This window comes from Kitasatospora sp. NPDC008115 (assembly GCF_042957205.1).
Lineage (GTDB): Bacteria > Actinomycetota > Actinomycetes > Streptomycetales > Streptomycetaceae > Kitasatospora.
This window is the reverse complement of record NZ_JBIBHU010000028.1, coordinates 1-42,239: the sequence shown is the minus strand read 5'-3', so window position 1 is coordinate 42,239 and position 42,239 is coordinate 1. Positions and strand designations below refer to the sequence as shown.

Below are 42,239 nucleotides of genomic sequence, written 5' to 3'. Positions count from 1 at the left end.
GGCGGAGCCGGCGGGCCGATCGTCGTCGACGAGGCGCCCGGCCCCCGACCTCGCATCAGGCTTCGGACTTCCGCCGCCTCGTGTCAGATTCCCGCCGCCGCCAGGCCGTACCGCACGCCGGTCAGCTCCTCCGACAGCTCCCAGAGCCGGCGGCCCGCCCCGGCGTCGGCCGCCGACGGCGCGAGCCCGACCCGGGTCGGCGCCCCGCGCAGTTCGCCCCGGCCGTCCGGGCCGATGAACTCCCCGCCGAGCGCGCCCGGTTCGGTCGCCGCGTAGAGCTGCGGCAGCGCGCCGTCCGCCGGGCGCTGGGCGAGCGGCCTGAGCAGCCGCCCGAAGAGCAGGCGGTTGAGGCCGGTCGGTCCGTCGGTCTGCAGGCCGGTGGCGGTGTAGCCGGGGTGGGCGAGCAGGCTGCGCACCGGGCTGCCGGCCGCGGCCAGCCGACGGTGGAGTTCGCTCCCGAAGAGCGCGTTGGCGAGCTTCGACTGGTCGTAGAAGGCCATCGGCGCATAGCCGCGCGCGCCGGTGAGGTCGTCGAAGCGGATCCGGCCCTTGCGGTGGTTGAGCGAGCTGACGGTCACCACGCGCGGGTCGCGACCGGCGGCGAGGGCCTCCAGCAGCAGGCCGGTGAGGGCGAAGTGGCCGAGGTGGTTGACGGCGAACTGCAGCTCGTGGCCCTGCGGGCTGAGCGTGCGGGGCGGGGCGAACACGCCCGCGTTGTTGACCAGGACGTCCAGCCGGGGATGGTCGGCGCGCAGCCGGCCGGCGAAGGTCCGGACGGCGTCGAGGTCGGCCAGGTCGAGCCGGCGGACCTCCAGCCGCTCGCCCGCGCCGGGGTCCGGCAGGGCGGCGGCGATGCGGGCGGCGGCCTCGCGCCCGCGCCGCTCGTCGCGGACCGCCAGGACCACCCGCCCGCCCCGTTCGGCCAGCGCCCGCGCCGTGGCCAGCCCCAGCCCGCCGCTCGCGCCGGTGACGACGAACACCCGCCCGCTCTGGTCCGGGATCCGCCCGGTCGTCCAGCCCGTACTGCCGTCCATTGGCTCCAAAGGCTTCATGTGGCAGATGCTGCCTCTGGTGTCACTCGGTGTCAAGACGCTACTTGGTGACACCTCCGGCATGGCGTTACCATCGTCGGGTGACCTCCCGACCCGCCGTCAGCCTGGCCCAGCGCAAGCGCCAACTCGTCGTGGACGAGCTGACCGAAGCCGCCTTCCGGTTGCTCACGACCCAGGGGTTCGACGCCGTCACGGTGGACGAGATCGCCGCCGGCGCCGGGGTGTCCAAGCGGACGTTCTTCCGCTACTTCGCGTCCAAGGAGGACGTGATCGTCCGGTTCCTGGCCGACCTGGGCACCGGCATCGCCGCCGAACTGGCCGCCCGCCCCGCCGCCGAGCCGCCCTCGGCCGCCCTGCGGCACGCCGTCTCGGTACCGCTGGCCGCCTGCGGCGAGCACGGCGACCGGGCGCTGCGCGCCGTCCAGCTGATCCTGCGCACCCCCGCGCTGCACGCCCGCTTCCTGGAGCGGCAGGCCGAGTGGCGGGAGGAGCTGTCGGGCGAGCTGGCCCGCCGGCTGGACCGCGACCCGGCCACCGACCTCTACCCCCGGCTCGCCGCCGGGATGGCGCTGACCGCCTTCGGGGCCGTGCTGGAGCGGTGGAGCGACAGCGACGGCGCCGCCGACCCGGCCGCGCTCACCGACCGGGCCTTCGCCGTCCTCGCCCCGGCCCTGGACGCCGTTCAGCCCTCCAGGAGTGCGGCGAGGTAGCAGGCGACCTCGGCGCCGAGTTCGGCCGGGCCGGGGACGCGGCCGGCGCCGCTGCCGGCGGTGACGTTGAAGAGCACGCCGTCGGCCCAGCGGACCAGCCGGCGGGCGTCCGCCTCGGGGGCGCGCGAGCCGCACTGGACCAGCAGGGCGGTCGCCAGGGTGAGGAAGCCCGCGCCCAGACGGTCGTAGACGGCGCGCAGTTCGGGGCGCCGGGTGGCTTCGAGCGCCAGCTCGAAGCGGGCCACGGTGAGCGCGCGGCCGACCGTGAGCGCCTGGTGGACGGCGTCGGCGGCGAGCTGGGCGAGCAGTTCGCGGGCGTGGTCGACCGTGGGCGCCGTCACCGGCACCGCGAACCCCGGTGACTCCAGCTCGGCGATCCGGGTGATCGCCAGCTCCAGCAGCGCCGCCCGGGTGCGGGCGAGGTTGGAGGTCGAGCCGGCCGGCAGGCCGGCCGCCTCGTCGACGGCGCGGTGGGTGAGCCCGCGCAGGCCGCGCTCGGCGATCAGCGCGACGGCGGTGTCGGCGATCAGGGTCTGGCGCTGGGGGCCGGCGGGCGCGGCGCTGCTGGTCATGGGTCCGATCATCGCCGCTCCCCCGGGCCGCCGACCAATTCTCACTACAGCTGTAGTACGGTCGACCCATGCGATCGGAACTACAGGTGTAGTTCCGGTGTCCGAGAGGAGCCTCCATGGACCACCGCGACCTGCCGGAGCCGTCGTCCCCGCGCGCCGTCGTCATCGGCGGCGGGATCGGCGGCCTCACCGCGGCGCTCGCCCTCCACCGCCAGGGCGTCCCGGTCACCGTCCACGAACGCGCCGCCTCGCTCGAACCCGTCGGCGCCGGCCTAGCCCTCGCCCCCAACGCGCTGCGCGCCCTGGACCGCCTCGGCGTCGGCGAACGCCTGCGCACCCTCGCCGCCCCGTACCCCGCCATCGGCATCCGCCGCCCCTCCGGCCGCTGGCTCGCCCGCACCGGCACCGACGCCGTCGAGGCCTTCTTCGGCGAGAAACCGATCGCCGTCGCCCGCGCAGCCGTCATCGAGGCCCTCGTCGACGCCCTGCCCGCCGACACCGTCCGCACCGGCTCGCGGGCCGAACTCGTCGAACCCGGCGACGCCCGCACCCCCGCCGTCGTCCGCACCGCCGCGGTCGTCCGCACCGCCGACGGCGAGGAGTCCGCCGACCTGGTCGTCGGCGCCGACGGCATCCGCTCCGCCACCCGCGGCCTGCTCTTCCCCCACCACCCCGGCCCGCGTTACTCCGGTTTCACCACCTGGCGCTCGGTGATCGCCCGCCCGCCGCGCCCGCCGTTCGCCGCCGGCGAGGTCTGGGGCCGCGGCCGGCTGGCCGGTGTCGTCCCGCTCGCCGACGGCCGGGTGTACGTCTACGGCGCCGCCCTCGCCCCGGCCGGCGCCCGCGCCGCCGACGGCGACGAACGCGCCGAACTCCTGCGCCGCTACGGCGGCTGGTGCGCGCCCGTCCCCGAACTGTTCGCCTCCGCCGACCCGGCCAGGGTGCTGCGGCACGACGTCTGGGAGATGGCCGAACCGCTGCCCGCCTTCCACCACGGCCGGGTCGCCCTGCTCGGCGACGCCGCGCACGCCATGTGCCCCTTCCAGGGCCAGGGCGCCTGCCAGGCCGTCGAGGACGCGGTCGTGCTGGCCGCCGGCGTCCACCCCGGCGTGGACCTCGCCGCCGGCCTCCCCGGCTACACCGCCGCCCGGCTCCCCCGCACCACCGCCATCGTCAACGGCTCCCGCTCCGTCGGCGCCCTGGTCGCCCGCCGCTCGCCCTTCTCGGTCCTCGCCCGCGACCTCGCCATCACCGCCGCGGGCCTGCTCCCCGACCGGATCCTCCTCAACCGCGCCACCCCCACCTACGGCTGGCACCCGCCGGCGCTCTCCGGCGCCCGGGCCGGCTGAGCGGAAACGGAGCGGGGCGGCCCCGGCAGTCGCCGGAGCCGCCCCCTGGTACCGCCACCGGGCCCTACTTGCCGGCCGGGTTGCCCTTGCCGGCGGGCGCCGACTTCACGGGCGCCTGCCCCTTGGCGCCCTTGGTCCCCTTGCCGCCCGGCGCGACGATCTGCACGGTGGCACCCTTGGCGCAGGTCGTCGTCCCCCGGAACGGCAGCTTCGGGCTCTCGTTGACGAAGACGCACCGGCCCAGGTCCGTCGGCCCGAGCGGGGTACTGGCGTCGTACGACACCCGGACCCGGACGGTGGCCGTCGACTTGGCGCGGATGCCGGAGTCCCGGCCCTGGAGGTAGACGCCGGGGCTCTCGCCGGGAATGCCGTTGTAGACCTTCTTCAGCGTGGTCCACGTGCCGTTCGGCCGACGGACCTGGACGGTGGCGTGCGGGTCGACGAACAGAACGTTGGCGACATTGACGTAGTTCGAGGGCGTGGGGTTCTTCAGCACGGCGTCGAACTCGATGGGCGCACCGCCCGCGACCGCGGTGGACGGGACGCGGGACAGCGAGGGCGCGATGTTCTGGACCTTGATCGTCCTGGTCACCTGGTCCATTGCCACCCACGAACCGGGGGCGGCCACGGCGGACCGCAGGTCGATCGACTGCATCCCACCGTTGCTCGCACCGTCGTGCGGCCGGCCCATCGGAGCGCCGATCCGCAACTGGACCGTCACGCTGCCGCGTGCCGGAATGGTCACGTCCACGGGCAGATAGGCCGAGTAGCTCACCTTGCCGTCGTGGACGCCGGTGTCCAGCGCAATGGGCCTCCACTTGCCGTTCTTCCGGTCACGGACCTCCATGGCGATCCCGTGCGGCGGCGTGCCCATGTCGCTGGTGGTGCTCAGGGCGAGGCCGAAGACGGCCGCCCTGGAACCGGTGTTGGTGATGGTCTCGGTGAACTCGACCGGTTGCCCGGCGCCCCCGACCGCGGCCGGGGCGTTGACCCTGAGCTTCGCCGAGCGCACCGAGTCGTTCGCGAGCGCGGCGGGCGCCGACAGCAGGACGGTCCCGCCCGCCAGAGCGGTCGCGAGGACAGTGGCGGCGGCGGCCCGCGCGGCCGTGCGGCGCGCGCTGCGAGGACGGCCCGAAATAATTGTTCGCATAGAAACTTCCCCCCTGGTCTGCCGCACCGTCAGGCGTCAGCACATGATGATTCGCACGGAAATCACACCGGCCCGTGAACCCCTCTCCGGGCCGTGCTTCCAAGGCGCTCCCGCACCTTGCAGACAGTCAGACATCCGACGGGACAGAGTGGTTGCACACCAACCAAGAATTTTTTCCGGACCCCCCGGGAGTGCCGCGCCACCCCCGCGCGGACGGCAACGGGCACCGTCAGGACGCGTACTCGCGCAGGAGGTTGATGTGGTCGGCCGGCTCCGCGCCGATCCAGGAGATTCCGCGAGCGGAGCGGGTGCACCCCCGGACGACGACCGCCTCACCGTCGAACCTGAGCACCCGTGTTCGCAGTTGGCCGTTTCCGATCAGTGCTCGGGGGCGGGTGGGAGGGTGAGGGTGGCGAGGGCGCCGCCGGTGGGGTGGTTGGTGAAGGTGAGGGTGGCGCCGATGACGCGGGTGTGGCCCTGGGCGATGGTGAGGCCGAGGCCGTGGCCCTTGCCGCGTTCGCGGACGCTGGTGCGGAAGCGCTGGGGGCCGTCGCGCAGGAGTTCCTCGGGGAAGCCGGGGCCGTGGTCGCGGACGGTGATCCGGTGGCCGTCGACGCGCAGGTGGATGGTGCCGCCGCCGTGGCGGTCGGCGTTGAGGAGGAGGTTGCCGAGGATGCGGTCCAGTCGGCGCAGGTCGGTGCGGACGGAGGCGTCGGCCGCCACCTCGACGGCCACGTCCAGGCCGGTCAGCGTGACCGTGCGCCGCACCGCCCGTTCCAGCGGCACCGCCGAGAGGTCGGGAAGCTCGGCGTCGGCGTCCAGCCGGGAGACCTCCAGGAGGTCCTCGACCAGTCCGCGCAGCGCCTGCACCCGGTTCTGCACCAGCTGGGTGGGCCGCCCCGGGGGCAGCAGTTCGGCGGCGGTGACCAGCCCGGTCAGCGGGGTGCGCAGCTCATGGGCGACGTCGGCGGTGAACCGCTGCTCGTCCTCCAGGCGCCGGTGCAGCTCCCGGGACATCAGGTCGACCGCCGCCGCGAGGTCGGCGACCTCGTCCCGGCCGTCGACGAGTTCGCCGATCCGGGTGTCGGTGCGCCCGGAGGCGATGCCCCGGGCCGCCGTCGCCGCCCTCCGCAGCCGCCGGCTGATCCGGTCCGCGACCAGCACCCCGACCAGCACGGTGGTGAAGACCGAGGCGGTGACGGTGATCAGGATGATCCGGTCCAGGTCGGCGATCGACCGCCGGTCCTGGGCGAAGTCGAGCCGGACGGAGAGCACCCCGCCGTGGACGGCGCCCGCCGCCCACATCGACTCGCCCCCGGGCCCCTCGGCGAGCAGCGACCCGCGCCGTCCCCCGGCCGCGAGGGTGCGCAGCCGCTCGGGCAGCGCCGGGTCGTTCAGCGCGGCGCGGCGACCGCCGGCGGCGACGTCCTCGTTGCGCTGGTAGGCGCCGAGCGCCGCGTCCAGCGCGGTGAGCGCGGAGCCGCGCGCCTGGTCGACGTGCTGGCGGACCATCGCCTGGTGGACGAGCAGCCCGACCGCCACCGCGACCAGGACGGAGATGGCGGCGACGGCGGTGGCGATCTGGCGGCGCAGCGTCATTCGGAGCGCCGCAGCTTGTAGCCGAAGCCGCGGACGGTCTCGATCCGCCCGCCGCCGATCTTGGCGCGCAGCCGCTGCACATGGACGTCGACCACCCGGGTGTCGGCGCCCCACTCGTAGTCCCAGACCCGTTCCAGCAGGACGGCGCGCTCCAGCACGATGCCGGGCGCGGCGGTGAACTCCAGAAGGAGGCGCAGTTCGGTGGGGGTGAGCGGGACGAGCCGGCCGTGCACCCGGACCTCCATGGAGTCGGTGTCCACCTCCAGGCCGTCGAAGCTGCGCACGGGTGTGCGGGATTCGGGTGCCGGCGCGGGAACAGGCGTGGGCTCGGGAACAGGCGTGGGCTCGGGAGCGGGCGCCGGGTCGGGAACGGGCGCCGGGTCGGGAACGGGCGCGGCCGGGACGACGCGGATGCGGCGCAGCACGGTGCGGATCCGCGCCACCAGCACCGCGCTCTCGAACGGCTTGACGACGTAGTCGTCCGCGCCCGCCTCCAGTCCCGACACCACGTCGACCGGGTCGGTGCGCGCCGACATCATCAGGATCGGCAGCTGGCTCTCCTCCCGGATCCGCCGGCAGAGCCCGACCCCGTCGAGCAGCGGCAGCATCACGTCGAGCAGCACCAGGTCGGGCCGCACCGCGTGGAACATCTCCAGCCCCTCCAGCCCGTCGGCGGCCGTGGAGACCGGGAAGCCGTAGCGTTCCAGGGCCATCCGGGTCGCCTCCCGGATAACCTCGTCGTCCTCGACGATGAGGATGCGGGGGTGGCTGGGTGCCGTGTGGTTCATGGCGTGGTCTCCGGGCGGACGAACGGCGTCGCGGTGGGCATGGACGGACGGACCGGCTGCGGCTCCTTGGGCACGCCCGGGGCCGGGACCGTCGGCCGGCGGAGCGAGGGCGTGGCCGGCAGGGGTACGGGCGACACGCCGACCCCGCCGTCGGTCCCGGGCGGGCGGGTGGCGCCGATCGGCTTCTCGACGGCGGGCGGCGTCGGCTCGGGCTCCGTGGTCGGCCCGATGCCCTGGACCTTCTGGTCGGTCAGGACGAGCCGCGCACCGTCCCACTGGTAGAGGCGGCTGGTCCGGGACCAGCTGGTGGTGGACTCGTACAGCCACAGCTCGGTGCCGATCGTCGCGGCGCTGAACCGTTTCAGCAGCTGCACCCTCAGGACGGGCAGCAGCCGGTCGCCGGACGCGGTGTAGACATGCAGCACGTCGATGTCGGCGAGGCCGACCACGACCAGCAGTTCGGGCCGGCCGTCGTCGGTGAGGTCGCGGTACTCGGCGTCGCGGACCTCGCAGCCCGCGCAGGGTTCGAGCGCCCGCCGCTCCTCCTGGCTCACGCCGGGGTCCTTGGCCAGCAGGGTGCGGACGTCGACGGTGGTGACGTCCTGCCCGGTGACGGTCAGGTCCGGGACCGGCTGCGGCGACGGCTCCGGAGTGCGGACCGTCACGGGATCGGGCGGCGGGGCGGTGGCCTGGCCTGGCCAGAGCGGAATGCTGGCGGGCGAGGGCGTGACGGCCGCGGCCGTGCCGTGGTCGCGCAGCTCGCCGGGGGCGGCGCAGCCGGCCGCGAGGGCGAGGGGCACGGCGGCGAGCAGGGCCAGGAGGAGGGCGGCCGGACGGCCGGGGGTGCGGCGGGTGGCAGTGGTGCTCATCCTCCGGTGTCCCTCCTGGTCTGGGGTGATGTGCTCGTTCGTGTCCGGTGGTAGGTCGTCCGGACGGCACCCGTCGGTTCCCCGACGGGTGCCGTCCGGCAGAGTAGCCGCAGCCCGGTCAGCCGGCGGAGGCGGCCGGGCGTGCGGGGTCGGCGGCGGGACCAACGGGGCCGGCGGGGCCGGAAGGGCCGGAAGGGCCGGCCAGGTCCGCCAGGACGATGATGTTGTCCGTCCAGTGCCCGTCGGCCCCGATCCGGCCGCCGCAGGTGATCAGGCGCAGCTCGGGCGCCGCCGTGTCGCCGTACACGGTGTCGGTCGGGAACGCGTCCTTGGCGGCCTGGACCAGCTCGCGGACCCGGAAGTCCACCGTGCCGCCGTCCTCCCGCCGTACCTGGATCAGGTCACCCGGCCGCAACTTCGGCAGCCCCCGGAAGACCGCCGGGCCGCGCGCCGTGTCGTAGTGACCGATCAGGACGGCGGGTCCGGTCTCGCCCGGCGTCGGGCCGTTGCGGTACCAGCCGGCCTCGTCGGCCCGGTCGGCGGCCGGCACCTCGACGGTCCCGTCGGCGTTCAGGCCGAGGCCGGTCACCGGGGCGTCGACGCCGGCCGCCGGCACCAGCAGGCGGGTCGGCGGTGAGGCCGCGAACGGGCGCGGCGCGGTGGTTCGCCCACCGGTGGCGGTGCCGCCCGCGGTGCCGGTGGCGATCGGCGTGGTGTCCCCCGCGCCTCCCGCCGCCGTCGCGCCCCCCGCGCCCTGACGGGCCGAGGTCTCCACCCTGACCACCGGGGGCTCCCGCTGGTCCGAGAGCGCGACCGTCGTGCCGAGCACCAGGCAGAGCAGCCCGGCCGCCCCGAGGACGCTCCGGTTCAGCCCGCCCGGCCTCGGCCCGCCGTGCCGGGCACGCCGGGCACGGTGCCCGTGGCGACGCCCGCCCCGGTGGCCGTCGTCAGCCGCGCGCACCGGAGCGGCGGCGCAGCACGGCGAAGCCGAGCGCCCCGGCGCCGACGGCGGCGACCGCGCCGCCGGCGGCCAGCTTGAAACCGGAGGAGTCGCCCGCGGTGGAGCCGTCGCCGGCCTGGGCGGCGCCCTTGGGCACCTCACGGACCTGCGGCTTGGCGTCGGACGGGGCCACCGGCTGGGCCTCCTTGCCGGTGGCGTCGCGGGTGAGCGACGGCAGCGGGTTGACGGGGCGGGTGGCGTCCTTCGGCAGCGGGGAGACCGTCGGCTTCGCCGGGGCCGGGCTCGCGGCCGGGGCGGCGGGGGCGGGCGCGCTCGGGGAGGCGGGCGCGGTCGCGACGGTCGGGGCGGCGCTCGGGGTGGCGGCACCGGAGCCGCCGTCGGCCCAGGCCTGCCCGCCCGTGACGGCGGTCAGCAGCGCGGCACCGGTGAGGGCGCAGACGGCCGACAGCCGCAGAACGGCACGGTTCCTGGTCGTACGCGTGGCCATGCGAACTCTCCATTCGTTCGGTGACGCGGGGTCCGGCCGGTGTGGCCGGTGCGTCGAGACCGACGGTAGAAAGCCCGTGTCGCGGTCCCCGGCCGGTCGTGTCACAGCGGCTCATCGGCTGCGTAACGGCCGGCGGGCCGGGTGCTCCGCGCCCCGGGTCCTAGGTCGCCGGGCCGGGAGCGGGCCGAACCGCGGCCGGAGGTCCCGGGGGCGCCCGATCCGTACGGTGGAGGTATGAGCGTCGACCTCGACAAGTACTTCGCGCGGATCGGGTGGGACGGCGGGCGGGCGGCCACGGTGGCCACGCTCCGGGGGTTGCAGCACGCGCACGTGCTGGCGGTCCCGTTCGAGAACATCGACGTGGTGGTGGGCACGGTGCCGTCGCTGGACGTGGCCGACCTGGAGGCCAAGATCGTCACGGGCGCGCGCGGCGGGTACTGCTTCGAGCACAACACGCTGTTCGCCGCCGTGCTGGAGCAGTTGGGCTACGACGTCGCCCGGCACACCGGGCGGGTGCGGGCCGGCGCCCGCCCCGGGGAGGTGCGGCCGCGCACCCATCTGGTGCTGGCCGTGCGGGTGCCCGGGGCGGGCGGGACGCGTCAGCTGGTGGACGTCGGGTTCGGGTCGGTCGACGCGCTGCTGGAGCCGCTGCCGATGATCCCCGGCCTGGCCCGGGAGGGCCGGGGCCGGCGGCACCGGCTGGTCCTGGAGGAGGCGGACGGGACGGTGCCGGTGTGGGTGCTCCAGATCCGGTCGGGCGACGGGTGGCGGGAGTTGGTGTCGTTCACCCGCGACCCGGCGCCCGTGCCCGACATCGGCGTCGCCAACTGGTACGTGGCCACCCACCCGCGTTCGCGGTTCCGCCGCCTCTTCGTGCAGCGGACCCTCCCCGACGGCCACCTCTCCCTCGACGGCACCAGGCTCACCCGCACCGCGCACGACGGCACGGCGACGGTCGAGGAGCTCGACGGCGAGCGCGGCGTCCGGGCGGTGCTGGAGGCGGAGTTCGGCCTCACCCCGCCACCCGGCCTGCGCGCCTGGCGCGAGGACCGACCGGGGCTCAGCAGACGGCCGGCACCGTGACCGTGGCGCTCACCGTCGGCCGGCCCGGCCTGGTGGTGGTGAAGGTGGCGGTGATGCCGACGCCGCACGGGACGGTGCTCGCCACCGGGCCGACCGTGATCCCGCTGGACGACACGACGGCGCCGAGGTCCTCGCGCTCCAGGATGCCGCCGTCGGTGGTGCGGAGCTCCAGCTCGAAGTCGGCCGTCTGCGGGGGCCCGCCGGCCGGTCCCACCCAGCCGGTGGCCGACGCGAGGCGGCCGTCGGTCGTCAGGCAGACCTGGGTCCCGACGCCGTAGCCGCAGGTGGTCGTCGACGGGATCGTGGTCGCGCCCGAGGGCCGGGCTGCGGCCTGGGTGGCGCCCGCGACACCGAGCCCGGACAGTGCGGCACCGGCCGCGAGGACCGCGACGAGACGCTTCATCGGATTTCTCTCCTTCGAGGACAGGAGGGGCTGCAAGGATGTGCCATGTCACGCTTCACATGGCAGATGCTTCCACGCGGCCCGCCCCTCACTCCCGACCGGACCGAAATCCCCTCAGGCGTACCGGATTCGACCCCTCGATGGCGCGAATCCGCGCTCCGCCCCGCCGGATCGCCTCCGGCGGGGCGGAAGCCGGGGTCACTCGGTGCGGTAGGCGTCGTAGACGGTCTGGTCGAGGGTGTTGCCGTCCGTGTCGGTCAGCTCCGCGCGCAGCGAGACGCCGACGCCCGCCGCCGGGTTCCGGACCGTGACGGCGCCGGCCTCGACCGGCAGGCGGGTCCAGGAGGAACCGCCGTCGGTGGACGCCGAGACGGTCAGCGCGCGGACGCGGCCGTCGGCGGCGGCGCCCTGCACGGTGACCGGCACCCGGATCGGGCTTCCGGCCGGCGCGGTGCCGGCCGCGCTCAGCTCGGGCGTGAACCGCACGACGCTCACCGGCACCGGCGCCGGGTCCGCTCCACCGGTCGTGGCCGAAGCGAAGGTCCAGGAGGCGTTCACCCGGCTGGTCGCCCCGCTCGCCGCCTTGCGGGTCACCGTGGCGGCCAGCCGGTACGAGGCCGGCCCCGGGGGCACGGTGAACTCGGCGCGCCCGGCCGCGCTGTCCGCGCCGGACCGGGTGCCGACCAGCACGCCGTCCCGGTACAGCGAGGTGTACGCGGTGTCGAAGGACGGCGCCGACGGCACGTGGCCGTCGCCGTCGGCGAGCAGCGGGAGGTTCACCGTGACCGTGTCGCCGGCGCGCTCGACGCCGGGGCGGTCGGTGAGCGCCGGGCCGAAGAGCGGGTTGTCGAAGGTCCGCGTGGTCACGGTTCCGGACCGGACGGCGATGCGGTTGGCGGAGTAGAAGTTCGTCCGCCCGCCGGGGGTTCCGGGGGCCGCGAAGGTGACGTCCCAGGTGCCGCGCCCGGGCGTGACGTAGAAGGTGGCGGCGCCGGGCACCGTCATGACGAGCGGGGCGCCGACGGTCGGCCCGGCGCCCTGTCCGGGGGTCGGCGACAGCTCGTACGACGCCCTCCCCCCGGCGCCCGGCCTGGCGCCGCCGCGGATCTGCAGGGCGGCCAGCTCCTGCACGGTGTAGTGGTGGGTGAGCCCGGTCAGCACGCGGCTGTCGGAGAAGGTCTGGCCGAGCGCGTAGCCGGCGGTGTCGCCCATCCAGTACGCGTCGAACCACTGCCGCACCGACCCCGCCTCGGCCTCCGGCCCCAGGTGGGCGGTGCGCAGGGTCGGCGTCGCGTTGACGATGCTGGCGCTCCTGGTGGTTCCCTCGTGCGTGACCTCGACGAACATCCCGCTGTTCAGCATGCGCGCGGAGCCGTCGGGCGGCCGCACGTCGACGGGGACGGTGGTCCGGCCGTCGACGGTGACGGTGGTGTCGCGGTCGAGGTCGAGCCGGGGCTGGACGATCCAGTCGGTGCCGTCCGCCGCCCGCTTGGTGTACAGGCTGCTCTCCAGCAGGTAGCGGCCCTTGGGCAGCCGCATGGTGCTGACGCCGGAGGCGTCCTCCCGCTCCACCGCCTCGCGTGTGCCCGCGCCGGCGCCGGAGAGCCCGGCGACGGCGGTGCGGTACTTCTCCGGCGCGTGGCCGGAGCGGTCGACGTGCCGGATGGTGAGGGTGTACGTCTCGGGCTCCGCGGCGAAGGCCGCGCCGCCCCAACCGGGCGTCACACCGCCGACCAGTGCGACGGAGACGGCCAGGGCCCGGAGAACGTTCCGGCGGGGTACAGGAGTAGTGCTCATGCCCTGACCTGCCCGCACGGCTCCCGGGGTTCCTGTGATCCGGGCCACGCCCGGTGCGGGTTCGTCAGGCGCGGTGCCTGGCGGCGGACAGGCCGCGGCCCAGGTCGAGGAGGCTCAGGCCGAACATCACCACGCCCAGCGGCACGTGCGGCGCCGGCTCGTGGGCGACGCCCAGCACCACCTGGACCGAGGCGAGCACCAGGAACCCGGTGGCGTACAGGACCGGGCGGGCCGGGCCGCCGCCCGGGCGCCAGGCCAGGATCGCGGCCAGCAGGTAGAGCATCGAGGCGCCGTACATCACCCGCGCCCCGACGCTGTGCAGCGTCTCGCCGTAGGTGGTGGAGAGCAGCAGGCCGGCGGTGGAGGCCTGGAAGAGGATCGCCAGGGTCTGCAGGGCGACCGTGACCTGGAGGAAGGTGAAGCCGCGGCGCCCGGCGGCGGTCGGTGCGGCGCCCGGTGCCGGGTCCGGTGCCGCGCTGGCTGCGGCGTCCGGTGCGGCACTCGGTTCGGCACTCGTCGGAATGACCATGATGCGGTCCCTCTTCCTGCCTCGCGGCGGTTGGTCGGTAGTGTCCCGGTGATTCGACGACGCAGGCCCGCGAAGTGTGAGGCGGGCGGGCACCAACGGGGGGCGACCGGCATGAGCGGTGAGTACGAGCGTTCCGAACGGCCGCTTGCGGACGCGGCCGTCGGCGAACGGCGCCATCTGATCAACCTCGCCTACCGGATGCTCGGTTCACCGGCCGAGGCCGAGGACGCCGTGCAGGAGGCCTACGCCCGCTGGTACGCGATGCCGCCGGCGCAGCGCCAGGCGGTCGCCGCGCCCGGCGCCTGGCTGACGACGGTGGTCAGCCGGGTCTGCCTGGACGTGCTCGGCTCGGCGCGGGTACGGCGCGAGCGCTACGTCGGCGAGTGGCTGCCCGAGCCGCTGCCCGACCGCACCGAGTGGCTCGGCGGCGCCGGGGGCGGGCCCGCCGACCCGGCCGACCGGATCACCCTGGACGAGTCGGTGGGCATGGCCTTCCTCGTCGTGCTGGAGTCGATGACACCGGCCGAGCGGGTGGTGTTCGTCCTGCACGACGTCTTCCGCTACCCGTTCCCGGAGATCGCCGCGATCGTCGACCGGACGCCCGCGGCCTGCCGCCAGCTGGCCTCCTCGGCCCGCAGACGGGTCCGCGCCGCCCGGGTACCGTCCGCCGGGCAGAGCCAACAGGCTCTTGCGGTACGGCACTTCAGGGAGGCGTGGGAGGCCGGGGACATCGAGGCGCTGGTCGGCCTGCTCGACCCGGCCGCCACGATGGTCGCCGACGGCGGCGGCCTGGTCGGCGCCGCGGTCCGCCCGGTCGAGGGCGGGGCGCGGATCGCCCGGTACCTGGTCCTGATGGCCGGGAAGGCGCCGGGCCTCACCCTCCTGGAGCGCACCGTCAACGGCGCCCCCGGCCTGGTCGCCCAGCGCGACGGCGTCACGGCGACGGTCGCCGCCCTCGACCTCGTGGACGGCCGGATCACCCGCATCTGGGCCGTGCGCAACCCGGAGAAGCTCGGTCGCTGGACGGTTCCCGCCGGCGCCTGAGGAACGGGAACCACCATGGGCGGCCCGGCCGTTGGCCCGTCGGCGGGGGGCGGGCAATTCGGACCTCGGAGGTCGGTATGGCTCGGCAGGGCGCGCTTCGGCGCGGGTTCGGCGTGGTGGCGGTGGCCGCCGCGGTGACCATGGGAACGGTGACGTCGGCCGCGGCGGCCGGCGCCCAGGGCGGGTACGGCGGGCACGGCAGCGGCGGGCACGGTGCCCACGGTGCGACGCGGGCGGCGATGGCGGAGCTCGTCCGGGCCGAGGGGCTGCCCGGGACGATAGCCGGAGTCCACGAGGGCGACGGCAGTTGGTCGGCGGCCGTCGGAGTGGCCGACACCGCGAGCGGACAACCCCGGTCGCCCCGGGAGCGGTTCCGGATCGGGAGCGTGACGAAGACCTTCACCGCGACCGTGGTGCTCCAACTCCGGGCCGAGGGAAGGCTCGACCTGGACGACCCGGTGGAACGGTGGCTGCCCGGCGTGGTCCGGGGCAACGGCAACGACGGGTCGGCGATCACGGTCCGGCAGTTGCTCGGGCACACCAGCGGGCTGTTCTCCTTCGACGAGGACCCGGTGATGATCCAGCGCCTGGCGAGCCCGGCCTTCCTGGTCCACCGCTTCGACACCTACCCGCCCGAGGAACTGGTGCGGACGGCGCTCGCCCATCCGCCGCTGTTCCCGCCGGGCACCTCCCGCTCGTACTCCAACACCAACTACCTCCTGGCCGGGATGATCATCGGCGCGGTGACCGGCCGCCCGTACGCGGAGGCGATCGAGCAGCGGATCGTCCGGCCGCTCGGCCTCTCCGCGACGACCCTGCCCGGCACCGCCGTCGGCCTCCCCCGCCCGCACGCGCTCGGCTACTCCAAGCTGTTCGGCGGCTCTCCGACACCGCTGGAGACCACCGAACTCAACCCCTCGTGGGGCGGGGCGGCCGGCGAGATGATCTCCACGACCGCCGACCTGACCCGCTTCTACTCCGCCCTGGCGCGGGGCCGGCTGCTGCCGCAGGCCGAGCTGGACGAGATGCTCCCCGCCGCCGGCGGCCCCGGGCTGGGCATCAGCAGCGTGCGGCTCGGCTGCGGCGTCACCGTCTGGGGGCACATGGGCACCATCCACGGGTCGTCGACGGTGGCGCTGACCACCCGCGACGGCCGGCACGTGGCGGCGTTCAACACCAACGCCGACTGGGTCGAGGGCGAACGCCGACTGGCGGAGGCCGAGTTCTGCCGCTGAGCGGCGGCGGGGGCCGACGGGGCGGGCGTCACCTGTTCGGCTGACGTGCGGGCGCAGGACGTGTGGGAGCCGGGGGCGCAGGAGATCCCGCAGAGGAGGCCCGCGCCGCCAGGGCAGCAGTCCGTCCGCCGTCGAGGAGCACCACCGCATGCGGATCCTGATCGTCACCGCCGGTTCGCGGGGGGACGTCGCGCCCTTCACCGGCCTGGGGCGGCGCCTGCTGGAGGCGGGCCACCAGGTCACCGTGGCCGCCCACCCGCCGTTCGCCGCACTGATCGGCGGGTGCGGCCTCGGCCACCGGCCGGTGCCGGGCGACCCGCAGGAGCTGGTCCGGGCCCGGACGGCGTCGCCGGAGCAGGCGCGGGAGGCGTCGCGGGCGTACGTGGAAGGGCTCGCCGACGGGGTGGCGCGGGCCGTCGCGGACGGCACCGACCTGGTGCTCACCGCGTTCGGCCCGGCGCCGTTCAGCCGCGCGGCCGGCGAGGCGTTCGGCGTCCCCGTCGTCGGCACCTACCTCGCACCGGCGTTCGCCACCCGGCACTTCGCGCTGCCGGGCGCGCCGGAGACCGGCCCGCCGGGTCCGGAGGACAACCTCGCCGCAGGCCGGGGCGTGCTCAGCCGCGCGGACGGGTTCTTCGCGGACGCCGTGAACCGGCTGCGCGGGGGCCTCGGACTGCCCGTCGGCGCGCCGTCCCCGTCGCCGGCGGACATCCGTCCCGTCTTCCACGGCTTCAGCCCGCTGGTGGTGCCGCGCCCGGCGGACTGGCCGGCCGGGGTCGAGGTGACGGGCTACTGGTGGCCCGCGCGGCCGGAAGGCTGGCGCCCCGCGGCCGAGTTGGCCGACTTCCTCCGGGCCGGCCCGCCCCCGGTGTTCATCGGCTTCGGCAGCATGGCGCCGGGGCAGGGCGAACGGCTCGGCGAGCTGGTGACCGGCGCGGTACGGCGAGCCGGCGTGCGCGCGATCGTCCAGGCGGGGTGGGCCGGACTCGGCGGGCACGGCCCCGACGTCCTGACCGTCGGCGAGCTGCCCCACGACTGGCTCCTCCCCCGCACCGCCGCCGTCGTCCACCACGCCGGAGCGGGCACCACGGCGGCGGGACTACGGGCCGGCGTGCCCGCCGTACCCGTCCCCGTGATGGCCGACCAGCCGTTCTGGGCCTCCCGGCTGCACGAGCTGGGCGTCGCTTCTCGCCCCCTGCCGTTCCAGGACCTCACCGCCGAGAACCTCGGCGACGCCATCACGGCCTGCCTCTCCGAACCGGCCCACCGCCGCAGAGCGGCCGACCTCGCCCACCGCCTCGCCACCGAGGACGGCGCCGCCCCGGTGCTCGCCCACCTCGCGGCGGCGGGCGGCTGATCCACCCAACTCCTTTGTTATATCGGCGAGTTGGATGATTCCAATGGTTCGGTCAGGACCCGTCACGCCCTACCGGGAAGTCCCGAAGCAGGTGGCCGACAGGGGTTGTCCTGGCATGTGCCAGTGGCCCATGATGGCGACGCGGCCGGTTTCGCAGCACTGGCCGCAGGCCTGAGCCTCCGGCATATGCCAACGAAGGGGCGGCCCCGTGTTGCCCGGGCAGGCGTCGAACGCCACCTGATGCCCCGGACGGAACCGTCCTCCCTGCACGGCGTGACCCCCAGGCCCACAGGCCGCCCCCCTCACGCCGCTGCGCCGTCAAACAGTCCGCACGACCTCTCCCTCAAGCCCGCTCGCGCATGCGCGCACGGAGCGCGCCGGCGAGCCGAACACCGCCCATCGGGGCCCCCGTTCCCGGCCCCCACCCTCAGCGAGAGAAGGAATTGTCATGCGCACGATCAGCGCGCGCCGGCTCGCCGCCGCGGCCGGCATAGCCATCGCCCTCGTCACCGCCGTCCCCGCCAGTGCCGTGCCCGGAGCCCTGGACCCCACCTTCGGCACCGGCGGCAAGGTGGTCACCGACTTCGGGGCCACGCCCTCGCTCCCCGACCTCGCCAACGCCCTGGCGATCCAGCCCTCCGACGGGAAGATCGTCACCGCCGGCCGCGACGGACTCAACATCCCGGCCGCCGGTGGCAACGCCCAGTTCGCCCTGGCCCGGTACAACACCAACGGGACCCTGGACACGACCTTCGGGGCCACCAGCCCCGTCCCCGGCACCGTCACCTTCTCGTTCCTCCCCGTGCCCAACACCAACTTCGCCCGGGCCGTGGCGATCCAGCCCTCCGACGGGAAGATCGTCGTCGCGGGCCTCGCCGGCCCGAACGAGCAGACCGCCAACATCGCGATCGCACGCCTGAACACCGACGGGACGCTCGACACCTCCTTCGGCACCGGCGGCAAGGTCCTGCTCAACGTCTCCGGCGGCCTCGGCGACGGCATCCGCGGCCTGGTCGTCCAGCCCGACGGAAAGATCGTCGGCGCGGGCGCGGCCGGGCCCAACGCCCTGCTGGTGCGCCTGAACACCAACGGCTCCCTGGACACCACCTTCGGCGGCGGGCTCGGGCTCACCACCCTGCAGCTCGGCGCCTCCAGCCACTTCTTCGGCCTCGCGCAGCGCAACGACGGCAAGCTAGTCACCGGCGGCTTCAACGTCAACGTCCTCACCGCCAACACCAACTTCCTCGCCGCCAGGTTCAACACCGACGGCAGCCTGGACACCACCTTCGGCACGGCGGGCTCCGCCCACGTCTCCTTCGGCCTGCTGTCCGACCTCGCGTTCGGCATCGCCCTGACCAACGGCGGCAACAACGGCAAGATCGTCCTCGCCGGACTGGCGCAGTCGATCGACCCGTTCAACATCATCGGGGCCGGAGCCTTCGGCCTGACCGAGCTGAACGCCGACGGCAGCCTCAACCTCGCCTTCGGCACCCTCGGGAAGACCACGACCAAGGTCAGCCTGCTCGGCGACGAGGCGCGCGCGGTCACCATCGGCCCCGCCGGCAAGATCTACGCCGTCGGCGAGAGCAACGAGATCTCCCCCTTCCCGCTGGACCCCAACACCGGCGTCCAGACCATCGTCCGGTACACCTCCAACGGCCTCCTCGACACCAGCTGGGGCACGGCCGGCGTCGTCACCACCTCGTTCGGCACCGGCGGCGCCTCGGCCCGCGGCGCCGCGATCGACTCCAGCAACCGCCTGGTCACTGGCGGCGCCGCCACCGTCACCAAGCCCGACCTCCTCCCCGGCTTCGACTTCACGGCCGCGCGGTACCAGACCAACTGACCCTCAGACCGTTCCCGGGGCCCGGAACCGCTTCGGTTCCGGGCCCCGGGTGCGGGCGGCCGTGATCAGAGCTGGGCGGAGGCGAAGCCGCAGAGGAGGACGAGGAAACCGCCGATCTCTCCGAGCACCAGGACGGCCAGCATCCCCTGCATGCTGCGCGGCGGGTTGTGCATCTGGTTCTCGGTCACGCCCTGGAGTCCGAGACGGGTGTAGTTCGCGATGGTCACCAGGAAGAGCAGGACCATGGCGCCGGCGGCGGTCAGGTTGACCGCCGCCGGCCAGTCGGAGAGCTCGACGAAGGCGGCGATGAGGCCGGTGGCGAAGGAGTAGAGCAGGGCCGCACGGTGGGCGGTGTCGATGTAGGGGTGCGCCCTGCCGGTGGGCGAGGTGACCATCTTCTGCCACTTCACCACGCCGAGGAGGAGGGCCGTCATGAAGATGACGCCGGCGGAGAAGAGTATCCAGGCGGTATCGGTGTGGATGGTCAAGTCGGGGGCCTCTCGGGAACGCCTGCGGTGAGGGTGGCTGAGCAAAAATCAGGCAGAGGCTAGCAGCGCCGCCGCAGGCGTTCACCGGGGTCCTACTCGGCGGGGATGCCTCGGAGGAGGAAGGGGAGGTGGGTGCCCCGGGTGAGGGCTTCGAGGGCGTGGGTGGTGCGGCGGTGCTGGTCGGGGGGCATGGCGTCGGGGAGTTGGGCGGGGTGGAGCCAGTGGACGCCGGTGATGGTGTGGGGCGGGCGGTGGCGGGCGACAGTGGTCTCCTGGGCGGGGGTGAGGCGGCCGCCCCAGTAGACGAAGTTGACGCCTTCGGGGAGGGTCTGGGCGTCGACGTAGTCGGTGGCGAGGATGCGGCGCAGGGGGAGGACGAGGCCGGTTTCGGTCTCGACGTGCCGGCGGGCGGCGAGGTGGGGGAGTTCGTTGGCCTCGGCGCTGCCGCCGGGGAGCATGAGGCCGGACTTGTAGGCGGTGGCGACGAGGAGGAGGGCGCCGTCGCGGTTGAGGATGAGGGCCTGGTGGCCGAGGCGTCGGCGGGGCGGGGTGGTGAGGATGGCGGGGAGCTGGTTGAGCATGGCGGGACTCCTGGTCAGGTCTTGTCGGAGGAGATCCAGGTGAAGCAGGCGGGCAGTCCGGCCGAGATTCCGGCGGCCAGGATCAGCCCGAAGATGAGGAGTTGGGGCCCGAGCGGCCCGTCGTGGATCGGCCAGCAGACGAGCGCCGCGGCGAGAGCGGAGAGCATGGGGACGCCGATGGCGGTGGCGACCAGCTTGAGAGCGCGGTTCACGCCACGTCGACGGCGCGGGGCCGGCTGGGGTGCTGGACGGCGATGAAGCGGGGTTCGGCGAGCGCCTGGACGCACTCGGGCTTGGTGGTCCACTCGCAGCCGCCGGATTCGGGGCGGAGGTAGACGACCCCGGCGAGGTTGTCCATGTAGACGGCCTCAATCGGCTTGCCGGCGAAGTCCCGGTGCCCGAGGTCCCGGACAACCTCGCCGACGGTGGGGGTGTAGATGGGCATGCGGGGGCGACTGGGCATGGGGGCTCCTGGAGAGGTTGCTCTGCGCACCGATGGCGCTACTTCCTGTATTCAGGGTGGCCCACATTCCCGTACGATCGCTAGATCCTCAACCTCCCAGCTGCCACAGAGGAATAGGGGGCAACTCCTTGAACCGAAAGAAGCTCGACCCTCAGTCGTCACCTCGGGCGGCCTTCGGCCTACGTCTCCGCACGTCACGCGAGTCCATGGGACTGACGCAAGGTCAACTCGGCTCGCTGATCGGCTACTCGGACACTCATATCTCAGCAGTGGAAACAGCCTTGAAATCCCCCACCCTTGAGTTCGCACGTAAATGCGACGAGGCGCTTGGGCTGGAGGGAACACTGGAGACGATGTGGTGGGGCCTCAAGGCGACAGCTCTGCTGGATGGCTTCCCGGAGCACGCCGCCCAGGAATCGCGAGCTGCGAGCATCAGAGTCTTCGAATCGAACATCATCCCTGGCCTGCTTCAAACACCGTCGTATGCGGCAGCTCTGGCAGCGGCCGCAGTCCGACGTGGTCGCATCACGGAGGCGCAGGCCGGTGAGCGGTTGAGGTTCCTCACCAACCGGCAGCGGCTGCTCGCCAGACCGGAGCCGCCTCTGCTGCATGCCGTGGTGGACGAGAGCTGCATCCGTCGGCCGATAGGCGGATCAGATGTGATGGCCGAGCAACTCGCTCACCTTGAGACTGTGTCCGCAAGCCCGAGGATCATCCTTCAGGTCTCTCCGTTCGACCTTGCCGAGGAGGCTCCATTCCGAGTCTCGATGACCTTGCTGTCATTCGCGGACCGGACGGTGGTCGGCTACTCGGAGTCGCTTGAGCGCGGCTACGTCGTGCGCACTCCGGGCACCGTCGCCGCTTGGGAGGAGGACTACCATCGGTTGCAGGTGGAAGCACTGTCCAAGCGGGCTTCCCAAGCGATGATCCGCACGGCACGAGAGGACCTGACTCCATGACGCGACGACTCGAAGACCTGTCTCGTGCCTCCTGGTTCAAATCGACGTACAGCGACAACGGGGGCACGTGTGTCGAGGTCGCCCCGGACTTCCCCGGCCTGGTCCCCGTCCGTGACTCCAAGGACCCGTCCGGCCCCGCACTCGTCTTCCCCACCGACGCGTGGCGATCCTTCGTCACCGCCGTCCAGGCCGGCGAGTTCGGCGCCATCTGACGCAAGCGCATTGGGCAGCCCCCGACCGGACGCTGCGGTCGGGGGCCGCCGACGCACCTGCGCAGTGCGGCCTTCAAGCGGCGGAGACGACACCTGCACAGCGCCAGGGACCGTACAGTCCTCGCCATGAGCGACGTCACCGCCGCATCATGGCGCGAGATCGAACGCAGCACCGTCTTCTCGAAGTTCGGCCGGGCCGTCGACCGCGTCGACTTCGCACTCCCCGACGGCAGCAGGGAGGAGTTCTACCTGAAGCGCGAGCGCCCGGCCGCTACGGTGCTCGCCCTCACCTCCGACCAGCGCGTCATCCTCGCCCGCCAGTACCGGCCGGGTCCCGACCGCGTGCTGTACGAGCTGCCCGGCGGCTTCATCGAACCCGATGAAGAAGCACGCGACGCCATCGCCCGGGAACTCCTGGAGGAAACCGGCTACCAGGGGGAGCTCCACGCAGCCGGAGCGTACTGGCACGACGCCTACTCCAACGCCCGCCGCTTCGCCTTCGTCGCCACCGGCTGCGCCAAGGTCGCCGAACCGCGGCCGGAGCGCACCGAGTTCATCGAGGTGGTCACCCTCGGCCTTCACGAGTTCCGCACCCGCGTACTCCGCACGGGCGAGATGACCGACACCGCCGCCGCCTACCTCGCCCTCGACACGCTCAACCTCCTGTAGTCCGGGCAAGGGCGGGTCCTCACCCCGCCCCCGCGCGGACCGCCTGGTTCACCCGTGTGGGGGCAGCCGCCTCAATCCACGAAGTATCAGGCGACGGCCCCGGAACACCGGGGGCGGGCCGACCGCTTCGGCGGCCCCCGACCGGACTCGCCGGTCGGGGGCCGCAAAAAGACAGCGCGGGTCAGGCGTCGCCGGAGTGCTCAGGCCGCCTTCCAGCCGTGGGCGTACTGGATGTGCACCTGGCTCGGGCCGCCGCGTGGCGGCCACTCGCCGGAGCTCTGGTCGGGCTCCAGGGTGACGCACTCGTGCGAGCCCGGGTACTCCAGGGTGCGGGCCGGGCCGTCGGTGGTCAGGGAGTGGAGCAGTGCTCCGGAGAGCCGGAAGGCCGTGGCGCTTCCGGTCAGGAACAGGGTGTGCGCCGCGAGGTCGAAGCGCAGTTCGTCGCGCCAGCCCGCGAACAGCCTGCGATGGTGGTCGAAGTGCTCCTCCCTGGAGAACTCGTTCTCCGGGATCTCCACCGTGTGCGGCCTCCCCGGGCCCAGCCGGCCCCGGACGGCCTTCCACCGTGAGGGCGGGAAGCCCAGGCTGTGGTGCGCCAGGACGAGGTCCAGCGCGACCGGTGACCGGTGCCAGTCGTCGAGCGACTTCGGTCCCTCGCGGCCCGCCTTCAGGGGCACGTACACCAGCGTTCGCCGTGACCGCGCCGCCAACCCCCACGCCACCGCGAGGCTCGCCGCCGCCTGGCGGTCGACGTACATGTCCAGCGACCATTCATTGTCGTACATCACGGCGCGGCCCGATCGCGGGCCCGCCTTCACGACCCGGTACTCCTCGCCGCCGTGCCGGACGCGGTGGACTGTGGTGCTCAACTTCACCGGGCAGTCCTATCCCACCCGGAGGCGCCCTGTCCTCCGGGTTTCCGACCGCCTACCGTGGACCGGAGCCTACGGAAGGAGTCCGACGACCATGTCCGTCGACCTCACGGGAGCGGTCGAAGTCGCCGACGGCCACCCCGGCCTCGTGCCCGTCCGGGACTCCAAGGACCCCGCCGGGGGCGCCCTCCTCTTCTCCGCCCACGCCTGGCACGACTTCATCGCCGCCGTGAAGGCCGACGAGTTCGACCTCCTCTGATATCGGCGGTCCCGTCGCGTCCGGCTGACCTGGGGGGCCGTCGGCTGCTTCCATGGGCGGATGCCCCAGACACCCCCGCCGCCCCTGCCGCCGCCCGCCGAGGTGCTCGGTGTGCGCCGCGTCCGGCTCGTCGAAGTGCCCGCGCCCCGACTGACCGCCGAGGAGCGGCGTGCCCGGGACCGCGTCTGGGCGGAGATGGTCCTGGCCAATCCCGCGCTCTTCGACGGTCCGGTGGTGGCGTGCGCGGGCACCTCGTGGCCCCGACCAGGCGAGATCCACGTCTTCTGGTCGCGCGTGACGTACCGGCACTACGCGCTCCGCCGCGTCACCACGTCCGCCGCCCCGACCGCCTCGCTCTCCGTGAGCGTCCTCCAACCCACCGACGACGGGCGGGTGCTGGTCGGCCGGATGTCCCCGTCCACGTCCGCCCCCGGACGCTGGCAACCCCCCGGCGGCGCCGTCGAACCCCCGCCCGACGGCGAGCGACTCGACCTCGCCGCGCTGCGGCGCAACGCCGTCCGGGAGCTGGCCGAGGAGACCGGAGTGGCCGCCGAGGTAGGCGAGTTGACGCTCTGGGCGGTCACCCGGGGCCGGTACGGCAGCGTCGGCGCGCTGTTCATCGCCCCGCCCCGGCCCGAGCCGGTGCTGCGCGAACGCTTCGCCGCCCTCGCACCGCCCGAGCGGGAACTGGTCGAGCTGGCCTTCGCCCGCTCCCCCGCCGACCTGCCGGGCCTTCCCGGCCCGCACGCCGACTACCTGGCGCCCGTCCTGCGCCGCTTCGCCCGGCAGCGGCAGGGTGCCGCCGGTGGCGGCAGCCTGTAGAACGGAGCCATGGAACGCCTCCCGCTGCCCGCTCAAATCCCCTGGCACGAAACGGAATCGAACGTCTTCCCGCATGCCGCCCGGGTCGACGGCCGGTGGTGGGTCCTGCGGCTCAACGACTTTCCCGAGCATCCGCTCCACACCCTGTTCGTCGACGCCGTGGCCGACCGCGACCTCGACGACCTCCCGGCCGCCTGGCTGTCGCCGAACCGGGCCGCCCGCCCGGTCCTCGGCGCACCGGAGCGCGCGGAGGTGCTCCGCCTCATGGCCGGCCTCGGTCCGTACGACGCCGAGGCCGGCACCCCGTGCACGGGCGACTGGTGCACCTGCGGCATCCTCACCGACGAGTACGCCGCCCGGAAACCGGTCGACCCGGGCGGGTGCGTCGCCTAGGTTGGGACGCCCACCGAGCGAGGAGTCGGCGATGCCCCCTGTCGGAGTGCCGGACCGGACGCGGCTGGCCGGCTACACGGCCGTGGCGACCCGGCTCGCCCTGCTGAGCGACCGGCGGCTCGGGGAGGTCGTGGCCTCCGCAGACCCGCTCGGGATCGGCGTCGGGGGCACCTGTGCGGTCCTGGAGGTCGACGGGAGGCGGGTGTTCGTCAAGCAGGTGCCGCTGACCGAACTGGAGGCCAGACCGGAGAACGTCCGCTCCACCGCGAACCTCTTCGGCCTGCCCGGCTTCTACCAGTACGGCATCGGCTCGGCCGGGTTCGGCGCCTGGCGGGAGCTGGCCGTCCACACCATGACCACCCACTGGGTGCTGGGCGGGGAGCACGACGGTTTCCCGCTGATGTACCACTGGCGGGTGCTGCCCGGCAGCGCGTCCGAGGGCTTCATGGACTTCCTCGGCGGCGTGGACGGCGCCGTCGCCCACTGGGAGGGCTCGCCGGCCGTGCGCGGGCGGCTGGAGGCGATCGGGCGGGCCGAGCAGAGCCTGGTGCTCTTCCTGGAGCACGTGCCGCACACGCTCGGCGCGTGGCTGCACGAGCACCGGGACGCGGCCCCGTACGGCTGGGCGGACGAGGCCGTGGCGCGGGGCGCGGCGTTCATGCGCTCGCGCGGGCTCGTGCACTTCGACGCGCACTTCGACAACCTCCTCACCGACGGCCGGCGGGTCTACTTCGCGGACTTCGGGCTCGCCCTGAGCCGCGACTTCGAACTCTCGGCGGAGGAACGGCGGTTCCTCGCCCACCACCGCGACTACGACCGTGACCACACCGCGGCCCATCTGCTCCTCCACCACCTCCTCGGCCGCTACCGGGGCGACACCGAGCCCGCCGACTTCCTGGAGCGGTGGCTGGCCGGCGCCCGCCCCGACGGCGTCCCGCCGGAGACCGCGGCGATCATCGACCGGCACGCCCGCACCGCCGTCGTCCTGCGCGGCTTCCAGCGCCGACTCCTCAAGGAGAGCAAGCGCACGCCGTACCCGGCCGCCGAACTCGCGGCCGTGGCGGCGGTGCGGTCCGGCGGCACGGAGTAGGAAGTCGGATCCGCCGACTTCCTGCTCCGCGGCCCCGGCGGCCTCGTCCACCGGTACGGAGCCACTGGTACGGAGCCACCGGTACGGAGCCACCGGTACGGAGCGGAAAATGCCGGGCCCCGCAGGCACGGGCGGGGGCAGAATCGGCAGCATGGTGGACATGGAGGCGTTCCGGGAGGCGGTCACCGCATGGGCGGCCGGCGGGCCCGGCGAGCCGGCGGGTGAGGTCACGCGGCGGCTGGGTGTGCGCACGGCGGTCCTGGTGGAGGGGCCGAGCGACCTCGCGGCCGTCGAGACGCTGGCCGCGCGCCGGGGGCGGGACCTGGCCGCCGAGGGGGTGTGCGTGGTCTCGATGGGCGGGGCGATGAACATCGGCCGCTACGCGGGCCTGCTCGGGCCGCCGGGGCTGGGGCTGCGGCTGGCCGGGCTCTGCGACGAGAACGAACAGGGCTTCTACCGGCGCGGGTTGGATCGGGCGGGCGCGCCGGGCGAGGGGTTCTTCGTCTGCGTGGCGGACCTGGAGGAGGAGCTGATCCGCGCGCTGGGCGTGGCGCGGGTGGAGGAGATCGTCGGAGCCGAGGGCGACCTCGCGGCCTGGCACACCTTCGTCCGCCAGCCCGCCCACCAGGGCGGACGCCCGGAGCGGCAGCTGCGGCGCTTCATGGGGACCAAGTCGGGGCGGAAGATCCGCTACGGGCACCTGCTGGTGGAGGCGCTGGGCAGCGGGCAGGCGCCGGATCCGCTGCGCGAGTTGCTCGCAGCGCTGTGACGGTGACGGTGACGGTCCACCGGCGGGCCACGGGTGCGGGTCAGAACTCGACGGCGTCCAGGTGGTAGGTGGTGTCGATGACGAAGCCGCCGGCGTTCGCCTTGACGGAGAGCACGTACTGGCCGGGCGCCAGCGGGTCGAGGGCGCACCACAGGCCCCAGGCGACGCGCGGGACGCCGGTGGCCAGGAAGCGCTTCGAGGCGAACTCGTGCACCTTGAGCGGGACTCCGTTGAGCGTCGCCTCGGCCTGGGAGGCCTCGACCCGCCACGGGGCGGCGGACAGGCCGAGGGCGACGCGCTGGGTGTTGAAGACCGGGAAGAAGACCGGCGTCCCGGCGGCGATCGGGCAGCGGCGCACGACGCGGCCGCCGTAGGTGCCGGCCAGGAACCAGACGTCGGAGGGCTGGCGCCAGCCGGCGAACTCGCCGGTGGTGTCGGCGACCGGGCTGCGCTCCACCGGGGCGGACAGCGCCCACTTCCACCAGCGTGCCGCGAGCTCCGCGCCCCGGCGGGGGTCCACGGTGTCGGCACCGGTCTCGGGGGAGACGGCCTCGCCCACGTCAGCTCCTTCGGGTCCACGCGCGCACCGCACATCGGTTCGCGCAGCGACCCTATCCGGTGGTGGCCGGGCCCTCCCGGGCGGGAGGGCCCGGGGTCTCAGGCCTCCAGGCGGCGGACGGTGACCTCGTACTGGTCGACCGCGCCCTCCCAGCTGATGACGACGGTGTCGTCCTCGTCGTCCTCGATCTCGTCGTCCGCGCCGTACAGGGCCAGGGCGAGGTCGTGGGACTCGGGGTCGCAGAAGGCGGCCAGGTAGTCGCGCAGCACCGGGTCGGCGACGTCGGCGACGTGCTCGTGGGCCTCGTCGTCCACCGCGTCCGCGGAATCGCCGAGGCCGGGCGGCATCAGCTCGGGCGAGGTGGCGGCGGACAGGCCGGTGGCGGCGAGCAGGGCGTCGAGCAGGGTGTCCCCGCCGGCCAGCCGGGCCTCCCAGAGCGTCCACAGGTTTCCGGGCAGCCCGGGCGAGGCGAGGTCGACGCCGTGCCGCTCCGCCATCCGCCCGAGGTCCGCACCCAGCAGGGCACCGTCCCACGGCCCTGCCTCGGACTCCTCGACGGCGGCGGCGAGTTCGGCGCCGAACGGCGCGAGTTCGGCGGGCAGCCCCCGCGGTTCGACGAAGAACAGCGAACGGCTCGCGTCGAAGACCAGCTCCGTCTCCTGGAGATCGCCGGGCGGGGTGAGCAGCAGGTCCGGGGCGAGCACCTCCTCCCCCGCGAGCGCGCCCCGCCCGACCCAGAGCGGACTGCGGTCCAACTCGATCTCCGCGAGGAAGTTGCCGCTGTAGTAGGCCCCGTACCGGGCCGCCCCGTCGTACTCGTCGAGCGGCCGGCCCAGTACCACCCCGAAGGCCTGGGCGAGCGCGGCCTCCCACTCCCGGGAGCGGACGGCCGGCGTGTTGTCATCAAGCGTCATGCCGGGAGTACAGCATGCCCAACCGACAGTCCCCGCCCCCGGGTTGCGCGAGCCGCCAGGTGAATCAGCCGGTGGCGCGGACGTAGATGTCGGCGGCGCCGGGGAGGCCGGCGGGGTCGGGCGCGATGTAGACGCGGCGGGCGGGGACCGGCGTCGGCGTGGGCGTCGGGACGGGGAGCGGGGTGACGGTGGGCGCGGGGTCGGCGGTGGGGGTGTCGGCCGGGGCCGGGGCGGGCGAGAGGGTCTCCTCCGGGATGGGGGCGGACTCGGGGTCGGGCTCCGCCTCGGAGGCCGGGGCGATGTGCTCGGCGGGCTCCGGGAGGTCGGTCTCGGGTTCCGTGGTGGGATCCGGGGCCGTGGTGGGATCCGGGGTTGCGGTGGGCGTCTCCTCGGGGGCGGCGGTCACCGTCGGAGTCGGGGAGGCGGTCGGGGAGGCGATCGGAGAAGCGGTCGGGGGCACGGTCGGGGAGGCGGTCGGAGAAGCGGTCGGCGCGGCGAACAGGGAGCCGGACGGCGCCGGGGCGCCGACCTCGTGGGCCTGGGCCGGCTCGTCGCCGCCGAGGGCCTCGGCCAGGTCCGCGGGCAGCGGGGCGAGGCCCCCGGGAGCGGCCAGGTCGTAGGTGCGCAGGAAGTCGCCGACGCCGACCTCGCGCCCGCCGACCAGCCGGTAGTGCAGGTAGGCGACCGGCTGGCCGTCCGGGGTGTGCGTGTAGACGGCGCCGACCGGCACGTAGTAGCGGCCGGCGCCCGGGTGCTGGGAGGGGTGGAGCCCGGCCAGCAGTTCGGCGCGGTCGCGGTCGGTCTCGATGGCGCCGCGGCCTATGGTGAGCGCGTTGACGCCCCGGACGGCCAGCGCGGCCAGCACCGACACGAAGATCACCAGCCCGATCGCGACCGTACGGCGCAGCACGGGCCTGCCGTGCAGCGCCGGCCACGAGTCGCTGGGCACGCGTTCCGGCGACAGCCCGCGGTCGGGCCCTCGTTGACTCACTCTTCCTGCTCCCCCGGTCCGTCGTCGTGGCGGCCCGGCACGGGGCACGGCCACTCGTCATGCTCGACGAGGACCCTACGCTCCGAGTTCCGCACGGGACCACCCGACCTGATCACCCCGCTCCCCGCGTGCGCCCCGGGCGCCCCCGTCAGCCCAGGTACGCCGGGGCCACCGCCGCGTCGAGCAGCCGCCGGGCGGAGCCGGTGCCGTCGGCGGGGACGGTCCACAGGTCGGCGCCGAAGTCCCCCGGCATGGAGTACAGCAGGGTGTGGTCGTCGGCCCAGAGGGCCTGGTCGTCGATGCTGCGCTGCTCGGCGGTGGCGGTCTCGGCCATGGTGGCGAGGTCCAGCACGTACAGCCGCCAGGGGGCGTCCTCGGAGGCGCCGGGGACGCGCTTCTTGTAGGCGACCCGGGTGCCGTCCGGGGAGAGCGAAGGGCACTCGACGTTCTGGTGGAGGGTGGTGAGGGTGCGGGCGCCGAGGTCGCCGCGGACCAGCTGGGTCCGGCCGCCGGTGGCGAGGGTGGCGTAGAAGGCGTTGTCGTCGGCGAAGGTCACGCCCCAGATGTTGACGTCGGGCGCGCGGTACGGCTTGCCGTCCTTGATCACGTCGAACTCCTCCAGGTTCCCCCGGAGGTTCCAGTCCCGGACGTCGACGATCGAGGTGCGGGTGGAGAAGTCGGTGCCCGCGTAGGAGTCGCCGCTGACGAAGACGGTCCAGGCGGCGAGGTGGCCGGAGGGCGAGACCCGGGAGCGGGTGGGGATGCCGGCGGCCGGGAAGGAGCGCAGCTCGCGCAGGTGGTCGTCGAGGACGACGGCCCGGAAGGTGTCCTGGACGGCGCCGCGGTCGGCCTGGAGGCAGACGCCGGTGCCGACGGCGGCGTGGAAGCGCAGGCACTGGACGCCGGAGGAGGTGCGCGGGCCGTCGGGGCGGTCGGCGGGGACGGTGACGATCTCGTCGCGGTGCGGGCCCCAGGCCATGTTGCGGAAGAGCAACTGCCGGGCGGCGGGGACCTTGAGGGTGACCTCGCCGCGGGTGACGACGGGGCCGCCGGCCTGGACGCGGTCGCGTTCGGCGGAGCGGTCGGCGGCCCACAGGACGGCGCCGGTGCCGATCGCGCCGAGCAGGACGACGGCGACCAGCAGGATCAGCACCCGGGTGCGGTTGCGGAGGGGGGCGGTGGTCACGAGGGCACCTCGGCGTCGGCGGGGTCTTCGGGGGCGGGGTCGTCCGGGACGGCGGCGGGCTCGCGCAGCACGAACGCCGCGCCGGTGACGCAGCCGGCCAGCGCCAGCGCCGACCAGGTCAGCGCGGAGGTGCCGCCGACGGCGCTCCACAGCGCGCCGAACGCCAGCGAGCAGGCGAACCGGGCGAGCGCCTGTCCGGTGCCGACCAGGGCGAGTCCGGCGCCGCGCTGCGCGGCGGGGACGGTGTCGGCCGCGGCGGCGGCGAGCACGCCGTCGGTGGCCGCGTAGAAGGCGCCCTGCAGCAGGAGCACGCAGACCACCACCGGAAGCCCGCCGAGCGGGGAGAGCAGCAGCCCGTAGGCGAGCAGCAGGAGGCCGTGCCCGGCGAGGAAGAGCCGGCGGCGGCCGATCCGGTCGGCGAGCGCGCCGAACGGGACGGCGAGCAGCAGGAAGGCGCCCGCGGTGCCGAGCGGCAGCAGCGGGAAGTACTCGACGGCGAGGCCGAGCCGGCGCTGTACGAGCAGGTAGAGGAAGGAGTCGCTGACGGTGGTGAGGCCGAGCAGCACGGCGCAGACGGTGAGCCGGCGCAGCCCGGGGATGCGCAGCAGGGCGAGTCCGTCACGCAGGCGAGGCTGCCCGGTCGACGGCTGCCCGGTCGACGGCGCGTCGGCTTCGAGCCGGTTCGGCACGAAGAGCAGGAGGACGAGCACACCGAGCACCGCGACGCAGGCGCTGACCGCGAACACCGCGTGGTAGCCCTGCTGTTGGCCGCCGTCGGCGAGCAGATGGCCGCCGGCCGTGCGCAGCACCAGGAAGGCGGCGAGCGGGCCGAGCAGTGCGCCGGCCGTGTCCATCGCCCGGTGGACGCCGAACGCCCTTCCGCGGTGGGCGGGTTCGGTGGCGAGCGAGATCATCGCGTCGCGCGGGGCGGTGCGCAGGCCCTTGCCGGTGCGGTCGACGGCGAGCACGGCGCCGATCAGCGGCACGGTGCCCACCACCAGCAGCAGCGGCTTGCAGAGCGCGGAGAGGCCGTAGCCGACGGCGGCGACGGCCTTGTGCCGGGGTGCGCCGTCGCGCCCGCGCCGGTCGGCGAGGTGGCCGCCGGCCAGCCGGACGACGGCGCTGAAGCCGTTCTGGATGCCGTCGAGCAGGCCGAAGCCGAGCGGGGAGAGGCCGAGGCCGGTGAGCAGGTAGAGCGGCAGGACGGCGCTGACCATCTCGGCGGAGACGTCGGTGACCAGGCTGACCACGCCCAGGGCCACCACGGTGCCGGGGACGGCCGCCCGGGCGACGCGTCCGGCGCTGTCGGCACCGGGGCCGCCGGTACCGGTGCTGCCGTCGGCGGCCTCCCGCCGCCCCGGCCGGGTGGCGGCCGGGGCGGCGGGGGCCTTGGAGCTGCGGGAGTCCGCGACGTACACGGGCGTCAGTTCCAGATGCCCGTGATGGTGGCGGCGGTGGCGGCATTGCCCGCGTGGGTGGTCAGCCCCGCGAGATCCTCCAGGGTGCGCAGCACGTTGTAGTGGTTGTAGGTGGTGGCGGTGGTGGAGCCCGGGGTGACGTGGGCGCCGTAGAACACGGTGGGGATGCGGTTGCCGGAGAGCCTGTTGTCCTCGTCGAAGGTGACCACGAGGATGCTGTTGTTGTCCTTGGCCCAGGTGGCGTAGGCGCCCAGCTTGTTCTTGATCCACGTGTCGCCGGTGGAGACCGAGCAGTCGTGCATGTCGTTGCAGAGGTCCGGGACCACGAAGGAGACCTTCGGCAGGTTCGCGAAGTTGGTCGGGAACTGCGTCATGGTGAACGCGCTGCTGGTCGGCACGTTGCCGAAGCCGAACCACGGGTTGTGCTTCTGCGCGTACTTGCCGCTGGAGCAGACGGTCGAACCCTGGCTCGGCAGGCCCTCGTTGTAGCTGGCCCAGGTCTTGCCGGCGGCGATCAGCTCGGAGGCGAGGTTCGGCTTGTTGATCGAGCCGACCGGGACGCAGCTGTCGTCGGTGCGGCCCTGGTTGGAGCCGGAGAACAGCTGGTAGTAGTTGGGCTCGCTGGGGTGGGTGAGCCCGAACGACTGGGTGAGGGTGGCGCCGCCGGCCTTCAGCGTGTTGTTGATGTACGGCGCGCTGGAGGAGCCGATCACCTGGGTGTAGGCGTGGTTCTCCAGGACGACGACCACCACGTGGTCGGGGGTCGGCAGGGCGGCGGCCCGGGCGGTGGTGCCGGTGGCGGCCCAGAGGCCGAGCGAGCCGGCGACCAGACCGAGGCCGGCGGCGGAGGCGGTGAGGGTGCGGCGGCGGGGGCGACGCGTGGCGGCGCCCCCGGCGACGGGGGTCGTGGCGCTCATGTCAACAGTCTCCGGGGTTTCGGGCATGGTGTCCTCCGTGCGTCGGGGGGCGGCCGGGTCGGGGGAGGCGGCCCGGCCGCGCGGGAACTGCCGGATGGGAGAGGACCGCCGATCGGTGGACCGGCGGTTTCGGAGCGCCGCAAACAGTAGGAGCGGCGCGGTGGCGGCGGCCTCGGCGGGCACATGAAGAAAGGGCGAACAGCGGTCTCCGGCCGAGGATCGCCGTCGGACGCATGTCACAGCCGTCGCGATTGACCCGTCCGTCACGGGCGTGGTGGTATTTCGGCGGTCCTCGGCGCCCGGTACCGGCCTGACCTGGGCGTTCCGGTCGGCGGGAACCGACGGGTTTCGGCCGCCCCGGGAGGGTGCCGGCCACGGGCGGTCGGCGTGCGGCCCCGGACAGGTGTCGGGCGGGTGACGTGGAGAATCGGGACGTGAGCAGGGCGTGAGAGCGGCGTGAGAGGACCGGACGGGAACGGTTCGGGCGGGATCGGATCCGGCGCGTTGGGCGGTTCGGGTGACGGCAGGGGCACCGGGGGCACCGGGCATGCCGGGGACGCCTCAGGTCCGCTCGTCGTCGGGGTGGGCGTGCGCGGCTCGGCGACGGAGGCGGAACTGCTGGAGCTGATCCGGCGCGCCCTCGCCTCGGCCGGGCTGCCGTCCGGCGCCGTCGGCGCGCTCGCCACCCTCACCGGCAAGGGCGGCCACCCCGCCGTCCGCTCGGCCTCGGCGGCGCTCGGTGTGCCGGTGGCCGAGTACCCGGCCGCGGCACTGGCCGCCGTCCCCGTACCGAACCCGTCCGGCGCCGTCGGCGAGGCGGTCGGCACGGTCAGCGTGGCCGAGGCGGCCGCGCTGGCGGGGGCCGGCGGCGGGCGCGCCGAGCTCGTCGTCCCCAAACGGAAGTCGGCGGCCGCGACGGTGGCCGTCGCCCGCGCGCCCCGCCGTCCGCACGCCCGACCGAACCCAGGAGAGCAGCCGTGACCCCCCACTCCCCCACCGGACATGCCTCCGCCGAACCCGATCTGCGCCACCACGGGGACGCCGAGGTGCGCGCCGACGGCGCCGGTCTGGTCGACCTCGCCGTCAACGTCCGCACCGGCACGCCCCCGGCGTGGCTGCGCGAACGCCTCACCGCCAGCCTCGCCGACCTCGCCGCCTACCCCGACGGAACCGCCGCCCGGGCCGCCGTCGCCGAGCGGCACGGGCGGCCGGTGGAGGAGGTGCTGCTCACCTCGGGCGCCGCCGAGGCCTTCGTGCTGCTCGCACGAACTCTGACGTCACGTCACATAGCCGTCGTCCACCCGCAGTTCACCGAGCCGGAAGCCGCCCTGCGGGACGCCGGACACCCGGTGCGGCGGGTGCTGCTCACCCCGGAGGACGGCTTCCGGCTGACCGGGGGCGCGGTGCCGGAGGAGGCCGACCTGGTGGTTCTCGGCAACCCCACCAACCCCACCTCCGTCCTCCACCCGGCCGCCGCCGTCGCCGCCCTGGCCCGGCCCGGCCGCACCCTGGTGATCGACGAGGCGTTCATGGACGCCGTGCCCGGCGAGAGCGAGTCCCTCGCCTCGGCAAGGGACCTGCCGGGCCAGGTGGTCGTACTGCGCAGCCTCACCAAGACCTGGGGGCTGGCCGGCCTGCGGATCGGCTACGTGCTCGGCCCGGCGCCGCTGATCGCCGCCCTGGCCGCCGCCCAGCCGCTCTGGCCGGTCTCCACTCCGGCGCTGGTCGCCGCCGAGGCCTGCTCCGCGCCGCCCGCGCTCGCCGAGGCGGAGCAGGCCGCGCACGAACTCGCCCTCCGGCGCGAATACTTGGTGAAGAGCCTGGCCGCCTTCCCGGCGGTCCGGATGCACGGCGAGCCGGCCGCGTCCTTCGTCCTCGTCGAACTGCCCGGCGCCGACGCCGTCCGCGCCCGGCTGCGCACGCTCGGCTTCGCCGTCCGCCGGGGCGACACCTTCCCCGGCCTCGGCCCGGACTGGCTGCGCGTCGCCGTCCGGGACGAGGCCACCACGGACCGCTTCCTGACCGCCCTGGCGCAGGCGCTCGCAGCCGCCCCCGACGCCGGCTACTCACAGATCCCCGGCTCGGCGGCCGGCTCCAGCAGCACCGGGCCGGCCAGGTAACCCGGAGCGTCGAAGCGGAGCCGGCCGTCGGCGGTGAGGGTCGCCCACCCCGGCAGGACGCGCGGCGCGGAGCCGGGGCCCCACACGCCGGGGAGCCCGGGCGGCAGCACCGGCGGCCGGTCGGTCCACCACGAGTGCCCAGCGAAGCGCAGGTGGGTCGTCTCGCAGTGGGTGTTCCAGTCGAACGCGTAGGGGACGCCGACGGCGGCGGCGGGGCCGGGGTCGGCCGGGGTCAGGCCGGGCCGCACCTCGCGGCGCGGCGGCGGCAGGGTGACGGTGCCCGCCGGGGCCACCGTTGCCGTGGTCACCGTTGCCGTGGTCACCGCCGTGGTGGTCACCACCGCCCCCACCGTCGCCGTGGCCCGCACCGTGACGGGGGCCGGCCGGCCTCCGTCGGCCTCCGTGGTCGCCAGCACCACGGCCAGCGCCGCCCCGGCGGCCGCCACCACCGACCAGCGGGCCGCCCAGGCCCACCGGCTCTCCGCCGCCCCGCTCTCCCCGTCACCGAGCCCCTGGTTCCCACGCATCGCCGTCGCCCTCCTCGGAGCCTCGTCCTGGTGGCGATGGGACCCTCGGGACGGTCAACCGGTTCCCCGCACGTCAGACCCCCGGCCCGGCCGTCCCGCCCGCGACGCCCAACTCCGTGCGCGCCCAGGCCCGCAGGGTGGCGAAGTCCTCGGTCCGCAGGCCGATCCGGGGGTTGATCCGGAAGGTCGCCGCCGGTCCGGGGTGGTGGGCCGCTATCCACTCGGTGTCCTGCGGCCCCAGCTCGTCGTCCACCCAGACGAACGGCCGCCCGGCCGCCCACGCGACCAGGGGGCGGGTCTTCCAGTGGAGTCCGTCGGGCTCCTCGTGGTGCATCCGCGACCAGGCGATGTGCGGGAGTGCGGGCAGGCCGACGTGCGGGGCGATCCAGGTGTTGGCCTCGTCCTGCCAGGTCGTCGCCCAGACCAACTCGAATGGCAGGGATAGGAGTTCGCGCCCGTGGTCGGGGTTGAGCCAGAGCCGGAGCGGCTCGACCTCCTCGGCCGGGCGGCCGGGGAAGCGGGCCAGCCAGAACTCCGGCCGGATGTGGTGCGTGCGGTAGCCGGGGGGCTGTTCCTGCGGCTCGGCGGCGTACGGGTTCAGCGGGCCGTCGACGTCGAGGAGGAGCAACGGGAGTGCGGTCATGGGGGCGATCGTCCCGCGCGGCAGGGGCCCTGACCATCCCTTGACGGCGCCGCGGTCTGCGACAGGATCGGGATATTTCCCGCACCGGGCCGTGAACGGTCCCGTCGTACGGTCGTGGTGCGCCGGTGAGGAACACCGGCGGTCACGATCCTGGGGGACCCCGCATGCGTTCGCGCCGCCTCGCTCTCACCGCCGTCGCCGTCGCGGCGCTCGCCGTCACCGCCACCGCGTGCGGGCCGGAGAACAGCGACACCGCCGCCCCCGCGGCGAGCGCCACCGCCACCTCCGCCGCCACCGCGAAGCCGTCGGCCCCCACCGCCTCCGCCACCGCCACGCCCTCCCCCACCACCAAGCCCGCCGACGCCCCGCCCGCAGGCACCTGCGGCGCCAAGGACCTCGTCCTCACCGCCAGGACGGAGTCCCAGGCCGGCGGCTACATCCTGATCGCCGCCAAGGCCAAGCCGGGCGTCACCTGCACCCTCCCGCCCCGGCCCCCGGTCATCGCCTTCGGCTCGGGCGGCATCGAGGCGTCCAAGGCCGAGCAGGGCGCCAGCCGGCCGATCAGGCTCAGCGGCGCGGACACCGCGTACGCGGGCGTCATGTCGAAGACCACCAAGGACAACCAGGCCGTCGAGTTCAACGACGTCATCGTGGGCATCGGCAGCCCGGACCCCGACCCGGTCAGCCTGCCGGTCGGCCCGACCAAGGTCGACCGCCCGATCGTCACCAACTGGCACGACCTGCCGGAGAACGCCGTGCCCGTCCGCTGAGAAAGCCACTGGTCAGCGGGCCTGCTTCGGTGCTTGGATCGGGTCATGACCAGTGACACCGCCCTGCCGGACGGCTACCGGATCTCCACCGACCCCGCGCTCCTCGACGCCGGGCTGATCCACCGCTGGCTGTCCCAGGACGCCTACTGGGCGATCGGCCGCAGCCGCGAGAAGCAGGACCGGGCGATCGCCGGATCACTCAACTTCGGCCTCTACGAGCAGGCTTCGGGCGACCAGGTCGGCTACGCGCGAGTGGTCACCGACCACGCCACCTTCGCCTGGCTGTGCGACGTCTACATCGCCCCGGCCGCCCGTGGCCGGGGCCTGGGAACCGCCCTGGCCGCCGCCGTCCGCGACGAGCTCGCCGAGGACGGCCTGCGCCGCATCCTGCTCGCCACCGCCGACGCCCACGGCGTCTACGCCAAGGTGGGCTTCGACGCGGTGGCGAAGCCGGAGAAGTGGATGGTCCTCGGCGAGCAGTAGCCCCCCGGTCGCCGGCCCGCCGCGACGTGCCCTCCCGCACGGATCACACCGGCCGGCGCCACAACCCGCGGGCGGCCAGCACGGGCAGCACGCCCTCGCCGAACCAGTACGCCTCCTCCAGGTGCGGCATCCCGCTGAGCACGAACTCGTCGACGCCCAGCTCGTGGTACTCGGTCACCAGGTCGGCCACCTCCCGGTGGCTGCCCACCAGCGCCGTCCCGGCCCCGCCGCGCAGCAGGCCGACGCCCGCCCACAGCCCGGGGTACACCTCCAGCCGCTCCGCCGAGCCGCCGTGCAGCGCGAGCATCCGGCGCTGCCCCACCGACTCGCTGCGGGCCAGCGCCCGTTGGGTCTCCCGGACGCGCTGCGGGTCCATCCCCGCCAGCAGCCGCTCCGTCTCCGCCCACGCCTGCGCCGAGGTGTCCCGGGTGATCACGTGCAGCCGGATCCCGAACCGCACCACCCGGCCTTCGCGCGCCGCGAGGTCGCGGATCCAGGCGATCTTCTCCCGCACCTGCGCGGGCGGCTCGCCCCAGGTGAGGTAGACGTCCGCGAACCGGGCGGCGACCCCGCCCGCCGCCGGGGACGACCCGCCGAAGTACACCGACGGCACCGGGTCCGGCAGCCGGTTCAACCGGGCCCCCTCGACCCGCAGATGGGGACCGTCGTGGTCCACCGTCTCCCCCGCCCAGAGCCGCCGCACGACCGACAGGAACTCCCCGGTGCGGGCGTAACGCGCGTCCTTGTGCAGGAAGTCCCCGTACGCGCGCTGCTCCGCCGACTCCCCACCGGTCACCACGTTCAGCAACAGCCGCCCACCGGACTGCCGTTGGTACGTCGCCGCCATCTGCGCCGCCAGCGTCGGCGCGATCTGCCCGGGCCGGAACGCCACCAGGTACTTGAGCCGCTCGGTCACCTGGGTGAGCATCGCCGTCGTCAGCCACGCGTCCTCGCACCACGCCCCGGCCGGCGTCAGCGCCCCCTCGAACCCCAACTGCTCGGCGCTACGGGCGATCTGCCCCAGATACCCCAGCGACGGCGGCCGGTCACCCCCGGCCGCCCCGGGCGTCGACCCGTGGCCACCCCCGACGACATGCCGGCTGTCACCGTTGGTGGGCAGGAACCAGTGGAACGTCAGGGTCATGAACACACACTCCGCTACCGGAAGAGCCGCCTGGGAAAACGCCGGGAACCCTCACCGACGCCAACAGGCATCCGCCCACACCCGCCCCAGGTCCACGTGCAACCGTCGCACGAGGCCCGCGGAAACAGCGGCAGCGCATTCGTCCATACCCGCCATTCTCCGCCCCACCCCCAGCACGATCAAGAGCCCCTGCCATGAGCGCCGGAACGCCCGCAGGGCCTCCCCGGTGAGGTGGGGAGGCCCTGCGGGCGTCGGTGCGCGGGGCTGTCGGCGGTGGGCCGGGATCAGACCAGGCCGGCCTTCTCCAGGGCGGCGCAGCAGGTGTTGATCAGCAGGCGGGTGACGACGTAGGGGTCGACGTTGGCGTTCGGGCGGCGGTCCTCGATGTAGCCCTTCTGCTCGACCTCGACCTGCCACGGGATGCGGACCGAGGCGCCGCGGTCGGAGACGCCGTAGGAGTAGACGTTCCACGGGGCGGTCTCGTGCTTGCCGGTCAGGCGGGACTCGATGTCGGCGCCGTACTGGGTGACGTGCTCCAGGACCTTCTCCTGGGAGGTGCCCAGCGACTCGCAGGCGGTGATGATCGCGTCGTAGTTCTCGCGCATCGCCTTGGTGGAGAAGTTGGTGTGCGCGCCGGCGCCGTTCCAGTCGCCGCGGACCGGCTTCGGGTCGAGGGTGGCGTCGATGCCGAACTCCTCGGCGGTGCGGTAGAGCAGGTAGCGGGCGATCCACATGTCGTCGGAGACGGTCAGGGCGTCGACCGGGCCGATCTGGAACTCCCACTGGCCGGGCATGACCTCGGCGTTGATGCCGCAGATGGCCAGGCCGGCCTCCATGCAGCGGTCGAGGTGCAGCTCGACGATCTCGCGGCCGAAGACCTCCTCGGCGCCGACGCCGCAGTAGTAGCCGCCCTGCGGGGCCGGGTAGCCGCCCTCGGGGAAGCCGAGCGGGCGGGAGCCCTTGAAGAAGGTGTACTCCTGCTCGATGCCGAAGATCGACTCCTGCGCCGCGTACTGCTCGGCGACGCCGCGCAGCAGGGCGCGGGCGTTGGACTCGTGCGGGGTGCCGTCGGTCTCGTTGACCTCGCAGAGGACCAGGATGTGGTCGCCGCCGCGGATCGGGTCCGGGGTGACGCGCACCGGCGTCAGCACGCGGTCCGAGGCGTGGCCCTCGGCCTGGCTGGTCGAGGAGCCGTCGAAGCCCCAGGTGGGGATCTTGTCCGCGTTCGGCAGGACACGAGTCTTGGAGCGGAGCTTGGCGGTCGGCTTGGTGCCGTCGATCCAGATGTACTCGGCCTTGATTGCCACGGCGGTGTCCCTCGCAAACTGAGTGGTGGGTGCCCGCGTAGCGTTGCAAGCCGCCGTTTCCCGGTTGTTCCTCTTATGTAACGCGCATGTGAACCAACCGTCCGCATTGGCACGGTTACGGTGCGGGAGTGCCGCGGGTGGCACTCCCGCACCCGTGGGGGAGGCGGGGGTCAGCGCCGGCGGGCGTGGGCCGGGGCGGCGGCGCGGCGGCGGCGGGTGGCCCAGAGGGCGCAGGCGCCTCCGGCGACCAGGGCGGCGGCGCCGGCGGCGAGTGGGGACGCGGCGCCGTTGCCTCCGGTGGCGGCGAGGGCGTCGGGCGCGGCGGCGGGGCCGGAGGAGGGGGTTGCGGAGGGGGACGCGGTCCGGCGGGCGGTGGCGGTAGCGGCGGCGGCCGTGGCGGACGGGGTGGTGTCCGAGGCGGGCTGGGCCGCCGGGGTGGGCGTCGCGGTGGCCGTCGCGGTGGCCGTAGGGGCAGTGGACGGCGCCGGGCCGGCCGGAACGGGCTTCTCACAGCTCACCGAGGCGACCGTGATGGTCCCGGTCACCTTCGCGACGTTGAGGTTGAGCGGGTCCACCGCCACCCGGACCTCCAGGGCGGAGGCGGCGGCCGTCGTGGAGGTGGTGGTCTTCTTGGAGAACTCCACCTCCACGCTGCCGACCAGCGGCACGTCCACCTTGGTCGGCCCGTACAGGCTGACGGTGACCGGCTTGCCGAGGACGGTGAGCCCGACGGGCGCGACCACGTCGGCGGCGGGCTTCCCGTCGACGGGGCAGGTGGCGGTGGCGCTGAGCGCCTCCAGGCCGAGCAGGGTGGTCGCGGGCAGGCCGGGGGCGTGCACATCGGCGTCGGCGAGCGTGACGGAGGCGGTGGCACCCTCGGCGTCGACCTTGGTGACGGACCTACCGACGTCCGCCTTGACCAGGGTGACCGGGCCGGCCTGGTCGACGCCGGCGACCTCGGCGGTGAGGACGGTGCCCTCGCGCTGGGCCGGGGACTCGACCTTGTTGAGCGCGACGTCGACCGGGACGTCCACGGCATCGTTCAACAGCCGGACGTCCAGGTCGAGTTCGACGGTGACGGCGCGCGCCTTGCCCGGAGCGCCGGCGGGCGCGGGCTCGGCGGCCCCGGCGGGCGGAAGAGTGAGAACGGTGCAGGCCAGAGCGGCACTGGCTGCGGAAACGATTCGTCGAGAAGACATGGCGATACCCCCACGGCTGATGGCTGAGCCGCCAGTCTTCTCAAACGATCCGTCACATGAGATGCACAGAGCGTCATTTCACCCATTGGGGTGAAGTTGACGCTCTGCGCTGACGCACGTCTGCTACGGCAGTCCGAAAGCCCGGGCGCCACCGCATCATCCGCACGGTGGGACCCCGACCCGGCTCCACGGATCGATCCGTGGAGCCGGGTCGGGGTCTTCCCAAGGCCACCGCCGGTTCGTGTCGGCTGTGGCCGCCGTCGGTCTACCCCTACTCGGTGCCGGCGGGGAGGATCGCGTTCTCGGCGAGCTTCCGGAGCTTCGCCTCGACGAGGGGCCCGATCTCCCGGAACATGTGCGGCGTCGTGATGGTCTGGTGGGTGCAATCCACCTCGTGGTGGGCGACCTCGCCGTCCACGTACATGCTCCAGGCATCCGCCGGAATGACGTAGCCGGAGCGGTGGCGAGTGGCCGCGAAGATCATCGCGTCCGTCGAGACCTGCTGGTGGCGGTATTTGCTCATCAGCATGATGTTGTTCTTGATGACGCTCATCAGGGTGACGAAGCGGCTCTCCTCAAGGCTGCCGAGGATCGTGTTCGTCCCGCGTGCGAGCTTGGCGAAATCCTCGAACGTCGGCATCCCATTGGCCAGTTGTTCGGTGTTGACTCCGAGCGCCTCCAGGATCGCGCCGTACATCAACTGCATCTCGTCCTGCCGGTCGAACAGCTCCTCGGGAATCGGCTTGGCGGGATCGGAGTCCAGGAAGACCAGGAGGTCGACCCGCTCGCCGCGTTCCGCGAGCCTCCCCGCGATGGCGTGGGCCAGGATTCCGCCGAACGAATGCCCCATCAGGTGGTAGGGCCCTTCAGGCTGCACCTTCAGCATCTGCTCGATGCAGTCGTCCGCCACCTCCTCGACGCTGTTGCGGAGCTCATCCGGATGAGCCAGCCCGTGGGCCTGGAGCCCGTAGACCGGGAAGTCCGGGCTGAGGTACGGCAGGAGACCGGCGTACGACCAGCACATGCCCGCTCCCTGGTGCACGACGAACAGCGGAGCGTTCCGCCCCTGCTTCCGAAGTGGCAGCAGGACCTCGAAGGCACTGCCGGGTGTGCCGGCTTCGAGGCTCGCGGAGATCTCGGCGACGGTCGGCGCCTCGAAGAGCGTCTGGAGGGGCATCTCGGTGCCGAGGGTGGTCCGGATCCTGCTCGTGAGCTGGGTCGCCAGCAGGGAGTGGCCGCCGAGCGCGAAGAAGTTGTCATCGATCCCGACGCCGGGCAGACCGAGGATCTCGGCGAACAGGGTGCAGAGGATCTCCTCCTGCGGGGTGCGCGGTGCGCGGCCGCCGGCGGTGGACGTGTACTCCGGTGCGGGGAGGGCCTTGCGGTCGATCTTGCCGTTCGGGGTCAGCGGAATGCGGTCCAGGGTGACGATCGCCGACGGGACCATGTACTCCGGCAGCTGCGCCTGAAGCATCTGCCGCAGCGCCGTCACCAGCGCCCCACTGGTCCGCGCCCGCGCTGGCGAGTTGGTCAGAACGACACCGCCCCCGGAGGACCGGTACACACCGGTCACCGCCCGGGCGTCGGCCGCGTCCAGCAGGACCGCGTCGAACCCGCCCGGCAGGTCGGCACTCCACGTGACCACCGCCCGAA

Annotated in this window: 47 protein-coding genes; 19 read left to right on the top strand and 28 right to left on the bottom strand. The window is 74.1% G+C overall.

Annotation, left to right across the window (positions count from 1 at the left end; all coding sequences use genetic code 11):
- Positions 1-83 precede the first annotated feature (83 nt).
- Positions 84-1,034, bottom strand: a complete 951-nt coding sequence (locus ACFZBX_RS29505; RefSeq protein ID WP_391536869.1) for an oxidoreductase — start codon at positions 1,032-1,034, stop codon at positions 84-86.
- A gap of 98 nt (positions 1,035-1,132) precedes the next feature.
- Here ACFZBX_RS29505 and ACFZBX_RS29500 point away from each other — a divergent pair, with 98 nt between their 5' ends.
- Positions 1,133-1,762, top strand: a complete 630-nt coding sequence (locus ACFZBX_RS29500; protein ID WP_391536868.1) for a TetR family transcriptional regulator — start codon at positions 1,133-1,135, stop codon at positions 1,760-1,762.
- Here the strand turns inward: ACFZBX_RS29500 and ACFZBX_RS29495 are convergent.
- Positions 1,735-2,334: a TetR/AcrR family transcriptional regulator gene (locus ACFZBX_RS29495; RefSeq protein WP_391536867.1), complete on the bottom strand. Its 600-nt coding sequence runs from the start codon at positions 2,332-2,334 to the stop codon at positions 1,735-1,737. The two genes, ACFZBX_RS29500 and ACFZBX_RS29495, sit on opposite strands and share 28 nt — an antisense overlap.
- Before the next feature lie 116 nt (positions 2,335-2,450).
- Between ACFZBX_RS29495 and ACFZBX_RS29490 the strand changes: the two genes are divergently transcribed.
- Positions 2,451-3,683: an FAD-dependent monooxygenase gene (locus ACFZBX_RS29490; protein WP_391536866.1), complete on the top strand. Its 1,233-nt coding sequence runs from the start codon at positions 2,451-2,453 to the stop codon at positions 3,681-3,683.
- A gap of 64 nt (positions 3,684-3,747) precedes the next feature.
- On the opposite strand, the gene ACFZBX_RS29485 is transcribed toward ACFZBX_RS29490, so the two are convergent.
- The 6 genes from ACFZBX_RS29485 to ACFZBX_RS29460 form a co-directional block, all read right to left on the bottom strand.
- Entirely contained in the window at positions 3,748-4,833 is a 1,086-nt protein-coding gene (locus tag ACFZBX_RS29485; protein WP_391536865.1) for a hypothetical protein, read from the bottom strand.
- Between the two features lie 378 nt (positions 4,834-5,211).
- On the bottom strand, positions 5,212-6,432 hold the full coding sequence (locus ACFZBX_RS29480) for a sensor histidine kinase (protein WP_391536864.1): 1,221 nt from the start codon (positions 6,430-6,432) through the stop codon (positions 5,212-5,214).
- On the bottom strand, positions 6,429-7,220 hold the full coding sequence (locus tag ACFZBX_RS29475) for a response regulator (protein ID WP_391536863.1): 792 nt from the start codon (positions 7,218-7,220) through the stop codon (positions 6,429-6,431). Before ACFZBX_RS29475 ends, ACFZBX_RS29480 begins: the two co-directional genes overlap by 4 nt.
- Positions 7,217-8,089, bottom strand: a complete 873-nt coding sequence (locus ACFZBX_RS29470) for a hypothetical protein (RefSeq protein WP_391536862.1) — start codon at positions 8,087-8,089, stop codon at positions 7,217-7,219. The genes ACFZBX_RS29475 and ACFZBX_RS29470 overlap by 4 nt, the downstream gene beginning before the upstream one ends.
- A gap of 118 nt (positions 8,090-8,207) precedes the next feature.
- Positions 8,208-8,918: a class F sortase gene (locus ACFZBX_RS29465; RefSeq protein WP_391536861.1), complete on the bottom strand. Its 711-nt coding sequence runs from the start codon at positions 8,916-8,918 to the stop codon at positions 8,208-8,210.
- Between the two features lie 118 nt (positions 8,919-9,036).
- The gene (locus tag ACFZBX_RS29460; protein WP_391536860.1) at positions 9,037-9,537 is read right to left on the bottom strand and encodes a hypothetical protein; all 501 of its coding nucleotides are present in this window, start codon (positions 9,535-9,537) and stop codon (positions 9,037-9,039) included.
- A gap of 234 nt (positions 9,538-9,771) precedes the next feature.
- Between ACFZBX_RS29460 and ACFZBX_RS29455 the strand changes: the two genes are divergently transcribed.
- Entirely contained in the window at positions 9,772-10,620 is an 849-nt protein-coding gene (locus tag ACFZBX_RS29455; RefSeq protein ID WP_391536859.1) for an arylamine N-acetyltransferase, read from the top strand.
- On the opposite strand, the gene ACFZBX_RS29450 is transcribed toward ACFZBX_RS29455, so the two are convergent.
- The 3 genes from ACFZBX_RS29450 to ACFZBX_RS29440 all read right to left on the bottom strand — a co-directional run bounded on the left by ACFZBX_RS29450 (position 10,598) and on the right by ACFZBX_RS29440 (position 13,349).
- On the bottom strand, positions 10,598-11,023 hold the full coding sequence (locus tag ACFZBX_RS29450) for a hypothetical protein (RefSeq protein WP_391536858.1): 426 nt from the start codon (positions 11,021-11,023) through the stop codon (positions 10,598-10,600). The two genes, ACFZBX_RS29455 and ACFZBX_RS29450, sit on opposite strands and share 23 nt — an antisense overlap.
- 198 nt (positions 11,024-11,221) lie before the next feature.
- Positions 11,222-12,820 (bottom strand): serine protease, encoded by a 1,599-nt coding sequence (locus tag ACFZBX_RS29445; protein WP_391536857.1) that lies wholly within the window; start codon positions 12,818-12,820, stop codon positions 11,222-11,224.
- Between the two features lie 64 nt (positions 12,821-12,884).
- Complete coding sequence (locus ACFZBX_RS29440; RefSeq protein WP_391536856.1) at positions 12,885-13,349, bottom strand: hypothetical protein; 465 nt, start codon at positions 13,347-13,349, stop codon at positions 12,885-12,887.
- Positions 13,350-13,460: 111 nt separating this feature from the next.
- Here ACFZBX_RS29440 and sigJ point away from each other — a divergent pair, with 111 nt between their 5' ends.
- The 4 genes from sigJ to ACFZBX_RS29420 all read left to right on the top strand — a co-directional run bounded on the left by sigJ (position 13,461) and on the right by ACFZBX_RS29420 (position 18,831).
- Entirely contained in the window at positions 13,461-14,393 is a 933-nt protein-coding gene (gene sigJ / locus ACFZBX_RS29435) for an RNA polymerase sigma factor SigJ (protein WP_391536855.1), read from the top strand.
- 77 nt (positions 14,394-14,470) lie between these two features.
- Entirely contained in the window at positions 14,471-15,628 is a 1,158-nt protein-coding gene (locus ACFZBX_RS29430) for a serine hydrolase domain-containing protein (protein ID WP_391536854.1), read from the top strand.
- A gap of 148 nt (positions 15,629-15,776) precedes the next feature.
- Entirely contained in the window at positions 15,777-16,985 is a 1,209-nt protein-coding gene (locus tag ACFZBX_RS29425; RefSeq protein ID WP_391536853.1) for a glycosyltransferase, read from the top strand.
- 448 nt (positions 16,986-17,433) lie between these two features.
- Positions 17,434-18,831 (top strand): delta-60 repeat domain-containing protein, encoded by a 1,398-nt coding sequence (locus ACFZBX_RS29420; protein WP_391536852.1) that lies wholly within the window; start codon positions 17,434-17,436, stop codon positions 18,829-18,831.
- A gap of 65 nt (positions 18,832-18,896) precedes the next feature.
- Here the strand turns inward: ACFZBX_RS29420 and ACFZBX_RS29415 are convergent, their stop codons facing one another.
- From ACFZBX_RS29415 to ACFZBX_RS29400, 4 genes are all read right to left on the bottom strand, one after another.
- The gene (locus ACFZBX_RS29415) at positions 18,897-19,319 is read right to left on the bottom strand and encodes a hypothetical protein (RefSeq protein WP_391536851.1); all 423 of its coding nucleotides are present in this window, start codon (positions 19,317-19,319) and stop codon (positions 18,897-18,899) included.
- Positions 19,320-19,411: 92 nt separating this feature from the next.
- The gene (locus tag ACFZBX_RS29410) at positions 19,412-19,900 is read right to left on the bottom strand and encodes an NUDIX domain-containing protein (RefSeq protein WP_391536850.1); all 489 of its coding nucleotides are present in this window, start codon (positions 19,898-19,900) and stop codon (positions 19,412-19,414) included.
- A gap of 14 nt (positions 19,901-19,914) precedes the next feature.
- Complete coding sequence (locus ACFZBX_RS29405) at positions 19,915-20,112, bottom strand: hypothetical protein (RefSeq protein ID WP_391536849.1); 198 nt, start codon at positions 20,110-20,112, stop codon at positions 19,915-19,917.
- Positions 20,109-20,363, bottom strand: a complete 255-nt coding sequence (locus ACFZBX_RS29400; protein WP_391536848.1) for a hypothetical protein — start codon at positions 20,361-20,363, stop codon at positions 20,109-20,111. The genes ACFZBX_RS29405 and ACFZBX_RS29400 overlap by 4 nt, the downstream gene beginning before the upstream one ends.
- 128 nt (positions 20,364-20,491) lie before the next feature.
- Between ACFZBX_RS29400 and ACFZBX_RS29395 the strand changes: the two genes are divergently transcribed.
- The 3 genes from ACFZBX_RS29395 (at position 20,492) to ACFZBX_RS29385 (ending at position 22,203) form a co-directional block, all read left to right on the top strand.
- Entirely contained in the window at positions 20,492-21,322 is an 831-nt protein-coding gene (locus ACFZBX_RS29395) for a Scr1 family TA system antitoxin-like transcriptional regulator (RefSeq protein ID WP_391536847.1), read from the top strand.
- Entirely contained in the window at positions 21,319-21,534 is a 216-nt protein-coding gene (locus tag ACFZBX_RS29390) for a DUF397 domain-containing protein (protein WP_391536846.1), read from the top strand. The genes ACFZBX_RS29395 and ACFZBX_RS29390 overlap by 4 nt, the downstream gene beginning before the upstream one ends.
- A gap of 126 nt (positions 21,535-21,660) precedes the next feature.
- Positions 21,661-22,203, top strand: a complete 543-nt coding sequence (locus ACFZBX_RS29385) for an NUDIX hydrolase (protein WP_391536845.1) — start codon at positions 21,661-21,663, stop codon at positions 22,201-22,203.
- Between the two features lie 200 nt (positions 22,204-22,403).
- Here the strand turns inward: ACFZBX_RS29385 and ACFZBX_RS29380 are convergent, their stop codons facing one another.
- On the bottom strand, positions 22,404-23,072 hold the full coding sequence (locus tag ACFZBX_RS29380; protein ID WP_391536843.1) for a hypothetical protein: 669 nt from the start codon (positions 23,070-23,072) through the stop codon (positions 22,404-22,406).
- A 97-nt stretch (positions 23,073-23,169) separates the two neighbouring features.
- Here ACFZBX_RS29380 and ACFZBX_RS29375 point away from each other — a divergent pair, with 97 nt between their 5' ends.
- The 5 genes from ACFZBX_RS29375 (at position 23,170) to ACFZBX_RS29355 (ending at position 26,408) form a co-directional block, all read left to right on the top strand.
- Positions 23,170-23,334, top strand: coding sequence for a DUF397 domain-containing protein (locus ACFZBX_RS29375; RefSeq protein WP_391536842.1), 165 nt, complete (start codon positions 23,170-23,172; stop codon positions 23,332-23,334).
- Between the two features lie 60 nt (positions 23,335-23,394).
- Complete coding sequence (locus ACFZBX_RS29370) at positions 23,395-24,156, top strand: NUDIX domain-containing protein (protein WP_391536841.1); 762 nt, start codon at positions 23,395-23,397, stop codon at positions 24,154-24,156.
- Between the two features lie 9 nt (positions 24,157-24,165).
- The gene (locus ACFZBX_RS29365; RefSeq protein WP_391536840.1) at positions 24,166-24,549 is read left to right on the top strand and encodes a hypothetical protein; all 384 of its coding nucleotides are present in this window, start codon (positions 24,166-24,168) and stop codon (positions 24,547-24,549) included.
- A 31-nt stretch (positions 24,550-24,580) separates the two neighbouring features.
- Positions 24,581-25,639 carry a protein kinase family protein gene (locus tag ACFZBX_RS29360; protein WP_391536839.1) on the top strand — a complete coding sequence of 353 codons (1,059 nt, stop codon included), beginning with the start codon at positions 24,581-24,583 and terminating at the stop codon, positions 25,637-25,639.
- A 151-nt stretch (positions 25,640-25,790) separates the two neighbouring features.
- A complete protein-coding gene (locus tag ACFZBX_RS29355; protein ID WP_391536838.1) occupies positions 25,791-26,408 on the top strand; it encodes a TOPRIM nucleotidyl transferase/hydrolase domain-containing protein in 618 nt (205 codons plus the stop codon).
- 40 nt (positions 26,409-26,448) lie between these two features.
- On the opposite strand, the gene ACFZBX_RS29350 is transcribed toward ACFZBX_RS29355, so the two are convergent.
- The 6 genes from ACFZBX_RS29350 to ACFZBX_RS29325 all read right to left on the bottom strand — a co-directional run bounded on the left by ACFZBX_RS29350 (position 26,449) and on the right by ACFZBX_RS29325 (position 32,393).
- Complete coding sequence (locus tag ACFZBX_RS29350; protein WP_391536837.1) at positions 26,449-26,967, bottom strand: hypothetical protein; 519 nt, start codon at positions 26,965-26,967, stop codon at positions 26,449-26,451.
- A gap of 98 nt (positions 26,968-27,065) precedes the next feature.
- Positions 27,066-27,881, bottom strand: a complete 816-nt coding sequence (locus tag ACFZBX_RS29345; RefSeq protein ID WP_391536835.1) for a hypothetical protein — start codon at positions 27,879-27,881, stop codon at positions 27,066-27,068.
- A gap of 64 nt (positions 27,882-27,945) precedes the next feature.
- Positions 27,946-28,830 (bottom strand): hypothetical protein, encoded by an 885-nt coding sequence (locus ACFZBX_RS29340; RefSeq protein ID WP_391536834.1) that lies wholly within the window; start codon positions 28,828-28,830, stop codon positions 27,946-27,948.
- Between the two features lie 190 nt (positions 28,831-29,020).
- A complete protein-coding gene (locus ACFZBX_RS29335) occupies positions 29,021-30,058 on the bottom strand; it encodes a TolB family protein (RefSeq protein WP_391536833.1) in 1,038 nt (345 codons plus the stop codon).
- Entirely contained in the window at positions 30,055-31,476 is a 1,422-nt protein-coding gene (locus tag ACFZBX_RS29330; protein ID WP_391536832.1) for an MFS transporter, read from the bottom strand. Before ACFZBX_RS29330 ends, ACFZBX_RS29335 begins: the two co-directional genes overlap by 4 nt.
- A gap of 5 nt (positions 31,477-31,481) precedes the next feature.
- Positions 31,482-32,393 carry an alkaline phosphatase family protein gene (locus tag ACFZBX_RS29325; protein WP_391536831.1) on the bottom strand — a complete coding sequence of 304 codons (912 nt, stop codon included), beginning with the start codon at positions 32,391-32,393 and terminating at the stop codon, positions 31,482-31,484.
- Positions 32,394-32,981: 588 nt separating this feature from the next.
- On the opposite strand from ACFZBX_RS29325, the gene ACFZBX_RS29320 reads away from it, so the two are divergent.
- Both ACFZBX_RS29320 and cobC read left to right on the top strand, forming a co-directional pair.
- Positions 32,982-33,374, top strand: coding sequence for a cobalamin biosynthesis protein (locus tag ACFZBX_RS29320; RefSeq protein ID WP_391536830.1), 393 nt, complete (start codon positions 32,982-32,984; stop codon positions 33,372-33,374).
- Complete coding sequence (cobC, locus tag ACFZBX_RS29315) at positions 33,371-34,513, top strand: Rv2231c family pyridoxal phosphate-dependent protein CobC (RefSeq protein WP_391536829.1); 1,143 nt, start codon at positions 33,371-33,373, stop codon at positions 34,511-34,513. The genes ACFZBX_RS29320 and cobC overlap by 4 nt, the downstream gene beginning before the upstream one ends.
- On the opposite strand, the gene ACFZBX_RS29310 is transcribed toward cobC, so the two are convergent.
- Together ACFZBX_RS29310 and ACFZBX_RS29305 are read right to left on the bottom strand one after the other, a co-directional pair.
- Positions 34,456-35,040, bottom strand: coding sequence for a hypothetical protein (locus ACFZBX_RS29310; RefSeq protein ID WP_391536828.1), 585 nt, complete (start codon positions 35,038-35,040; stop codon positions 34,456-34,458). The two genes, cobC and ACFZBX_RS29310, sit on opposite strands and share 58 nt — an antisense overlap.
- Before the next feature lie 73 nt (positions 35,041-35,113).
- Positions 35,114-35,683, bottom strand: coding sequence for a hypothetical protein (locus ACFZBX_RS29305; protein ID WP_391536827.1), 570 nt, complete (start codon positions 35,681-35,683; stop codon positions 35,114-35,116).
- Positions 35,684-35,847: 164 nt separating this feature from the next.
- On the opposite strand from ACFZBX_RS29305, the gene ACFZBX_RS29300 reads away from it, so the two are divergent.
- Together ACFZBX_RS29300 and ACFZBX_RS29295 are read left to right on the top strand one after the other, a co-directional pair.
- Positions 35,848-36,453 (top strand): hypothetical protein, encoded by a 606-nt coding sequence (locus ACFZBX_RS29300; RefSeq protein ID WP_391536826.1) that lies wholly within the window; start codon positions 35,848-35,850, stop codon positions 36,451-36,453.
- Between the two features lie 45 nt (positions 36,454-36,498).
- Positions 36,499-36,936 carry a GNAT family N-acetyltransferase gene (locus tag ACFZBX_RS29295; RefSeq protein ID WP_391536825.1) on the top strand — a complete coding sequence of 146 codons (438 nt, stop codon included), beginning with the start codon at positions 36,499-36,501 and terminating at the stop codon, positions 36,934-36,936.
- 43 nt (positions 36,937-36,979) lie between these two features.
- Here ACFZBX_RS29295 and ACFZBX_RS29290 read toward each other — a convergent pair whose 3' ends face one another.
- The 4 genes from ACFZBX_RS29290 to ACFZBX_RS29275 all read right to left on the bottom strand — a co-directional run.
- Positions 36,980-38,080: an LLM class flavin-dependent oxidoreductase gene (locus ACFZBX_RS29290; protein WP_391536824.1), complete on the bottom strand. Its 1,101-nt coding sequence runs from the start codon at positions 38,078-38,080 to the stop codon at positions 36,980-36,982.
- A gap of 284 nt (positions 38,081-38,364) precedes the next feature.
- Positions 38,365-39,387 (bottom strand): glutamine synthetase, encoded by a 1,023-nt coding sequence (gene glnII, locus ACFZBX_RS29285; protein ID WP_391536823.1) that lies wholly within the window; start codon positions 39,385-39,387, stop codon positions 38,365-38,367.
- A 170-nt stretch (positions 39,388-39,557) separates the two neighbouring features.
- Positions 39,558-40,586, bottom strand: a complete 1,029-nt coding sequence (locus ACFZBX_RS29280; protein WP_391536822.1) for an SCO1860 family LAETG-anchored protein — start codon at positions 40,584-40,586, stop codon at positions 39,558-39,560.
- A gap of 271 nt (positions 40,587-40,857) precedes the next feature.
- The coding region (locus ACFZBX_RS29275) for an alpha/beta fold hydrolase (protein WP_391536821.1) at positions 40,858-42,239 on the bottom strand (1,382 nt) is incomplete at its 5' end.

What these genes read in the sequence shown, in the direction of transcription:
- ACFZBX_RS29360 (WP_391536839.1), top strand. Translation starts at nt 24,581, where the DNA reads ATGCCCCCTGTCGGAGTGCCGGACCGGACGCGGCTGGCCGGCTACACG.
- ACFZBX_RS29295 (WP_391536825.1), top strand. Translation starts at nt 36,499, where the DNA reads ATGACCAGTGACACCGCCCTGCCGGACGGCTACCGGATCTCCACCGAC.
- ACFZBX_RS29425 (WP_391536853.1), top strand. Translation starts at nt 15,777, where the DNA reads ATGCGGATCCTGATCGTCACCGCCGGTTCGCGGGGGGACGTCGCGCCC.
- ACFZBX_RS29375 (WP_391536842.1), top strand. Translation starts at nt 23,170, where the DNA reads ATGTCCGTCGACCTCACGGGAGCGGTCGAAGTCGCCGACGGCCACCCC.
- ACFZBX_RS29390 (WP_391536846.1), top strand. Translation starts at nt 21,319, where the DNA reads ATGACGCGACGACTCGAAGACCTGTCTCGTGCCTCCTGGTTCAAATCG.
- ACFZBX_RS29455 (WP_391536859.1), top strand. Translation starts at nt 9,772, where the DNA reads ATGAGCGTCGACCTCGACAAGTACTTCGCGCGGATCGGGTGGGACGGC.
- ACFZBX_RS29290 (WP_391536824.1), bottom strand. Translation starts at nt 38,080, where the DNA reads ATGACCCTGACGTTCCACTGGTTCCTGCCCACCAACGGTGACAGCCGG.
- ACFZBX_RS29430 (WP_391536854.1), top strand. Translation starts at nt 14,471, where the DNA reads ATGGCTCGGCAGGGCGCGCTTCGGCGCGGGTTCGGCGTGGTGGCGGTG.
- ACFZBX_RS29305 (WP_391536827.1), bottom strand. Translation starts at nt 35,683, where the DNA reads ATGACCGCACTCCCGTTGCTCCTCCTCGACGTCGACGGCCCGCTGAAC.
- ACFZBX_RS29385 (WP_391536845.1), top strand. Translation starts at nt 21,661, where the DNA reads ATGAGCGACGTCACCGCCGCATCATGGCGCGAGATCGAACGCAGCACC.
- ACFZBX_RS29490 (WP_391536866.1), top strand. Translation starts at nt 2,451, where the DNA reads ATGGACCACCGCGACCTGCCGGAGCCGTCGTCCCCGCGCGCCGTCGTC.
- ACFZBX_RS29280 (WP_391536822.1), bottom strand. Translation starts at nt 40,586, where the DNA reads ATGTCTTCTCGACGAATCGTTTCCGCAGCCAGTGCCGCTCTGGCCTGC.
- ACFZBX_RS29440 (WP_391536856.1), bottom strand. Translation starts at nt 13,349, where the DNA reads ATGGTCATTCCGACGAGTGCCGAACCGAGTGCCGCACCGGACGCCGCA.
- ACFZBX_RS29505 (WP_391536869.1), bottom strand. Translation starts at nt 1,034, where the DNA reads ATGGACGGCAGTACGGGCTGGACGACCGGGCGGATCCCGGACCAGAGC.
- ACFZBX_RS29345 (WP_391536835.1), bottom strand. Translation starts at nt 27,881, where the DNA reads ATGACGCTTGATGACAACACGCCGGCCGTCCGCTCCCGGGAGTGGGAG.
- ACFZBX_RS29480 (WP_391536864.1), bottom strand. Translation starts at nt 6,432, where the DNA reads ATGACGCTGCGCCGCCAGATCGCCACCGCCGTCGCCGCCATCTCCGTC.
- ACFZBX_RS29420 (WP_391536852.1), top strand. Translation starts at nt 17,434, where the DNA reads ATGCGCACGATCAGCGCGCGCCGGCTCGCCGCCGCGGCCGGCATAGCC.
- ACFZBX_RS29470 (WP_391536862.1), bottom strand. Translation starts at nt 8,089, where the DNA reads ATGAGCACCACTGCCACCCGCCGCACCCCCGGCCGTCCGGCCGCCCTC.
- ACFZBX_RS29460 (WP_391536860.1), bottom strand. Translation starts at nt 9,537, where the DNA reads ATGGCCACGCGTACGACCAGGAACCGTGCCGTTCTGCGGCTGTCGGCC.
- ACFZBX_RS29450 (WP_391536858.1), bottom strand. Translation starts at nt 11,023, where the DNA reads ATGAAGCGTCTCGTCGCGGTCCTCGCGGCCGGTGCCGCACTGTCCGGG.
- ACFZBX_RS29310 (WP_391536828.1), bottom strand. Translation starts at nt 35,040, where the DNA reads ATGCGTGGGAACCAGGGGCTCGGTGACGGGGAGAGCGGGGCGGCGGAG.
- ACFZBX_RS29485 (WP_391536865.1), bottom strand. Translation starts at nt 4,833, where the DNA reads ATGCGAACAATTATTTCGGGCCGTCCTCGCAGCGCGCGCCGCACGGCC.
- ACFZBX_RS29355 (WP_391536838.1), top strand. Translation starts at nt 25,791, where the DNA reads ATGGTGGACATGGAGGCGTTCCGGGAGGCGGTCACCGCATGGGCGGCC.
- ACFZBX_RS29370 (WP_391536841.1), top strand. Translation starts at nt 23,395, where the DNA reads ATGCCCCAGACACCCCCGCCGCCCCTGCCGCCGCCCGCCGAGGTGCTC.
- ACFZBX_RS29410 (WP_391536850.1), bottom strand. Translation starts at nt 19,900, where the DNA reads ATGCTCAACCAGCTCCCCGCCATCCTCACCACCCCGCCCCGCCGACGC.
- ACFZBX_RS29475 (WP_391536863.1), bottom strand. Translation starts at nt 7,220, where the DNA reads ATGAACCACACGGCACCCAGCCACCCCCGCATCCTCATCGTCGAGGAC.
- ACFZBX_RS29300 (WP_391536826.1), top strand. Translation starts at nt 35,848, where the DNA reads ATGCGTTCGCGCCGCCTCGCTCTCACCGCCGTCGCCGTCGCGGCGCTC.
- ACFZBX_RS29365 (WP_391536840.1), top strand. Translation starts at nt 24,166, where the DNA reads ATGGAACGCCTCCCGCTGCCCGCTCAAATCCCCTGGCACGAAACGGAA.
- sigJ (WP_391536855.1), top strand. Translation starts at nt 13,461, where the DNA reads ATGAGCGGTGAGTACGAGCGTTCCGAACGGCCGCTTGCGGACGCGGCC.
- ACFZBX_RS29495 (WP_391536867.1), bottom strand. Translation starts at nt 2,334, where the DNA reads ATGACCAGCAGCGCCGCGCCCGCCGGCCCCCAGCGCCAGACCCTGATC.
- ACFZBX_RS29400 (WP_391536848.1), bottom strand. Translation starts at nt 20,363, where the DNA reads ATGCCCAGTCGCCCCCGCATGCCCATCTACACCCCCACCGTCGGCGAG.
- ACFZBX_RS29445 (WP_391536857.1), bottom strand. Translation starts at nt 12,820, where the DNA reads ATGAGCACTACTCCTGTACCCCGCCGGAACGTTCTCCGGGCCCTGGCC.
- ACFZBX_RS29325 (WP_391536831.1), bottom strand. Translation starts at nt 32,393, where the DNA reads ATGAGCGCCACGACCCCCGTCGCCGGGGGCGCCGCCACGCGTCGCCCC.